This is a genomic window from Novipirellula herctigrandis, from assembly GCA_007859835.1.
GTDB classification, from domain to species: Bacteria; Planctomycetota; Planctomycetia; order Pirellulales; family Pirellulaceae; genus Novipirellula_A; species Novipirellula_A herctigrandis.
This window is the reverse complement of the sequence record SJPJ01000001.1, coordinates 6765260-6822930: the sequence shown is the minus strand read 5'-3', so window position 1 is coordinate 6822930 and position 57671 is coordinate 6765260. Positions and strand designations below refer to the sequence as shown.

47 protein-coding genes and 1 tRNA gene (1 of these 48 cut by a window edge) are annotated in these 57671 nt (G+C 51.9%); 12 read left to right on the top strand and 36 right to left on the bottom strand.

What is annotated here, in order from left to right; genetic code table 11:
* The 4 genes from CA13_RS25065 to nadB all read right to left on the bottom strand — a co-directional run.
* A protein-coding gene (locus CA13_RS25065; RefSeq protein ID WP_419194790.1) for a tandem-95 repeat protein crosses the window boundary here: on the bottom strand, positions 1 to 1243 show its start. It extends 15851 nt beyond the left edge of the window; only the first 1243 of its 17094 coding nucleotides appear in the window; it begins with the start codon at positions 1241 to 1243; the stop codon falls past the left edge of the window.
* Between the two features lie 762 nt (positions 1244 to 2005).
* Entirely contained in the window at positions 2006 to 3010 is a 1005-nt protein-coding gene (locus CA13_RS25060) for an AAA family ATPase (protein WP_146401350.1), read from the bottom strand.
* A 123-nt stretch (positions 3011 to 3133) separates the two neighbouring features.
* The gene (locus CA13_RS25055; RefSeq protein WP_146401348.1) at positions 3134 to 4108 is read right to left on the bottom strand and encodes a lipase family protein; all 975 of its coding nucleotides are present in this window, start codon (positions 4106 to 4108) and stop codon (positions 3134 to 3136) included.
* Between the two features lie 121 nt (positions 4109 to 4229).
* On the bottom strand, positions 4230 to 5894 hold the full coding sequence (nadB, locus tag CA13_RS25050) for an L-aspartate oxidase (RefSeq protein ID WP_146401346.1): 1665 nt from the start codon (positions 5892 to 5894) through the stop codon (positions 4230 to 4232).
* A gap of 134 nt (positions 5895 to 6028) precedes the next feature.
* On the opposite strand from nadB, the gene CA13_RS25045 reads away from it, so the two are divergent.
* Positions 6029 to 6967: a phosphatidylserine decarboxylase family protein gene (locus tag CA13_RS25045; protein ID WP_419194789.1), complete on the top strand. Its 939-nt coding sequence runs from the start codon at positions 6029 to 6031 to the stop codon at positions 6965 to 6967.
* Positions 6968 to 6981: 14 nt separating this feature from the next.
* The gene (gene pssA, locus CA13_RS25040) at positions 6982 to 7908 is read left to right on the top strand and encodes a CDP-diacylglycerol--serine O-phosphatidyltransferase (protein WP_146401344.1); all 927 of its coding nucleotides are present in this window, start codon (positions 6982 to 6984) and stop codon (positions 7906 to 7908) included.
* Positions 7909 to 7953: 45 nt separating this feature from the next.
* Here pssA and rfbB read toward each other — a convergent pair whose 3' ends face one another.
* Complete coding sequence (gene rfbB, locus CA13_RS25035) at positions 7954 to 9006, bottom strand: dTDP-glucose 4,6-dehydratase (protein ID WP_146401342.1); 1053 nt, start codon at positions 9004 to 9006, stop codon at positions 7954 to 7956.
* A 132-nt stretch (positions 9007 to 9138) separates the two neighbouring features.
* Positions 9139 to 10755 (bottom strand): lysine--tRNA ligase, encoded by a 1617-nt coding sequence (gene lysS, locus CA13_RS25030; RefSeq protein WP_146401340.1) that lies wholly within the window; start codon positions 10753 to 10755, stop codon positions 9139 to 9141.
* A gap of 228 nt (positions 10756 to 10983) precedes the next feature.
* Between lysS and CA13_RS25025 the strand changes: the two genes are divergently transcribed.
* Both CA13_RS25025 and CA13_RS25020 read left to right on the top strand, forming a co-directional pair.
* Positions 10984 to 11493, top strand: coding sequence for a response regulator (locus CA13_RS25025; RefSeq protein ID WP_146401339.1), 510 nt, complete (start codon positions 10984 to 10986; stop codon positions 11491 to 11493).
* 74 nt (positions 11494 to 11567) lie between these two features.
* Entirely contained in the window at positions 11568 to 13298 is a 1731-nt protein-coding gene (locus tag CA13_RS25020) for a preprotein translocase subunit SecA (RefSeq protein WP_146401336.1), read from the top strand.
* Between the two features lie 66 nt (positions 13299 to 13364).
* Here CA13_RS25020 and CA13_RS25015 read toward each other — a convergent pair whose 3' ends face one another.
* From CA13_RS25015 to CA13_RS25000, 4 genes are all read right to left on the bottom strand, one after another.
* A complete protein-coding gene (locus CA13_RS25015; protein WP_146401335.1) occupies positions 13365 to 16028 on the bottom strand; it encodes a serine/threonine-protein kinase in 2664 nt (887 codons plus the stop codon).
* Between the two features lie 4 nt (positions 16029 to 16032).
* Complete coding sequence (locus CA13_RS25010; RefSeq protein WP_146401333.1) at positions 16033 to 16686, bottom strand: ECF-type sigma factor; 654 nt, start codon at positions 16684 to 16686, stop codon at positions 16033 to 16035.
* A complete protein-coding gene (gene ygfZ / locus CA13_RS25005) occupies positions 16686 to 17579 on the bottom strand; it encodes a CAF17-like 4Fe-4S cluster assembly/insertion protein YgfZ (RefSeq protein WP_419194788.1) in 894 nt (297 codons plus the stop codon). Before ygfZ ends, CA13_RS25010 begins: the two co-directional genes overlap by 1 nt.
* Before the next feature lie 197 nt (positions 17580 to 17776).
* On the bottom strand, positions 17777 to 19819 hold the full coding sequence (locus tag CA13_RS25000; RefSeq protein WP_146401330.1) for a vWA domain-containing protein: 2043 nt from the start codon (positions 19817 to 19819) through the stop codon (positions 17777 to 17779).
* Positions 19820 to 20150: 331 nt separating this feature from the next.
* Here CA13_RS25000 and CA13_RS24995 point away from each other — a divergent pair, with 331 nt between their 5' ends.
* A complete protein-coding gene (locus tag CA13_RS24995) occupies positions 20151 to 20822 on the top strand; it encodes a metallophosphoesterase family protein (protein ID WP_146401328.1) in 672 nt (223 codons plus the stop codon).
* 6 nt (positions 20823 to 20828) lie between these two features.
* Here CA13_RS24995 and CA13_RS24990 read toward each other — a convergent pair whose 3' ends face one another.
* Complete coding sequence (locus CA13_RS24990; RefSeq protein ID WP_419194787.1) at positions 20829 to 21824, bottom strand: GIY-YIG nuclease family protein; 996 nt, start codon at positions 21822 to 21824, stop codon at positions 20829 to 20831.
* A 32-nt stretch (positions 21825 to 21856) separates the two neighbouring features.
* Here CA13_RS24990 and CA13_RS24985 point away from each other — a divergent pair, with 32 nt between their 5' ends.
* The 6 genes from CA13_RS24985 (at position 21857) to CA13_RS35630 (ending at position 24500) form a co-directional block, all read left to right on the top strand.
* Positions 21857 to 22828, top strand: a complete 972-nt coding sequence (locus CA13_RS24985; RefSeq protein WP_146401325.1) for a D-2-hydroxyacid dehydrogenase — start codon at positions 21857 to 21859, stop codon at positions 22826 to 22828.
* A gap of 28 nt (positions 22829 to 22856) precedes the next feature.
* Entirely contained in the window at positions 22857 to 23045 is a 189-nt protein-coding gene (locus CA13_RS24980) for a hypothetical protein (protein WP_146401323.1), read from the top strand.
* 198 nt (positions 23046 to 23243) lie between these two features.
* Complete coding sequence (locus CA13_RS24975; RefSeq protein WP_146401321.1) at positions 23244 to 23555, top strand: hypothetical protein; 312 nt, start codon at positions 23244 to 23246, stop codon at positions 23553 to 23555.
* A gap of 9 nt (positions 23556 to 23564) precedes the next feature.
* Positions 23565 to 23996 (top strand): hypothetical protein, encoded by a 432-nt coding sequence (locus CA13_RS24970; protein ID WP_146401319.1) that lies wholly within the window; start codon positions 23565 to 23567, stop codon positions 23994 to 23996.
* 43 nt (positions 23997 to 24039) lie between these two features.
* Positions 24040 to 24122, top strand: a tRNA-Ser gene (locus tag CA13_RS24965).
* Positions 24123 to 24368: 246 nt separating this feature from the next.
* Positions 24369 to 24500 carry a hypothetical protein gene (locus CA13_RS35630; RefSeq protein ID WP_419194786.1) on the top strand — a complete coding sequence of 44 codons (132 nt, stop codon included), beginning with the start codon at positions 24369 to 24371 and terminating at the stop codon, positions 24498 to 24500.
* Between the two features lie 253 nt (positions 24501 to 24753).
* On the opposite strand, the gene CA13_RS24960 is transcribed toward CA13_RS35630, so the two are convergent.
* The 25 genes from CA13_RS24960 to CA13_RS24845 all read right to left on the bottom strand — a co-directional run bounded on the left by CA13_RS24960 (position 24754) and on the right by CA13_RS24845 (position 57026).
* Positions 24754 to 26271, bottom strand: a complete 1518-nt coding sequence (locus CA13_RS24960) for a hypothetical protein (RefSeq protein WP_146401317.1) — start codon at positions 26269 to 26271, stop codon at positions 24754 to 24756.
* The gene (locus CA13_RS24955) at positions 26272 to 26703 is read right to left on the bottom strand and encodes a sulfatase-like hydrolase/transferase (RefSeq protein ID WP_419194785.1); all 432 of its coding nucleotides are present in this window, start codon (positions 26701 to 26703) and stop codon (positions 26272 to 26274) included.
* Positions 26704 to 26841, bottom strand: a complete 138-nt coding sequence (locus CA13_RS35625; RefSeq protein WP_419194784.1) for a hypothetical protein — start codon at positions 26839 to 26841, stop codon at positions 26704 to 26706. It abuts the gene before it with no gap.
* 286 nt (positions 26842 to 27127) lie between these two features.
* Positions 27128 to 30157: a glycoside hydrolase family 2 TIM barrel-domain containing protein gene (locus CA13_RS24950; RefSeq protein ID WP_419194783.1), complete on the bottom strand. Its 3030-nt coding sequence runs from the start codon at positions 30155 to 30157 to the stop codon at positions 27128 to 27130.
* Positions 30154 to 32163 (bottom strand): glycosyl hydrolase, encoded by a 2010-nt coding sequence (locus CA13_RS24945; protein ID WP_419194782.1) that lies wholly within the window; start codon positions 32161 to 32163, stop codon positions 30154 to 30156. The genes CA13_RS24950 and CA13_RS24945 overlap by 4 nt, the downstream gene beginning before the upstream one ends.
* A 249-nt stretch (positions 32164 to 32412) precedes the next feature.
* The gene (locus tag CA13_RS24940) at positions 32413 to 32607 is read right to left on the bottom strand and encodes a hypothetical protein (protein ID WP_419194781.1); all 195 of its coding nucleotides are present in this window, start codon (positions 32605 to 32607) and stop codon (positions 32413 to 32415) included.
* 90 nt (positions 32608 to 32697) lie between these two features.
* On the bottom strand, positions 32698 to 33990 hold the full coding sequence (locus CA13_RS24935; protein ID WP_146401311.1) for a DUF1559 domain-containing protein: 1293 nt from the start codon (positions 33988 to 33990) through the stop codon (positions 32698 to 32700).
* A 237-nt stretch (positions 33991 to 34227) separates the two neighbouring features.
* Positions 34228 to 36381: a serine/threonine-protein kinase gene (locus CA13_RS24930; RefSeq protein WP_146401309.1), complete on the bottom strand. Its 2154-nt coding sequence runs from the start codon at positions 36379 to 36381 to the stop codon at positions 34228 to 34230.
* Between the two features lie 119 nt (positions 36382 to 36500).
* Positions 36501 to 37121, bottom strand: coding sequence for an RNA polymerase sigma factor (locus CA13_RS24925; protein WP_146403876.1), 621 nt, complete (start codon positions 37119 to 37121; stop codon positions 36501 to 36503).
* 686 nt (positions 37122 to 37807) lie between these two features.
* Positions 37808 to 38011 carry a hypothetical protein gene (locus CA13_RS24920; protein ID WP_146401307.1) on the bottom strand — a complete coding sequence of 68 codons (204 nt, stop codon included), beginning with the start codon at positions 38009 to 38011 and terminating at the stop codon, positions 37808 to 37810.
* A 126-nt stretch (positions 38012 to 38137) separates the two neighbouring features.
* The gene (locus CA13_RS24915; RefSeq protein WP_419194780.1) at positions 38138 to 38938 is read right to left on the bottom strand and encodes an SGNH/GDSL hydrolase family protein; all 801 of its coding nucleotides are present in this window, start codon (positions 38936 to 38938) and stop codon (positions 38138 to 38140) included.
* A 553-nt stretch (positions 38939 to 39491) separates the two neighbouring features.
* The gene (locus CA13_RS24910) at positions 39492 to 41882 is read right to left on the bottom strand and encodes a glycoside hydrolase family 95 protein (RefSeq protein WP_419194779.1); all 2391 of its coding nucleotides are present in this window, start codon (positions 41880 to 41882) and stop codon (positions 39492 to 39494) included.
* 443 nt (positions 41883 to 42325) lie between these two features.
* The gene (gene gmd / locus CA13_RS24905) at positions 42326 to 43450 is read right to left on the bottom strand and encodes a GDP-mannose 4,6-dehydratase (protein ID WP_419194778.1); all 1125 of its coding nucleotides are present in this window, start codon (positions 43448 to 43450) and stop codon (positions 42326 to 42328) included.
* A gap of 380 nt (positions 43451 to 43830) precedes the next feature.
* Positions 43831 to 44943, bottom strand: coding sequence for a non-hydrolyzing UDP-N-acetylglucosamine 2-epimerase (gene wecB, locus CA13_RS24900; protein WP_146401304.1), 1113 nt, complete (start codon positions 44941 to 44943; stop codon positions 43831 to 43833).
* A gap of 114 nt (positions 44944 to 45057) precedes the next feature.
* Positions 45058 to 45816: a glycosyltransferase family 2 protein gene (locus CA13_RS24895; protein ID WP_146401302.1), complete on the bottom strand. Its 759-nt coding sequence runs from the start codon at positions 45814 to 45816 to the stop codon at positions 45058 to 45060.
* Positions 45813 to 46349, bottom strand: coding sequence for a WcaF family extracellular polysaccharide biosynthesis acetyltransferase (locus tag CA13_RS24890; protein ID WP_146401299.1), 537 nt, complete (start codon positions 46347 to 46349; stop codon positions 45813 to 45815). The genes CA13_RS24895 and CA13_RS24890 overlap by 4 nt, the downstream gene beginning before the upstream one ends.
* Positions 46350 to 46687: 338 nt before the next feature.
* Positions 46688 to 47800 carry a glycosyltransferase gene (locus tag CA13_RS24885; protein ID WP_146401297.1) on the bottom strand — a complete coding sequence of 371 codons (1113 nt, stop codon included), beginning with the start codon at positions 47798 to 47800 and terminating at the stop codon, positions 46688 to 46690.
* A gap of 94 nt (positions 47801 to 47894) precedes the next feature.
* Positions 47895 to 49046, bottom strand: a complete 1152-nt coding sequence (locus CA13_RS24880; RefSeq protein WP_146401295.1) for a glycosyltransferase — start codon at positions 49044 to 49046, stop codon at positions 47895 to 47897.
* A 21-nt stretch (positions 49047 to 49067) separates the two neighbouring features.
* Positions 49068 to 50414, bottom strand: coding sequence for a hypothetical protein (locus CA13_RS24875; RefSeq protein ID WP_146401293.1), 1347 nt, complete (start codon positions 50412 to 50414; stop codon positions 49068 to 49070).
* Between the two features lie 68 nt (positions 50415 to 50482).
* Positions 50483 to 51781, bottom strand: coding sequence for a glycosyltransferase (locus tag CA13_RS24870; RefSeq protein WP_146401291.1), 1299 nt, complete (start codon positions 51779 to 51781; stop codon positions 50483 to 50485).
* 263 nt (positions 51782 to 52044) lie between these two features.
* Positions 52045 to 52335 (bottom strand): transposase, encoded by a 291-nt coding sequence (locus tag CA13_RS35620; RefSeq protein ID WP_419195153.1) that lies wholly within the window; start codon positions 52333 to 52335, stop codon positions 52045 to 52047.
* Between the two features lie 318 nt (positions 52336 to 52653).
* Positions 52654 to 53313, bottom strand: coding sequence for an ISAs1 family transposase (locus tag CA13_RS24860; protein WP_419194777.1), 660 nt, complete (start codon positions 53311 to 53313; stop codon positions 52654 to 52656).
* Positions 53241 to 53588, bottom strand: a complete 348-nt coding sequence (locus tag CA13_RS24855) for a transposase family protein (RefSeq protein WP_146401287.1) — start codon at positions 53586 to 53588, stop codon at positions 53241 to 53243. Before CA13_RS24855 ends, CA13_RS24860 begins: the two co-directional genes overlap by 73 nt.
* A gap of 411 nt (positions 53589 to 53999) precedes the next feature.
* Positions 54000 to 56006, bottom strand: a complete 2007-nt coding sequence (locus CA13_RS24850) for an acyltransferase family protein (protein WP_146401285.1) — start codon at positions 56004 to 56006, stop codon at positions 54000 to 54002.
* Positions 56007 to 56207: 201 nt separating this feature from the next.
* A complete protein-coding gene (locus tag CA13_RS24845) occupies positions 56208 to 57026 on the bottom strand; it encodes an IS5 family transposase (protein WP_146401283.1) in 819 nt (272 codons plus the stop codon).
* 293 nt (positions 57027 to 57319) lie between these two features.
* Here CA13_RS24845 and CA13_RS24840 point away from each other — a divergent pair.
* The coding region (locus CA13_RS24840) for an ISAs1 family transposase (RefSeq protein WP_419195152.1) at positions 57320 to 57671 on the top strand (352 nt) is incomplete at its 3' end.

Below are 57671 nucleotides of genomic sequence, written 5' to 3'. Positions count from 1 at the left end.
GGAACTGAACGCCAATTTTGACCGACCACAGTTCCAGAGCTTCGCGAATGCGGTCTTTTTGGCGGTCGGTGATTTGGTTCAAGAACGAGGCACCCGCGGTGGTCGAATCAAAAACAGCGTTAAAGTTATAGGAAATCTCGGTGATACCATCTTGCGTATCAGGACCGAACAAACTGTTGATGTGCTGCAGCAAACTGCCCGCCGCTTCATCCAATTCGCGATGTCCTGGATCATCATTTCCGCCAGGCAATTCAATCAAGAAAGATTGCGGTTCAATCGATTCACGGTACACCGCACTGGTCAGCCCAGGCCCCATCCCAAAAGTACCGATATCGAACGCGGTCGACAAAGTATCACCAGCGGCCGCCGGATCGACATCGACTGTGGTTGGCTGAATGATCAAATCTTCGCGCACGTCCACGGCCGAACCGACCCGAAGTCGCCATGATCCGCCACCCGCGGGGACGCCTGGCAATTCATTAATGTCATCGGCAAAGAACAACCTAGCCGTGTTGGTCGTTGCGTCGTAAACCACTTTGTCGGGATGGTACAACAAGTCGTCAGTCGTCCGCGCGGTCTCTTGCGTGAACAACAATTGATAGAAACGAGGATTCTCGGCCGATCGGTCAGTCGGATTCCCAGCAGCGTCATTCTCGACGAACAATTCGTCTTCATTGAAGTAAACCACAATCTCGTTACGGTTCTGCTTCAACTCTTTCGTGGACCCGTCCTCGTCAAGCACACGAATCACCGGCTGCGGCACGACCGCTTCGACGAGTGCACCGAGACGCAGCTCAAAGTTAACCACGTCCGAACGCGCACCCGCGGTACGTGGCTGCAAAAGCTCGCCCGTTGAGTTGCGAATCCCAGTGACACCCAAACCAGTGTCATCGTATCCGAAGATTTCAATTCGGTACTTGTCATCCGGCAACGATTCAGCGAACCGAACCACGATCTCGTTCTCGTTGGGATCACCAAGCGTGACGAGGCCAGGATTGATCGCAACGTCGTCAGGCGTGTTGAACAGATCATCTTGGCCCGCGCGGGCAATTTTGATGCCATCGAGCGTGGTCGGATCGATCCGCTGGTTTTGATCAAATCGGAACGTCAGCACGCGAGGAGCGACCTCGGTGACACTTCCGTCAACAATCAAATCCCCTTCATTCGGTTGGATACCGATCAACTGAGGACCCGCCAATAATTGACGTGCCTCAAGGGTTTCCAGAATGTGCTGACGCCGCAACGCCTTCTTCTGCGACGACTTCGATCGTGATTCCGATCGTCGACGAGGGGTCCCTGCGGATGAATTTGACGCGGATGTGTTTGACGACGTCGACGATGTAGTTCGCTTACGCGAGGTCATAGACCGAACCTTCCAAAGGATACCGCGAGACAAATTCCGATTTGCAGCGCAGCAGTGAGGAGGATGTAAAAGTTGGGATTTGCCGCCCCAAAGGACCAATCAAAGTGAAAGTCCGTCGAGTAGGCAAGTTTGGTAATTTCTGAACAAGTGAAACTTCACGACCCTTACACGTGTAAAAAGGGCGATGAAACACATTGGCCAAGTATAGTTGCCGCGCAACTCGCTTCAATCGATTGATTTGCGTCATGTTTCATGTCCTTATACCAATCGGGTAATCCAGAATGGTCGTAGCGACAATGCGGGCTAGTGTGGCCAAAAAACAACCGTATACCCCCCAGTTGGATTTCTTTTTCAGGCCGTAGAATCCGCACGATCGCGCTTCCACGTTGGATGTTCGACGCCCACGAAAGTTCCAAAATATGAGAGCAAAAGACGCTAAGGGGTGGATAGCGGGGGGTAGGTAGGCAGTCAGGCTATCTGGGGCCGGTCGGATTTGGCCCTGTCGCCAACCGCCGATGAATCAACGAGTTCGCGCAATTGGAGCCCCCAACGATCGTCTCCGTTGGCCTCAGCGGCGGGCTCAGTTGTTGGCCTCTGCTGGCCTCTGCTGGCCTCTAGGTCATCTGGGAAAGCGACGCGGCATTAAAACTCTTCGTCTTCTTCGTCATCCTCCCGGTCCGGATGCATTGGGTCGTCCACATCGAAGAACAAATCAGCCAATCCAAGCGGGACAGCGTCCCCCCCGAGTGTCCTACGCCGGCGTTGGGCGAGCGACTCGAGATCGACGGCATCCTCACCCAAGCATTTTTCCAAGGCTTCCTGCCAAGCCTCATCCGCACTGACCGGATGCGTGGGGTCTTGCATCATCCGTTTCAACGCGAAACGAAGCAAATTGATCCCGTCTCGTGGGGAAAAGTCGAGTTTCAGCTCATGCGAATGCTGTAAGAACTCGACCGTCATCGCCAACATCTCGGCCTTCGCGAACGGCAAATGATACTGCAAGATCGCCATTTCATCCTGCTTGGTCGGAAACCCAACAGCCAATGTTGGTTGCAACCGACTCATGATGTAATCAGGAATCTCAAACGTCGACTCGTCCTGGTTCATCGTCACCGCCGAACGAAAATCGGGGGCCGCAGGAATCGTGATGCCGGCAACAATCGACTCGACATAGCGACGACCATCCAGCAGCGGGGCGAGCGATGCCCATGACTTTTCGTTCATCCGGTTCCCTTCGTCGAGCACGCAAACGCCACCGACAAGCATCGCGGTCACAAGCGGCGAAGCGTGATAGGAAATCGAACCACCTTGGCTTAGCACCGGAGTGATCAACAAATCTTCGGGCCGAGTGTCGGCGGTACATTGATAGATAAACAGGGGGCGCTGTTGGGCCTGGGCAGCGGCGATCGCAAGCTGAGTTTTCCCAACCCCGGGCGGCCCAGTCAATCGTGGCGTGAGAGGCAAATCGGATTCGTCGACCGTGATCCAGCACGCCAAAAGCTGCATCAGAATCTCTTGCTGGCCAATCCATTGGCCCGGTGCTTCGTAGGGATGGGACAATTTCAACCGAACGCCGTCGACTTCGACATGCCCATCGGAAATTTCGCCAATCCTTACCGAATCCGTCTTTTTCTTATGCCGGTTCATCCTAAGTGCTCATCGTTGTAGCCTCGCTCGCCAGAGCAAGTTTTTTGCGTTCCACTCCACCGTCTGGCGACGGCAGCCACAGTAAGGGGCGATTCGCGGGAAGCCTCAAAACAATTTCTCATGTTATCGTGATTGGGGCGTCAGTGGTTTTAAATGCGCGGGCTGGACAGGCTCGGACTCCTCGGTCCACTCCCGGTGTTCCCCTGCGAAGGCATCGCCTGTTTGAGCGAGGCCACCTTCCGCGATGACTTTCGCCTCCGCTTCTGCCGCCTTGTGAATCGAATCGATGTAGCCGTGAATCGAATGGTCCGAGAAGTGATCAATCTTCCATTTCAACAACCCCTTAAAGAATCCATGCCACCGATCTCGCCGCTTCATCAGCACGCCCAATTTACGGATTTTGCCGTTGCGGTCCATGTAAATTTCGCTACCACAATGTCGATAACCCAACAAGAACGGCGGCACGCGAGTGACGACATCGTTGTTATTGACGAAGCGATAGTGCTGTAATTTGACGTAATTGACGTAGCGATTGTTACCTACGCGGGGGCTGCCGTAGGTGTAAAGCTGTTCGGGGTTGGAGTCGATATGAGACAAGAAACAACGCCCGCTGCAGATCGTGGCCATCGCACCACCAAGGGAATGCCCACAAAACCAAAGCGGCTGCTCGTTGCTCATTAGCGCCGTTTCAAGCATCGGCCATAGGTCGTCCACTTCCCGTTTGAATCCGCGATGGACTTTTCCAACGGTTTCGGCGACCACCGACGCTGCGTTGGCATCGGCTTGAATATCGTTCCACTCATTCGGTTCAGTCCCACGACAAGCAATCACACAATCATATTGGTTGCGAAATCGAAACGCTTGCGAACCATCACGATCATAGAAGGTCACGTCGTCAAAACCCGCCAACGCGGCGGCTCGTTTAGCTTCCTCCTCATCGTTATAGGAAATCATCGACAATTCCGCGAACAACAACGCGCGCTCCAAGAACGTTAATTCACGAATCGGCCGATCGATCGATGAATGGACGACGAACGCTCGTTCGCCTGGATCACCGATCACCCGATTTGCCAAATTTTTTACAGCATCATCCGCCATGTCGCTTAGTCACTCCGTGTTGTGAATGTTTCAATGCCGTCGACCGCTTTAGAAAAGTGAGTCCTTGATCGTGTTTACGAACCAAAAACCGCGAACTATTGATGCGGCGCGATAGCCAAACTTAGTTTTCAGCCAACAAACGCGGGTCCACTGGCTGCAACTTCTCACCTATTTTGGGGTGGCCGCCGTCAACGTCAATCTGTTGCGTCAAGTGCCGGCGCCAATTTTCGTCATCCGTTTCGGGGTAATCGGACCGGAAATGGACGCCACGCGATTCCGTTCGGGCTAATGCCGCGCGAACCATGCACCATGCCGTGAGGAGCATATTTTGTAGTTCCCAACCTTCGACACTATTGAATTGCCGCGGCATCACATAAGCCGCATACGAGCGAACCGAGTCGGCCGCCGCACGCAATCCTTCGGCGTCCCGCTCGACTCCCGCTAACCGGCCCATCAAACTTTTTAGCGAAACGCGAACGTCGGCGACGTCAAACGATTCCCCCGACGGATGAATCGGATGCTGAATCGGCAGTGCCTCTAACTTGCTAGCCCCTTCGGCGACCGCTCGCGTGGCCGCTTCCCCGGCGTGAGCTCCGTAGACGAGCCCCTCTAACAGACTATTGCTTGCAAGCCGATTTGCGCCATGCAGCCCGCTGCTAGTCGCTTCGCCAGCCGCCCAAAGCCCTGGAAGACTGGTTCGCCCTTGTCGGTCGACCGTCACGCCACCGATCATGTAATGCGCACCGGGGCGAACCGGAATCCGGTCGCTGGTGATATCTAACCCAAATTTCCCGCACACTCCGGCAATCCCAGGAAAACGCCTCATCACCAACTCGGAATCGATGTGAGACAAATTCAAATAAACACAGGGATGCTTCGTGAGTTCCATTTGCCGGACAATCGATTGGCTAACGATATCGCGAGGTGCCAATTCCGCTCGCGGGTCATAATCCGGCATAAAACGGTGCCCCGTCGAATCAAGCAAGTGTGCTCCTTCGCCGCGAACCGCTTCGGTAATCAGCGAACGCGACGAACCGGCAATGTACAAAACCGTGGGATGAAATTGCAAAAACTCCATATCCCGAAGCTCAACTCCGGCTCGATACGCAATCGCCAAACCGTCGCCAGTGGCCACCGGTGGATTAGTCGATTCGCGATACACTTGGCCGGCACCGCCCGTACATAGAATCGTTTCTTTGGCCCAAACAATTAGTGGACGTTGATTTTCATCGACAACGATCGCACCTCGGCAGCGACCTTCATACGTCAGCAAATCCACGGTGAAGGTGTGGTCCCAGATATCAACATTGGGCAATTCGCGTGTATGTTGAATGACCGCACGCATGATTTCGCGTCCCGTGGCGTCACCGTGTGCGTGGAGGATTCGTTCGCGGCTATGGCCCCCTTCGCGTCCTAGAGCCAAAGCACCTTTGAAATGATCGAATTCCGTTCCCCACTCGATCAATTCCTCGATCCGCCGCGGTCCTTCGCGGACGACCATATCCACCGTTCCTGAGTCGCACAAATTCCCTCCAGCGACCAAGGTATCGCGGACATGTTCCTCGAAACGATCGTTGGGATTCATCACCCCGGCGATACCGCCTTGAGCGTAATTACTGTTGGATTCTCGCAATTGATTCTTGGTCACGACCAACACGGATTGGTTTGACTCGACTGCGTTGGCGGCCCGCAGCCCCGCCAATCCGCCACCAATGACCAAAATATCGGCAAACCGGTGTAGCGCCCGGCGGGAATCAAACGGCAATAAATAACGGGGGGTCATGATGAATATTGGCTTTCAAAAAAACAATCTCTGCGCGACTCGCATATCGACATAACCGTGTTATAGCGGATACGCTTACGCTCGATGACCACACAAAAACATCATAACTTCTCACTTTCCACTTTCTTCACAGGCTGATGTCGAATTCAAGTTCGTCCGACCCCGGCGCGATGGACCCCGCCGTGACAACGATCCAACCCGGCGGTGGTGTCGTGATGTCCATCGAATTAGCGTGGGGACGTCTCCGGCGTTGGTATTTACGGAAATTCCGTCCGGGCTACGTCGAACGAATGCAAAAAACGCGACAAGGCCACCGCGGTCCGCTGCCGTTTGACCCCATCGATTCACGAGACATCAAGTACTATCGAAACCAAGATACCTATTGGTGGGCCGACGCAGACGATCCGTTCCAATGGCGCGATGCACTTCCATTTGTGCGCGTCGGACTAGCCGAACTACTGCTCTTGGGAAGCAGCTTCCTAATACTGTCAATTTTGATCGGGATTTACTGGTGGCCGCTCTGCCTGCCCGGACTCGTCGTAACCGGCTTGATCATTTGGTTTTTTCGTGATCCGCGGCGAAAAATCCCCAACAACGTAGGCACCGTCGTTTCGCCTGCTGATGGAAAACTTGTCCAAATCGAACCGATCGACGACCCTGAACTTGGCCGTTGCATTCAGATTGGAATTTTTCTTTCCATATTCAACGTCCATGCGAATCGCGTTTCGCTACCAGGCCGCGTTGTGTCGATCCGCTATCGGCCAGGAAAATTTCTCAATGCCCTTCGACCGGAATCAGCCCAGGAAAATGAGAACTTGGATGTCACGCTTGAAGACACCGAATCACCGAACCGAAAGTACCGAATCCGCCAAATAACCGGTCAATTCGCCCGACGAATTGTCTGTTGGGTGCGTCCCGGAGACGTTTTAACGCGCGGAGAGATGTTCGGGATGATTAAACTAGGGTCTCGAACCGAGTTGGTCCTGCCTGATGACGGGACCTTGGAAATCACTGCCGAAATTGGTGAAACACTTAAGGCAGGCAGCAGCGTGATCGGCCAGTACAAGCAAGCCTAGAATTCCCAAAACCTATGAGCGAATTAAAACGAACCGTCTTCGGCGACAACGCGGCTGGTCATTCCGGCCCTGACAACGGTTCGGGGATGCGCGATCGGAAAGGACGCAAACGGTTGCGACGGCGGATCAGTTTGGCGTTTTTGCCAACCCTGTTAACGCTTGGCAACGCGGTCTGTGGGCTCGCAGCGGTATCGGTGGCCGTCAGCGTCAATTTACCATGGCCCGACGAAATCAAGTTGTTCGCCGCCGGCGTCCTCATTTTCGCAGGGATGCTGTTCGACGCACTCGATGGCTCAGCAGCACGAATGACGGGCCAAGAAAGCCGCTTCGGCGCGGAACTCGATAGCCTCTGCGACGTGATCACCTTTGGCGTCGCGCCCGCAGTGATCGTGTGGCGCATCAGCGATGTCTTTCCACAGAAACTTAGCTGGGCGATTGGTGTCCTGTTCACGCTATGCGTGTTGATCCGATTGGCGCGATTCAACGTCGAAACAGGCGAAGAGGACAGCCACGAAGGCTTTGAAGGATTACCCAGCCCCGCCGCGGCTGGAACGATTGCGGCGTTCGCGATTGCGATGCCTGACGTCGCCTCGATCGCCACTGACGAAGTCTACCCTGAGTTTGCCAAGACGCTCGCTCAAGGAGCACTCGATGCTTCACACTACGTGATCCCGCTTCTGGCGGTGATCTTGTCATACCTGATGACGTCGCGTTTCCAGTACCTTCATGTTTTCCAACAATTGGTCACCGGACGATGGTCCACCCATCAGTTTGGACAAGCGTTGTTCGCAATTGTCGGCGGTTTTCTACTTCACTGGGTCGCCCTGCCGATCGGATTCTGCTACTACTCCTTCGGCCCTCCCGTACGCCAAATTGTTCGCCGAGAGCGAGACGTGACGTGCGTGGAAGAAAAATCATCCGCCGAAAGCAACGACGAGTGAGTGACGAGACACTTGCCACGGACAAGTGCGGAAAAGTCGGCCTGATTACGAACGCCCCAATCGCTGCAATTGGTACTTTCCGTTCATGATATCCTGCCACCACGATTGATTGTCCAAGTACCACTGGACCGTCGCTCGGAGACACTCTTCTAAACTGCGTTCGGGTTGCCAGCCCAATTCTTTCTGGATCTTGCTCGAATCAATCGCGTAACGGAAATCGTGTCCCGGTCGGTCCGTCACGTAAGTAATCAACTCCGAATAGCTTTTGCCATTGGAGCGAGGACGAATCTCGTCCAAAATCGCAATCACCGCATGCACCAAGTCAATATTCCGCCGCTCGCTATTGCCACCGATATTGTACGTTTCACCTGGCGTCCCTTTAAGCAACGCTGTCGTTAACGCTTTGGCATGGTCTTCCACATACAACCAATCTCGGACGTTCAAGCCTTTGCCATAGACCGGCAACGGCTCTTCGGCCAAGCATTTGATGATCATCAACGGCAGTAATTTTTCGGGGAACTGGTAGGGGCCGTAGTTATTCGAACAATTCGTCACGATAACGGGCAAACCGAACGTCGTCTTCCAAGCTCGAGCCAAATGGTCCGAAGCCGCTTTGGTGGCCGAATAGGGCGAATGAGGATCGTAGCGGGTCGTCTCGGTAAACATCCCTGTTTCGCCCAACGAGCCGTAGACTTCGTCGGTCGAAACGTGCAAAAAACGAAACGCTTCTCGGCGATCCCCCGCCAATTCGTTGTAGTGACGAAGACTCGAATCGAGCAAATTGAACGTCCCGACAACATTCGTTTGAATGAACTCCGATGGCCCATCGATCGAACGATCCACATGCGACTCAGCCGCAAGGTGCATCACCGCATCGGGATCGGCTTGCTTAACGACCTCACCGACCAAAGCGGGATCAGCCAAGTCGGCTTGGACAAATTCGTAGCGATCCGAATCAACCACGTCGTCGAGCGAGTGCGGATTGCCGGCATAAGTCAACTTGTCCAAGTTGACAATGTGGTGGTCCGTGGCAGCAAGCAGATGGCGAACCAAATTGGTGCCAATGAAACCACAGCCACCAGTGAGCAGAATTTTCATGTCATGATTGCAATAGAGAAGGAAATTTGGAGCCCAAATGGCCTGGGACTCAAATGAACACCTGATAAAACAATAATCGACCGCCGAGTACTTGCAACGGTCCGATCGAAACGCCCAGATCCGAATCCCCAGCTACTTCGCCGAATCCGTTTCCGGTCGCAAGACAGGAAACAGAATCACGTCGCGGATCGATCGTTGGCCCGTCAATAACATCACCAAGCGGTCAATCCCCACCCCGAGCCCGCCGGCGGGCGGCATCGCGTAGCGAAGCGCTCGGACGAAATCGTGGTCCATCTTGGCCATCGAATCCTCTTCCTCTTGTCCCGACAATTGGGTCTCGAACAATGCTTCCTGCAAATCAGGATCGTTTAGCTCGGTGTAAGCATTTGCAATTTCCATCCCTAAGATGAACAATTCAAATCGCTCCGCAACTTCGGGGTTGTCTCGCTTCCGCTTGGTCAGCGGGCAGATACTCGCAGGATAATCGATCACAAAAATCGGCCCGTCTAGCGAGTCTTCGACCTTCTCCTCAAAGATCTCGTTCCGCACCACGTCAAGGTGTTTGCCATCCGTTTTGATGCCGATGCCTTTGGCAAACTCGATAACGGCATTGTCATCCGACGGATCAATCCCCGTCGCCTTGTGGAACAAATGGGCGTACGTTTCGCGTTGGAAGGGCACGGAGAAATCAATCATTCGGCCATCGAATTCACGTTGATAATTTCCGCCGGTCGCTTCGATCGCCGATGCGATCAATCGCTCCGTCAAGTCCATCATCACTTCATAGTCGCCGTACGCTTGGTACGCTTCGAGCATCGTGAATTCCGGATTATGCCGGGGACTCAGTCCCTCGTTGCGGTAGACTCGCCCCAATTCATAAACCCGCTCCATGCCGCCGACCATCAATCGCTTTAGGTGAAGTTCAAGCGCGATCCGCATATAGAGCTGCATATCGAGCGTGTTGTGATGAGTGATAAAAGGCCTGGCTGCCGCACCTCCGGCAATCGTGTGCAAGGTCGGCCCCTCCACTTCACAGAATTGGTCATCGTCGAGCGTTTGTCGAATGGCTTTGATAATCCGAGTCCGATCCATGAACGTGTCCATCACTCCATCATTAAACGCCAAATCGGCATACCGCATCCGCTGGCGAAGATCGAGGTTGGTCATCCCCGCATGCTTTTCCGGTGCCGGTTCAAGCATCTTGGTCATCATGAATAGCTTTTCGGCAAACACGGTCAACTCGCCCGTATTGGTTCGTCCAAGGCGTCCTTCCGCAGCGACCAAATCACCAAGGTCGAACAACTTGGCTAAGTCAAAGTCATCATCACCGACCTGTTTCTTGCCAACGAAAATTTGGATGTTGCCCGTCCAATCGCGAATGTTCAAAAAAATCAGCTTTCCAGTCGGCCGACACAACATGACCCGGCCAGCAACGCGAACGATTGGCCCCGTTTCTGCGCCAGGGCCGTTGTCGGTTTTCCACTGTCGATAGTCGATCGGAGCGTCTGGATCGGCCGCATCGAAATCCGGCAATTCGAGCGTTTGGCCTTCAGCAGTAACGAATTTGACTTCGTTTTTTCGGCTACGACACTCTGAAACGAACGTTCGGTTGTCGAATCGGCTGCCGTACGGGTCAATGCCTCGTTCGATCAATTGATTCAGTTTGTTTCGCCGAGCCACGCGTGGATCGGTTGCGTCGGTGGCATCATTTTCCCCTTTGGCGGGGCCATTTGCAGGTATTTGGTTCATGGATCGCTAGCTAAAAGATCGCTGTTTCGGAAGCGTGAATGGATATCGCCGAAGATTGTCCGCACGATTGGGCTAGGACGCAACCATGAGTGACCTTGCTTTTTGGAGCGATTTCCAAGTAGTTAGCAAGGGTCGCCTTTTGCATCGCGAAAGTGCAATCGACCCTGGATCTCGCCGTCGCCTAGCAAATGGCGACAATGCCTACCAAAACACCTGAAAGCCAGAACGATGGATCGAACTGTACAGCACGATGCCCACGCTCCACAAAGCGCCCACACCACACTGAGTTCGCCCTCCAAAAAGCAAGCTTCCATCGTTGTCGTTGACGCCAGCCCGCTATCCTTGATTGCGACCGCTGGGGTGCTGCACTACCAGGGGTACAAATGCATGTGTTCTCGGTCCGCTGAATGTACCACCCAGGCGTTAGCAGCCGAAACGCAAGATCTAATCGTTTGGGATGTCGGCGACGACGCAGCCGCCGTACTGGATTCGATCGCCGAAATTCGCCAAAACGAGGTGTTTCAAGAAATCCCTGTCGTCCTGCTCGCCGACAGCCAATGGGCGGGACTCGAGAAAAAAGCGGAACAACTTTCCGCACCGACACGTTGTTTGTTCAAACCAATTGACCCAAACTCGCTGATTGCAGTGGTTGATCAATTATTGTGGATGCCGTCGCTCGTTTCAGCGCACCGCAAACGGGGCTCCAAACCGAGTCGCCCTGGATGGGTAACGTTGTAGGTTGGTTCGCGCTGGCTGGGTGAAGTTGTCGCAGAAGCCTCACATCGTTTCGCATACTCAAGTTGACCGATTTGGTGAATCGTTCGCTCCTAACCGTTCTTGACTCCGTCCGCCAATCGGCCCAAAACCGACTTGGCGTTCGCCTACGAGAAACTCAGGTCAACGCTGCCTCAGCACTACTCGATTCGTGCATCGTCGAGATGGATACAGGCGAAGGAAAAACGCTCTCGATCGCATTGGCCGCTATCCAATTCGCCTCCCAAGGCCATCACGTCGACATCGTCACCGCCAACGACTACTTGGCTGACCGCGATGCGAATTGGATGATGAGGGTCTACCAAGACGTGGGGCTTGCGGTCGGCTGCGTGACGGCAACCTCCCCCGAAAACGAAAAAACATCCGCCTACGCGGCCTCGATCACCTACGGCACGATTCGCCAATTTGGATTCGACCATTTGCAACAACGACTCTTCGCAAAGCATCACCCTAATGAGTCGAACCAATCCAAATCCGCCGCGACGCCCTTTGATGTTTTGATCGTCGACGAAGCGGACAATGTCTTGATCGACGAAGCTCGTACGCCGCTACTAATTACCGCAGCAACGAAATCGATCGATCCGAGCGAGCAAGCTGCCTACCGCTGGTCCGCTGCGTTTGCCTTGGAGCTGCTTCCAACAATCGACTATGTGCGCGACCCGCTGACCGACCAAATCGCTCTCACCGACGCGGGCTATTCCAGAACGATCCATCATGGAATGCCCGCCGAATTGAATTCGATGACGACAACCGAAATTGTCTTTTTTGTCGAACGCGCGATCCAAACAAACGAACAATTGCACCGTGATCGTCATTACCTTGTCGTGCAAGATCAAATTGTTTTGATTGACGAGTACACCGGCCGCATTCAAACCAACCGAACATTGGGGCGCGGACTCCATCAGGCACTTCAAGCTCGCGAATCTCTTCCGATCACCGAGTCACCTAAAACGATTGCTCGAATCACGGTCCAAGATTTCGTCACTCGATTCCGCCATCTATCCGGGATTACCGGCACCGCGCGAGAGGATCGCCGAGAACTTCAGCGTGTGTATGATTTACCCGTTTACCGTGTGGAGCCATTTCGGCCCAATCAACGCGTGGAATTGGCGCCACAAGTTTGCATTAATCAAAAGAGCAAATTCGATGCGATATGCGATGAAATTGCATCGGTCATCGCGAAGGGGCGTGCGGTATTAGTCGGCACTCGAACGATCGAAAAATCGGAGCGACTGAGCGACTTCCTGAAGAAACGCAACATTGATCACGTCATCCTCAATGCCCGACACACCGACCGCGAAGCCGACTTGATCGCCACCGCTGGTAACCAAGGCAGAGTCACCGTTGCGACCAACATGGCGGGCCGCGGAACCGATATTCGGCTTGCCGAATCCGTCCATCAAAGCGGTGGGCTACATGTGATCGTCAGCGAACCGCATGCTGCCGCACGAATCGACCGTCAACTGATTGGCCGATCTGCTCGCCAAGGCGACCCCGGTTCGGCTCGCCGTTACTATAGCCCCGACGACGAGATCATCGAACAAGCATACGGATTCGAAGTCGCCGCAAATCTGCGGCAAAGAATCGGCGGTCAAACGGAACTTTCGTGGACCGTACAGGCCCGAACCCAGTGGCAAATCACGCGTGCCCAAGCGATCGTCGCAAAACAACACCGCAAGGCAAGAGAAGAACTAACGCGGCAAGATCAAACACTTACTAACAACCTGGTTCGCCTGGGCCTTGATCCGAACTTAGATCCGCTAGACTGACCGTTGCGGGCTGTTGCGTTGCGGGCTGTTGCGTTGCGGGCAAAACCGGTGTTTGCAATACACCGCCTAAGCCGTCGTCATCATCGGGATCGGCAATATTTCTTTCGCTCGTTCCAACTTCCTCGCTTCAGCAAAACAGGGGTGCGTCGCCAACAATAACGGTAACATTGGCGGCGTTGGATCGGCAAGCTCACCGAGTACGGCGTCCCCAATCGGTTCACCCATTCGCGATTGCAACATTGCCCGATTCAGCAGCGTCCCATAAGGCCCATAAGGATATTGTTCCAAGTCCAATTCACTTCGCTTGGCAAAATACGAATCCGCAGTAAGACTTTCAGTGAGGCTATCACCAAAATCGACTCCGTCATGCTCAACCGCGGCCAGATGAACATTGCCCTCGTCTTCATATAAATCGATAAGCAACCCGCGTGCATAAAGACTTTCCGAGTGTCGACTGCGAACACGTTTCGCATCGGTGATCGCGCGGTCGGTATTCCCTGAGAACCAATAAGCACGTGCCAAATCCACCTTGGCAACCACCGACAACGGGTTTAGCTGGGTCGCTTCTCGCAACATCTGCAACGCCAATCCGATGTTTCCTTTGGTTAATTCCAACAAGCCGAATTGGTGGCGGACCTGCCAATGATTGGGAACGTCCTCAGCGAGCGCCGATAGAATCTCGGTTGCTTCGGTGTATTGATACTGGGTTTGCCATTTGATCATCGCTTCCGCCAACCGCGCATCGACAGACGAAAGATCAAGCGACAGCGCATCGTCAACCGATTCGCGTGCTTGCTGAATCAACTTGATCGATTCCTTCGGCGCGCTTTGCGCTGCCAACGTAATGGACGTTAACCCCAAACCGGCTAGCGGAGCCGCGAACTGCTCGTCTTGGCTATGAGCGGACTTGTAACACAGCAATGCTTTTCGCAGCCCATCAGGACTGTCGGGATCCGACCGAGCTGAGCCATCGACCAAACAACGAAACGCACTGACGCTCTGAGGTTTCAACTCATCCGCACTGGAAGTCAAGGATCGTCCAACTTTCGTAGCAATCTCCGACGCAAACCGCGACTGTTCCAACAAACTTTCCCCCAATTCGCTCGAGAAAAGCCCTCCCCATAATTGGTTCCCGGTACGAGCGGAAACAATTTGAAGATTGATCTCGTCGAAGGTCTTGTTGCCTCGCCGAATGGTTTGGAATGTCCCCGTCACTAACGCATCCACATCCAACTCGTCGCCGATCCGTTGGTACTCACTTCGCGTGTTGGCGACGATCGGCCGAAACGGCGTTACATTAATATCGGGCATCCGACTCAGTTCATTGACCAATAGCGCCGCCAATTGATCACCACGAAAGATCTCTCGATCCCCCACGGGGTCGCCTTTGGCTCCATCCGCCAACGTGGCCGATGCATCTCGGACATCGATGAACGACAAGACGCCAAGCGAATCGATCGCTCCGAGCGATTCTGACTTGGTCGATTGGGCATATGCAGCTAAAAGCAATCCGACAACACCACCGCCAGTCAATTCCATCATCCGGCGTCGCCCAACCCGAAACGCCTCGGGAGCCAAGTCGCTCGGTGCCGTCGACGAAGGCCGTTTCAGAAGTGCCTCGCTCACCAAATTTGCCGACGCCGGACGCGCTTCGGGTTTCCTTTGTAGGCATTTGCCGATGACCTTCGATAGTTCCCTATCTTCGCGACTGCGTTCAGGATCGAAGTCGGGTGTTTGCTCAAGCGTCGACGCGAATCGCTGCGTCGCCGTGTCACCATCGAACGCCCGCTTGCCATAGAACGCTTCATACAAGATGCACCCGAGTGAAAACAAATCCGCCATCGGACCGGCTTGCTCCCCACGAGCTTGTTCGGGAGCCATATAGCCGGGCGTCCCCATCACAACCCCTTCGCGAGTGCGTTCTCCATCATCGCCATGCTCGCCATTTCCAAACCGAATCCCATCGGATCGCGACAAGCCGAAGTCGAACAATTTAATCAACGCGCCACCGGCGCTGAGTGATTCGCCTGAGATCGACGAAGAGAGTGGATCGGCGCTACGTCGCATCACCATGATGTTATGCGGTTTCAGGTCACGATGAACGACACCGGCGGCGTGCGCGACACTAAGCGCATCGGCAATTTGAGCTCCAATGCTACGAATCTCGTCGATACTCAAACGAGTTCGCCTCAGCAATCGATCGAGTGTTTCGCCATCCAGAAATTCCATCACCGCGTAGGGAGACGAACCGAATAGCCCGACATCAAAGAGCTCGACCACGTTGGGATGGCTAATGGCTGCAACCGCGCGAGCTTCCCGCTGGAATCGATCACGAAGACTCCCATGTTTTTCGCCGTCGATGGCCATCATCTTAATCGCGACTTTGCGTCCAAGTCGCGAATCAATCGCCGAATAAACGACCCCCATTCCGCCACGATCGAGCAATCGTTCGACACGATAAGGTCCTATTTGCGATCCCTCCGACGGCAGCTTCGGCATGGACGTATTTCGCTCGGACGCAAATAGGGTCTCATGCCCCGAGATGGGATTCCCTTCGATAATCTCGCCGCGAACCGCCTCCAATTCTCGGCGCAACCAATGCGAGCTTTCCCCTCCATGCTCTGCGACGATGTCTGAAATCGACACCTCCTCACCACGACGCAGCGCAGTCTCATACTCAAGACAAACCGCATCGAGTCGAGCCAGTTCGGATGCCGAAATATCGCCCATCTTTTTATTGTTCCTGTTCGCCCTGTTCGGTGTCAAACTCTTTCGCTTCGGTCCACAAACGCCGAATTAATTGTAAGCGACGTTCGACCGCTCGTTTGCTTAATTCCAATCGATCGGCAATTTCATCCACCAAGAATCCGTCCATTCTCATCAATGCAATTTGCTTCAACTGATCGTCGGGCAATTGATCGAGAAGCGTCTCACACGCTTCGGCCAATTCCGCTCGCAAATCGGGCGACGCTTCCTCGCCAGCAATACTACCGATTCCGCGACCACGACCCAAATCCCCCTCGTTTTGATTGGAGTCGACAAAGACCGATTCACCCCGAATGTTTCCGCCACCACGTTTTTGTCGGGTGTGATGGCGAAGGTGAGCATTCACTTTTCGTGATGTCAGTGTTATCAATAGACCCCACAAATTTTCAGGCGCGTTCAAGTCAGGAAACTGATCCCGTCGGACGCCCGCGATAAAGCTTTCGAAAGCAGAGATTGCGATATCTTCTTCATCCGCCGCTCGCCGCAAATTCATCGGCATTCGCTTTGCCGCCAACTTCACCAACGATTGGTAATAGTCACGCCACAGCGTCGCGATCGCTTCGTCGTCACCGTCGCGGACACGTTCTATCAAATCATGAAATTGTTGGTGAATGGCGTCCATTACGATTCGATCACCTGCGCTGTAAAAGAGAAGTCCGTATTGGACGTTCCCGACGAAGCCGATTCGCCACTTGCCACCGCCCCCGCGTCGAAGTGACTTCTTCGTGCGAACCCTAACGCAACGACACTTCCATCGTCGTGCTGTGCAACGCTGGTCAACCGCCCAACCGTTTTGCCCTCATGCTCAAGTTTCGTTTGTGCCGGTGGAACCGCTCCGTCGATCGACCAACGAACCAATTTCTTTTGGACTTGCCCCATCGCATCGAGCCGCGCGACGGTTTCTTGCCCTAAATAACAACCTTTGGTAAACGAGATGGTTTGAGCATCACGACCAATTTCCTGCGGCAAATTACTCTCGTCAATTTCGATCCCATACCATGGATAGCCTGCAATCGTTCGGGCCGCATGAAACGCCGATACGTCAGCAACCGCGATGCCATTGGAATCCAACCAAGCGGTCGCTTCGGAGACCCTTCCGTTTGGCACAAGCCACACCTGGGCTCCCGCGCCCAACCATGTGACCGCGAACAATTCCGTTCCAAGATCGCACTGGTTTTCAATAAACGGGTTCGACGACAGCACGAAACCGGCGAATTGCGAATCGAGAATTTCCGCCTTGGCGTCTTCCCGGATCGTGTATCGGTCGACATGCGCAGCGACTCGTTCAGATTGCCCGCTCGATCCGATCAGACGGAAACCGTCTACGTGACGATACACATTAAAATGTCCAACCGTTTTGCCTCTCACATCGGTAACAAAACTCTCGCAGCCTTGCCCCATTTCAAGCTTGAGGACATGGTTGGTGGTCAAGTTATTCAAGATAGCGTCCGCATCGGCCCCGACCAAATCAAGGACGGACAAATGGGGTAACAGATAGCATTGAGTGGTATTCATCTCAAAAAGCATACCAATCACAAAGTATTTGCAAAACCATGATCGCTCTTTACTCGCGGGTTGGGCATTTGAAGATTGCCGCCTTTCACTCCGCCTTTCACTCCGCCTTTCACTCCGCCTTTCACTCCGCGACTCACTCCGCGACCACACCGACACGGAATGCAAAGAACCAAGGCGCCTCGATCAGCAGCCGTTGGCTATAGCTTCGGAATCGGTCGCGATTGTTTCCGCTCTAACATCCGTGCTTGGTCATCCGCAGGTGGCGGATTGTTGTTATTGTTGTTGCCATTGTTTCGTGCCCTAGGCGTCATGTCGGTGAACTCCTCGGTCCACTTCCAACCAATGGGCACTTCCAATTCCTGGCTTGCCAACAACGCCCACGGAGTTCCCTTGTGGTTTTTCACTACTCCCTCTAAAAGTTCCCTCGCCAAATCGGCTTCCTTTTGCCACTTGCTTCCCACCGAAATCTCGTCACTTGCCTTGAGCACCCAAGTGTTATTTTTTTCTTCTTCGAATCGCATCCCTCGTTTGGCTTTTGCCAAAATCGCGTTATAGGTTTCCGTCCGAACCTTTTGAGCCAAGACGCGTCCCATCGCTAAGTCGTAACCCGCTTGCCATCGAGGGCTCTTTTCCGATGCTCGAACCTTCATCCCTGGTTCCAAAACCATTGCCATTTGAACCAGCATCGGTTCCAAGCGAGCGGCATCTTGTTGGGCCCGGGTCAACTCGCCCACCAAAGCCGCGTCACTGTTTTTTTCAAACCGTGTTCTCGGGCGTGATAACCCCTTCGCCGGCCGCATTTGCGCCGCACGGACCAGTGCTGTCCTTAGCGGGCTGGCGTGGACCTTGTTCATGTAGTCTTTCGGAGACAAATAGTCGGGGCGATAGCGAGACATCGCGGTCGGATCAAAAAAATACTCGATGTTCGCTGAGTAAGCATCCACTTCCCACCGCTTCACTTGGCGATTCACGTTTCGATTTGGATGAACGGAAAAGTAAATGCCATTGGTTTCGTAACAAAGTCGAGTCAAACCGTACGGCCCAAATCCACTATCGATGACCGGCTCCTCTTTGAAGTCGCCGGTGAAACCAACTTGGACCCGCTCGGGCATCAAGGTTTCGGGCCCCTGGTCAACTTGAGCCCATTGGGCCGATTGATCGTAATTCGGATCCGGGTCGACGTATTTTACCAATGTGTTTTCGCGGCCAAACGGTGCCGGCACGCCGATTACATAGACCGGGATACCCCATTTTTTGCACGACTCGATCGATGTTTCGACCATCCCCGCATCGTCACCTCGTTCGTCCGTCACAACCACAAACAATACATTCCGCCTCGGTCCTAACTTGCCCCGACTGCGTCTTAACGACTTGTACTCGTCCGCCGCCGACGTGATCGCAGTAAAGACTCTTTCTTCGCCCGATGAATCGACGGGGATCGATTGAACAATCTCTTTGATTTCCTCCAAGTCCTCGACCGGCTCTTTCGTGAACAGGGTCACGTCGTTACCGAACCCAATCACCGAAGTCAGCAGGGGAATATCGTCGGTGTCTCGGCGAAAGCCCATTGCACCGCTCTTCTTCGCAATGCCAAGCTCCGTGTAAATATGGTCAAAGCGATCGCGAATCTCTTGGCGTTGGCGATGCAGCGAACCACTTTGATCGAATAGCCAAACAACCAACGTCGGGCGGTCTTCGAGAGAATGAAGAATCTCGAATGTAATCCGGTCAACCGCGCCCGATGCCCCTTGAGTCCCCTTACCGACGCTCCCTTTCTGATTGGTCAATTTATCGAGCGGAGCAACCGCTTGTTTGAAAATGTTGTTAACCAGGACTTGCCCCTTCTCGGAGGGCTCTATATCGACCGGATTGGGAATCTCGGCCATCTCGGCAAACATCTCAGCCGATGCTTCGGCCATTTCCGATTCGTCTGTACTCGCAGCACCAAATTCCTCTTGGGGAAAGTCGCTGTAGACAACATTCTCGATCAATTCCACTTTTTGGAAATCGTCTTGTCGAACCGGTGACACTAAAACCACGGCGTCTTCGTCGACCGACATCGCTAGCGGAACCAACGGAAGGGCCAGGATGATGATCACATGAAACAACATGCTACCGACAAACGCAGTCGTCTCGTCGGAGGCAAAAAAGGACTCGTCCTCCAGTTCTTCCTCATCCCAAACGTCAACCGGTTCTGTGGCAAGCGGCTTAATTAAGTCTTTAGCTACCAAGGGCACCATTTCCTTTCAAACAAAGTCGATTCCCACTAATGATACTCGATCGGGACCATTTGGTCTGCGTTAATTTGCCGCATTCCACCCAATCCGGGTGGTCCACTATTTTTCTGGTCCTTATACTATGTTTGTCGTAGATCGCTTCTAAAATGTGCGTCGATTGATGTCGTGTTTCGCGGTGCGAAAGTGTGCTTCGATTCTTACATTTGCGGCGCAGAAGGCGTCTATCGGTGAACCTCCGGAGAACCCCGGAAAGTAAACACTGGTTCACTATCTCAGCCGACTTAGTGATCGTTCGAGCGATCAATGAATATTTCTTAGAAAGGTTTAGTGCACATTGTCAGGACGTTTGATTGCGATTGGGGATATTCACGGATGTCGAATCGCATTAGAGAAATTGATCGAAGTGATCTCGCCCAAAAAGGATGACATTCTTGTTTTGTTGGGCGATTACGTGGACCGCGGGCCTGATTCGAAAGGGGTGATCGATGCCCTGATCGAACTTCGTAAACAAACCCAGGTGGTCGGACTGCTAGGCAATCACGAGGAAATGATGCTCGAGGTGGTCCGCGAGGGACTTGCGCCTCACGCTTGGCTCAAACACGGTGGCGTGGAAACACTCGACAGCTACGGATTCGACGGAAATTTAAAGTTCTTGCCGCAGTCGCACATCGATTTTTTCGATTCGCTTGGCGATTACTTTGAATACGAGGACTATTTCTTCTCTCACGCCGCCTACGATCCCGACACTCCTTTTGAACATCAACCCGCCGAACTGCTCCGTTGGTACACACTCAACGATGGCTTCCCAGCACCCCACGTTAGCGGAAAGACCGTAATCGTCGGGCACACCGCGATGCGTGACGGCGAAATCGCCGACCTTGGCCACCTGCTTTGCATTGACACGTTTTGTTACGGCGGTGGTTGGCTAACGGCCATCGATATGTACAGCCGCCAAACCTGGCAAACGTCCCAAGAAGGCCATGTTCGACCTACAGTCGCACGTTGATTCGACCTACGGTCGGACGTTGAATCGTGGGTTTCGGCTGCGAATCAGTTCGCTTTCGTAGGCTCGCCGCACCGTGACTTTCGACGCAGGTGAATCACGCGGAAACACGTGCAGCTCCACGGTTACCGCACCCGATGCGTCGCCACTAAGAAATTCCGCTAACGACTCGCGGTCGCTTTCGGTCAAGTGAGTCGTCAATCGCTCGGCGAGATTCTTTGCCTCGCCAACGTAGAGATAGCCGTCCGAAACGCGAAATAAATAAACGCCGGGGCCCGTCGATATTTCGCTCGCGTCGAGCGCACCCTTTAGTTGTTCGATCGAGTACGTCTTAATTTCGCGTCCCCAATCAGCCACCCTCAACACTAACTCCGGCTTCAATGCTCGCCGTTTACGTAGACCCAATACAGCTTTGCGGACCGCGTAGTCGTCGACCTCTGCGTCGATTTTCTTCGCTTCTTGACTCAGTTCGCTGCGATACACGGGGTCCGCCAACATCGTATCAAGGCCAATCCGATGCCGATCGGTCACTACGCGTGCGGCGATTTCAGCGATCGGATAAACGGACTCGTCAACCGATTGACCTCGCCGCGTTGAGCGAACCGACAACTTGCCCGACTTGCGAAGCTGCAGCAGAGCCAACAGCGCATCCCGTTCAAAATGATCGTTCTTTGCCTCCTCGGATTGCTGAGCCTGAGCATTCCGCTTAGCCAACCGTGCAATAAACGGCTCTCGAAGGTCATCCCGGATGATCAACTCATCACTGCTATAGCCCTCGGAACTTGCCTTAAACGCCTCAATTAGGTCCATCGCTTCAAAAGAGTTTGCCGACGAGTCGACATCGGACTCGGCTACAGCGATACTCGTCCAACTTGCACCAACCAGAACGCCAACGACAGCCACCTTCGCGAACGACAGGATCGCGAGTAAATTCTTGGACAGTGACCTCTTGGACAGTGGCCACGGACGGGACGCTTTGGCCGTCCCCTTTCGATTCTTCCCCATTCGATTCTTTCCCGTCATTTTGCTCTCCCGCCATGCGAATTGTGCTCTGCTTTCCGGTCCTTGACAAGCATATCAAACAAATCCAAGAGGCTGCGCCGGATGCGGAAATTGTCAACGCGGGCCAAGAGCGTATTGATGAGCTGCTACCGACGGCGGACATTTTCATTGGGCACGCAAAAGTCCCCGTCGACTGGGACCGCGTTCTGCGAGCGAACCGATTGCAGTGGATTCAGTCCTCCGCCGCAGGACTTGACCATTGCCTAGTCCCAGGCGTGATTGCGTCGAACATTCCCGTTAGCAGCGCCTCAGGACTGTTCGCTCCGCAAGTGGCCGAACAAACATTTGCGTTGCTGTTCGGGCTACTCCGACAATTGCCACTCTTTTTACGAGCCGCGGCGAAACGAGACTTTACGCGATTGCCCACCGACGACCTGCGTGGCAAAACGGTCGGCATCGTGGGGCTCGGAGGCAATGGGCGAATGATCTCGCGGATGCTGGCCCCTTGGAACGTACGCATTCTTGCGACCGATTATTACCCGGTCGAGAAACCGTCTGAGATCGAGGAACTTTGGCCTCACGATCGGCTCGACGATCTGTTGGCTGCCAGTGATATTGTGATTTTGACGCTGCCGCTCAATTCCGATACGGAGGGGCTGATTGACGCGGCCCGGTTGGCAGAAATGCCTCGCGGCAGCTATATGATCAACGTTGCTCGCGGCGCAGTCATCGTCGAATCGGCACTGGTTGAAGCGCTCGCCAGCGGCCAAATTGCCGGTGCCGGTCTGGATGTCACCGAAGTCGAACCACTTTCCGAATCGAGCTTGCTTTGGGACGACCCAAAAGTCATCATTACACCGCACGTGGGAGCACAATCCGAACGCCGCGTTGACGACACCGTGAACTTGGCATGCGTCAACCTACGACGCTATCTGGCAGGTAAAGAGCCCTACAACCTCGTGGACAAACGACTCGGATTCCCCCACCCATCCGTGGTTTATCGATAACTCACGAGCCCCAAAAAATGGATTCCCTATGAGCAGCAGTCATCGTAGCCATACGTCCGACGCGGTGATCAAAAAGGAGGCCCACGCGACCGGGGCGGTGCTACTGCCAAAAGAACAGCCCGAAGACTTTATCGCTGAATTCAACCGTACCTATGCTTCGATCGGTTGGAAAATCGAATCGCTACCGCCAACCAAAGTAATCAAGAATCGCGATTAGGTCGATTCTTGCCTTTTCCGCGGAGACTGCGAAGATGAGCTTGTCCCCGTTCACTCCTCGAAAGGCGTTTTTGCTGGGATAGAACTATCCAAAAGGCAACGTCATCTCGGACGTCTTGATTTCGGACACCTTGACGGGTTCGGTACAAATTCCGTAACACTCATCGCAATCAATTTCCTCATCCAAAAGGTCCACTATATGTTTCGAGTTCTAATGTTTGCTGCCGCCTTTACCCTTTTGCCTGCAATTGCTTCTGCGGACGAAGTCGTTCGCTACCAATTGACCGAGTGGAAAGCAAAGCACATTCACGATGAAAAAAAGGCTGACACAATCTCCAAGACGCTCAAGAAGCTTGGTTGCGAACTAGAAAAACACCAACACGATGGCCATATTGACGTCAAATATCGCTGCCCCAAGTGGCACGAATTGAAATTAGAAACGCATGACGAAGCCCATAAATGGGAAGCGTGGCTGAAAGAATATGGCTTCAAGACCGAACACAAACACTAGGCCGATCGATTGAGCTCTCCAATAACGTCCGCACGCTTGGCGGTCCAAGCCGCCAGCATCGCGACTCGTGTCGCCAGCGGTGTCGCATCCGAGGTTGCAAGCGGCGTCCAAAAAGCAATTGGCGGATTCGAACAAATCTTAACGGATCCGTCCTCCAATGATGCGTCGCAAGAACCTCAAACACTTGAAAACAGGATCGATCAAGTCGCCGATGCGATTCGGTCCCAGTTAGCTGCGATGGGTATTTCCGTGAACCCGCCAATCGAGCTTTCCGTCCATAAGAATGGTTCGGTTCGGCTTTCGAGCAACCATCCTAGGGCTGCCGAGATCGAAACGGCCATCACTGGGAACGAGTCAATAATGGGGCAATTGGGAAAAATTCGGTCGCTCAGCGATGTAGATCGGGTCGTCGTTTCCCAACAAGATTTTCCCCACGCTTGACGAGATGAGCAAACACCGTAAATATACGCGTATTGAGTCGTTTGGAGGATAAGCGAATTGGCAAGCAGGTTGATTCGAAATCAATTGCTCCGTAAGGAGTTGCGGGTTCGAGTCCCGTGTCCTCCGCTACTTTCAGAACACCGCCTGAAACGTTGGGTTTTAGGCGGTGTTTTTTATTGGCCCCGTCGACTAGGCCAATACTGGGACCAAATCGTGTATCTCAAGTGTCTTGTTTGAACCACTGGATATCGGTTCGTCATCGCTCCTCGCCCAATGTTGGCTCATCGTTGGCGACGGAACGTTCGGCACTTCCTCCGAGCAGTTCAGTTGATCCATCTTCCGACGCGACTCCTCGTCATTGAGGTGATACTCGTGTCGCACCTTCGCGAAATCGGTAAGCCAATCGTCATCGCCAACGGTGGACCGTCACGTCCGATGCTGCACAACATGACGATTCATTTTGACGAAACCGTTACGGTGTACGGAACCATCGTGACAAGCTGATGACTTTCTATCAGTTTGACGCGTAGGAGCTCGACGACTTGCAAGCCGATCCCGACGACCTGACGAACCGGCACGAAAACCCTAAGTATGCTGATCAGGTGGTGAAATGAAGGTCGAGCTAGAGCGATTACGAAAGCACTACGATAACGACAGCGATGTCGCAGTCATACCAAAGCAGTGGCAGCAAGAGACTCGTCAAGTTCCAGCGTCATGCGGACATTAAACGGTGACAAGCCCAAAGAAGGACTGACGACTACTCAAGGCCCTTCTTTGATGCTGCGTTCTCGGCGATCTTGCGATCCTCGGCCGAAAGCTTGTTTAGCCGGTATTTGAAGGTGCGTCCGTCGGCCTGCCGGAAAAGACCGACCCCCTTTTCCACTGATTCAAGAGATGCTTTCACTGGTTGCGACTGAGGGACACTGGAACGCCATACTCGCTCTGCGACGAGGCTATCTTCAGCTTTGCTTGGTGAACGACTGGTATTCTTGAGGTCGATCTTAAGCAGAACAATCGAAGTGGCCGGAACGTTTTTCAATGCGAAATACTTCCCATTCCTAGAATCGACTTCCAACGTCCCGGATGTCTTTGTCGCCTCCGTGTTTCCGCCAGCCCAGTACTCACAGCTTGCCTCCACTGCAATGCCACGCTTTAACAAAATCGGCATCTCCGCGATTTTGGATCTGGGATTGAAAAACCAAACCCAAACGGTTTCGCCGACTCGTGTTCCCTGCGCCAAGTAGGCATCCGGTTCATTGTCTTTGGCTTTGTATCGTCCGGATGTGTAAATACAGGATCCTCCGAGCAGGCTTCCGATCGCCTTGCGCCGTATCAGGTTGGTAGGGTCGTCTTGAAATCCGCGAGCCCACCAGATGTACCCCTCCGCTCCGAGCTGATTCGTTGCAAACAAAATTGCTAGACCGTCTCGAACGGCGGCAATGTGCTCGGCTGGCTCTGGACTGCTGCGGACGTGCAACTCGGTGTGCCACAGAGGACGTCCTCGCGTGATTTCGAAAAGCTGCCTCCAGTCGTCGATGGAACCACTCTTCAAATCCGGATAGAAGTGGGTACCCCAGATATCGGCGTATTCAAGACCTCGACCTGCCCTAATCGACTGGGCATATCGGACGGATGTGGCAACGCCAAAACATTCTGCGCCGATATATTGGAAGGACCGAAATTCCTTTGGCACCTTGCGATTCGCAAGCTCCATGTCCAACGCTCTCGCAGTCGCGAGATAATGCTGCGGCGTGAGGGCGCCCGAAATTTCGTTGTTGAGGCCAAGAAAATCGATAGCGATCCGATTCTTGCGTAACCATTCAACGTAGTCGGCGACGAGTCTCGCGTACTTCTCCGGAACCGGACGTTTCACCTTTGCACCGAAGATGGAAGCGACCTCGTCTGACTCAACCCACGCGGGAAAGGTCTTTTCCTTCGCAAGTTTGAGACTGGCAAAAATCTTTACATCCGGGTTGAGGGATCGGATGTTGCCCAGGCTTTTTAGCATCGGCCCATAGGGTCCTGGATCGATGGAGCCATCCTCACGGTGGGCAAAGGCTTCGATCGGGATGCGAACGATATTGGCGGGTGTATCTTTGTAGAGCGTTGCCGCTCGATCGGGCGTGCTAGTGTTGTCTTTCCAGCCCTTCAAATCCCATCCAAAGTACTGCACCGTTGCACCAGTAGGACGACCAGGATCGATTTCAATTTGCGCTAGCACTACCAATGGTTTGGTCGCGATCAACAGGAATAGAATCAGAATGGGGAATTTCATTCAACAGCCTAAGTTGGCATGAGACGATTGACATGACTTCTCTTTCTCATTCGTATTCCTGATTAGCACAAACCGAAAGTCGATCGTCGTGGGACTAACCACTGCGGGAAAATGAACGAGCGTTGGCATTCGAATGCCGCCCTCCCAAAGATCGCGTTTGATGCCATCAAAGGGGCCGAAAGACTCAAACGAAGTTGACGCGTAGTCGAAAGCTTTTAGGCAGCTTTCACAATGAGGCCCATTGTCGCTTGTGAACACGACCATCGTATTCTGGTCAATCTCCAGGTCCTGGAATGTTATTATTAAATCGCCGACGCAATCGTCAATACGCCGCACCATGGTTGCAAACCGCTCTTCAACGTCGGTCCACGCCTTGTCGATGCAATCGGAGTGACGAGATGAATCGATCGTCCCCGCTACGGTTTTGATCATTTACCCAGGCGTCCCCAACCACTGCAGGCCTCCGTCAACACCTTTGCCTGCTGGATACTCGACCATGGGACGTTGCAGTGCCGCATGGAGAGTGTCGTACGCCAGAGAGAGAGAAAGGATCTCCACCCAATTTTTCATTGTGAATAATCCAGTCTTTGGCTTGCAATGCGAATTTGGATTGCCTAGTGACCAATGGTGAGCCAGGTAGTGAACAGCCAACCTTTAGGAAGCAACTCTAACATGCTTCTCCTGCGATTCGTTTGCTTCACGAGAGAAGAGGAACTTGCGAGTGGAGAAACTGCCCAGATCCTACGTGATGTAACGAAAGTGGGCTCCGAGAATTCTCACCTGGCTAAGAAAAATCCAAAACGCTTTGATCGCTAGCCATGAAGCTGGCCCCCAACGATCAAGCGAACCAAACGACCTAGTGAACTGAAATTTCGTCAATGTACATGCCGCCGTTTTCAATCGTGGATAAGCGTATCGTATTTGCACCGCGAACGATCGGAATCTTGACGGTCAGCGTCTTCCAATCCGAACCCCAATTTTTTGCATTGGGAAGCAGCAATTTTTCCTCGATGACCTTTCCGTTGACAGTTAGCATCATCGCACGGCCGGGACGTCCCTTGGTTTTTCCGCTGTAGCGTATGGTGAGATTCGCTTGCCCAGCGTCGCCGTCATTCTCCTGATACCACTCGACGTAGGCACGTCGATTTTGACCAAAGTCAATGAACCCTTTTCCATTGAAGTTCAATCCCTGCGAGATAATTTTCGCGCCGCTAAGTGTTGCATCTTCGGCCTGGTCGCTACCCAAGTTCGGTGCTTGTTGCTTATTGTCCCATACGAAGCCTTCGTCACCCGCAAAACGCTCTCGGAGATTCTGAACGGGTTTTCCGTTCAGCGAAACTAACGCCTTGACTGTGGTCCCCGGTGGAACGTCAAACGCTTCGGTATACCGAGCCGACTGCATCGTCGGCGCTGCACCGTCGAGCGTATAAAAGATCTCGATTTCCGCCGCTGGAAGTTTGCCTCTTAACGCGAGCAGCTTTGTGTCGATGCTGACGATGTTGGAGGTGACTTGTTTCTTTTCCCCTAAAATGCAACTAGCTAACAAAGCGATGTCGCCGGTCTCATCGGTCGATTCCACAAAGGCTCGCGTCAATCCATAGAACGCGTTCCGACTATCAACGGCAAAATGTTTCTCTACATCAATGGGGCTTCCGTTGTCGAGCGCCCGAAGTTTTCCAGGCCCCATCACACGAAAGTGCGTCCGGTTTTCGCCGTAGGGATAAAATCCGCCATTTCCATCTACCGTCGTGACCCGAACCTGAACGATATCTTTGCCAGCGTTTGCCAAAGGTTCTCCGTCGATTGATAAATCGATCTTGGCGGGCGCCCCGGCGGTTCGGATGACCTTCTCCGCTGCAACGTGATTACCTCGATAGCCAACGGCTTTCAGTTCGCCCGGTTGCCAGCGGACCATCCATTGGCACTGCATTGCATCCCATTCCGTTCCAGGCGTTTTTCTTCCCAACGATTGCTCGTCTAAAAACAATTCAACTTCATCGCAATTGGAATAGATCCAAACCGGTATCTGCGTACCCTGCTTGAGTGTCGGATGCGTCCAGTGCGGCAAGATGTGAACCATCGGTTGGTCGGTCCACTGGCTTTGGTAGAGATAGTATAAATCCTTTTCAAAGTTGGCCGTATCGATGGCACCGCCCATGAACGACTTGAACGGCCAACCGCCATGAACGTAGCTTGCTTCGCCGATATAGTCGAAGCCCGTCCAGCGAAACGAACCGGCATAATTCGGGATATCACGTAACTGCTGGATATTTTGACGCGAACTCAAGCGAACGGTGGCGTTGTCATAGCTAGAATTAAAGACCTGCTTTCGGTTGGCCCGCCCGTTGGAATCCGTCCAATCATTGGTAAACACTTCCTGGTCTGTTAAGTCGGGAATCCAATGCATTGCCTTTTTGGAATAGCCGTCGCGATACCAAGTCTTGGTGCGATAGAAGCCGCGTACCTGCCAAGTGTGAGTGTTTTCGGTGCCGATGAAGACACGATCCTTTTTCAGACGCTCGAACCAGCCCAGCTTTTCGCTACCGCCGTTAACGCCGAATACATCCATGTGCTCCGATCCGGAATGCCCAGAGGTGACTGGGCGTGTGGCGTCCAGCTGGTGACACCGTGCCACCAACTCCTTGGCAACCGGCCCGTGCGTTTCGTTGCCCACGCTGTAGATGACGACCGAAGGATGGTTGCGATCACGCTTGATCCAGTCGGTCAAATCACGCTCCCACCAGTCGTCGAAATAATAACGGCCATAGTCGTGCGTCGCCTTTTTTAGCCAGCCATCAAAGATCTCATCCATCACTAGCATGCCGGTTTCGTCGCAGATGTCGTAGAAAACGGGAGTCTGTGGATTGTGCGAAGTCCTGATCGCGTTGCAGCCCATTTTCTTAAGCTGTTCGATACGGTAGCGCAACACCTTGTCGGGAACGGCCGCGCCTAGCGCGCCCGCATCCTGATGATTGCAGACACCACGAAGCTTGACGTTTTCACCATTAAGCCACATGCCGGTTTCTGGCTTCCATTGAACGTCACGAATGCCAAAACGAGTGATCGTTGTATCAATGTCTTTTCCGTTAGCAATCACCTTGGTGACCGCACGGTAGAGATTCGGATCATCAACGTCCCAACGAAGCGGCGACGAAATTTGAAATTGGAAACTAGAAACCTGATGAGTTCCCGCTGGGATTCCAATTGACCTGGACCCTTTCGCCACTTCCATACCACCGGGATCGATGATCGATACTTCAACCTGAACGGTTTCGTGATCGCTTAGCGTATTTTGAATTTCAGCGTCAAGTTCCACCTTGTTGCCCTGAGAGCGGACGAAAATCCCAGAGGTTGGAACATGTACCTTTTGCTTCACGTCGATCCAAGTGTGAGCATAGATGCCGCTGCCGGTGTACCATCGCGCCGACGGTTGCTTGCTGTTATCTACCCGCACGGCAAAGGTAATGGAATCGGACGCTTCGGTGATGTCGCTGATATCGTAGGCGAAGGAACTCCAACCATAGGGTCGCGTTCCCAGCTTTCTGCCATTCGCCCAAACCGTGCTGTTCCTATAGACGCCATCAAACGCAATCTCTACATGCCGGTTTTTCCAATGACTGGGAACAGGAATGGTTTTGCGGTACCAACCGATGCCCGCTGGAAGATATCCACCGGTGCCGCCCATCGGATGATCTTGGTCGTAGGCTCCTTCGATACTCCAATCATGGGGCAGATCCAATTCCCGCCATTGGGCATCATTAAATGCAATCTGCTCGGCCCCGTTAGGATCGCCAACCGAAAATCTCCAATCGGCGTCAAATGATATTTCAGCGGCCAAACACGCGCTGGGCAAAAGAAACAACGCGAAAAAGAAATGTTTCATCATGAGCAAAACGGCCGATAGGGGGCAGTGAGAGTCGTCAAAGCGGAGCTGTCGGCCTTTTGAAGTTTGCGTCGGCGACGGGCGATCATAATTGGAGCCAAGCACAACAGCATTGCAATCAGCGCAGATGGTTCCGGAACCGCAGAAACCGAGATGATTCCGTCACTTTGAAAGCGACGAAAATCCCAATTGCCATTGGCAAGTGTCGGAGCTTCGATCGTTCCAAATTGGCCACTGAACACGGTAAAGTCTAGAACATCAAAATGGTCACCAACCAACGGTTGGAAACCGTCAAGAAGAATCAGTTCTAACATAGTTCCAGCTTCGACGTTTAGCGATCCATTCAACACAAGTCGATCGAAATCGGATATCGACAACAGCTCGAGACTTAGGCGAGACCCCGCCGCAAAATCGGCACTTCCCCCAGTCAATGTGCCCGTGCTACTTCCGGGCGCAACGGTTCCGCCGTTGGTGTCAATCTTTGAAGCGATCTCACCATTCCCCCCCAGCGTGCCATTGGAATTAATAATGATGTTGTTGCCGCCGACGGATCCGTCAACGATCAAGGTTCCCTCGTTCACTGTCGTGTAGCCGACATAGCTATTCATCCCTTGCAACGTCATCGTTGCTACACCTCGTTTGACGATCCCACCGTTGTTGCCGACCAGATTTCCAGCAATCATAAAATCTTGGTTCGTCTCAAAAAACGATTGCCTGAATACCGTACTCTCGCCTGTCAATTTGACCCCTGGGCCGTCAATGGTGACTGTGCCGCCCCGCAAATCGATGTCATAGGGAAGTTCGAAACCGGTGCTGTCCACGGCATTGCCCAGTCGCAAATTAGAACCTGAATCCAGTCGCAGGCTTCCGCTCCCGACCGCATTGGTACCGGAACCGGAAATCCACAACGATCCTTGGTTGCTTGTGCCGCCCATTAGGCGAATTTCGCCATCGTTGAAGATGTCGACATCGCGAAGCCGAACCGTGTTGCTGCCAATTTTCTGAAGCGACGCTCCATCTTCGACCGTCAGCGAGCCCCATCTAGCCAAGCCAAAGTCACCCGATCCACCAATCGAACTGGAGGCATCGGAACCATCATTGTTTCGCATCGCGTAGACACGTCCGATGGCCGAGTTTCCCAATGCATTTCCATCGTTTATCAGACCGCCACCACGAAGAAAGAAAAAGTCAGTCCCCTGGTTTTGGCCGTTGATATCCTTCGTTTGGCCTGCGGTAATGGTTGAACTGTAATTATCACCCGCCTCGGTGGGGCGCCAGAGTCCATACGAGTTCTTTGTTACCAAGCGGGAATCATTGTTGTGATTCCACCAGCCATACCGGGTCACATGGTCGCGTGATTCCAATCCAGCAATCGCGGTCTTCATGAATGTCGCGTTCCATTGCTGCATCTGCTGGTCGGTGTAGTTATTGCCCCAGTCGATGCCAGCAAACTCGGTGACCCAGACATTGCGACCGTAGTCGTTGTGGTATTTATCGACCCTGTTCAAAAAACTGTTGGCCGCACTTGTGGGGTTGTTGATGTTGACGGTTCCGTACCAATGGAATGCGACTTCATCAACGGTCAAGTTCGGGTCCGCATCGACCTGGTTCATGAAGTCAGTCAACCATGCCCGGCCATCGACGGTGTCTGATACGGCGGGACTGACTAGCTTAATGCCGGTGTTCTTGAACCCGTTGCTGATTGTCGCCCACTGGCCGATCGCATTGGCAACCGTCATATTCGCTTGTTTGTCTCGCTCAGGCTCATTGAATCCAAGAACATAGTTAACGTTCCCATATCCTTTGATTGCATTGATCTTTGTGTTCAGGTTTCCACCGGACCAAAACATTGGCACGTATTCGCCAACATACCCGTTGGGATTTTGGTAGCCCCAGTCATACGCCCAACGCGAATTGACGGAGTTGGCTAGCGAGCCGTCGCCGGCACCCAGTCCCCGTTTGGCGTCCTGCGAATGGACTTCGCAAGGCGTAAAACAGGAACAAGCCATCGAGATTGCAACAACCCAGGCCAAGCTTGACCATTTGCATGCCGGAAACAATCTCTGTATTTCAATGAGCCTCATAAAAATTCCCTGAGGTTATTAACTCAGCAACAAAGTTAAAGTAGTTTCGGATGATACTCGTCATCCTGCCAGAAAGCTATGATCACATTCGATAGCTCGTATGCTTGCCCGTGTTCTCGGCGATCCTCAAGAAGATCGCCAGGGGCAGCAAGAATAAACAACTCGTTTGTTTATTCATTCCTTCTCTGCTTCTGGAGCTGGGTCCGCGACTTCACCTGGATTATTCAACAATATTTCAGCCTGAAGCGCCTCGAATTCTTCAATCGTCATATCGCTTTGGTCAGTCACTAGCCCGCCCTGTTTTGAATCACAACCTACGAAGCCAACAAGGCCGCACAGCAGGCATAGGAAAGTAAGGTGTCGTTTCATCATTTGACTTCATCTTAAAAAATGGATTTGCATGGGTTGGTGCACACAGAAAAAATCTCTTCACTCTTGGTCCATGAGCAGAGGGTGAACTTAAAACTCTTCCTCAATCGTTTCCTTCGAGGCACGAGTTCCCAAGGCTCCCCAAAGGCCATAAGGACTCACTGAGCCCGGGGCACTTTTGCCCGTACCTCTCAGGGCAACAGGAGTAACCGTCTGGTCGCCGGCTTCAATCGAGTCGGTAATAAACTTCACCGCGCCATCGCCCATCAAGACATGACATCCACCTTGGTGTCGGCTGCTAGGCGGAAGCACACCCGACCGGTTATACACCCAGTTTGTTCCTGGTTCGTTTCCTTTGGTCGTACAAGTGGCAGAGTTCGGCGGCGCCATCGTATTGATCGTGCTCATTTGAGGTTGGCCACTCGCCCAGCGAAATCCACGCAGTGTGAGAGCAGAAACATTGGACATCGGTCTAATTGCACCAGCAATCCAAAATTGTGGCCGCACCGGATCGATGGCAGCATTTCTGGAACACTCACTCGGCGATCCGGTTGGCGGATTAAGCAGCGTTCCACTTGATAGCTCTGCTTGAAGCGTCACATTTGGGTTGTTGCCCAATGGATCAGTTCGTATGTCTTTATCGCCGAGATCGGTAGCAATCTCACCCGACATGATCGTATTAGACAAGCCATCGAGAATGTCACGGAACCGCATTTTTTTTCGTGGCACGAAGGCACCGCGCTGACCGGCTTGAACCGATTGAGCACGTTCAGCGGTGCGGTTCATGGAATTGTTCGCGTATCCACCGGCACCGCGGAATGGGCTGTCGCCCAGGCAGGCAGCATAATTTGTCCGACCGAATGCGGGGAGCCCGACACCTGGGTCACTCGGGCATCTGAGTGTTGGGATCTGCGTCACGTATGGAGGGTACTGAATTTTATCGGGCGTTGGCCCGAAAGGGACCCAAGGGTTTGCAACAGAACCAAGTCCAGTCGTTGCTCCATCGGTACGGCCGACCAACGAGTTAGAAATTTGCTCCCACAGCGATTGTGCCTCGAAGAAGGGTAGCATCCCAACGAAAATGCTGTGTCGCTGTCCGTTGTAGTAGTTCCGAGGGTGGGTAGCAGATCCAGCTCCCATTCTTCCGTCATCCGTTCCTGACATATGAGTTGGCATCTGTTGGTAAGCCGAGTGGTAATTGTGTACCGCAAGGCCGATTTGCTTGAAATTGTTGCTACAGCTCATTCGCCGAGCTGCCTCTCGCGCTGCCTGAACGGCAGGAAGCAGCAACCCTACAAGTACGCCGATGATTGCGATCACGACGAGCAATTCGACGAGTGTGAATCCGCGTGCAGTTCGCGGAGAAGGCCAAGATATGTTCATAAATATATTATCCAAAAGAATGCGAAAAATAACGAAATGTGGTTATTGCCTAGTGAGATTCAGTGGCATTACCGATGCGGACAGCGGCAATCTGAACACTTTCATTAGAAAATGCTGAGAAAAACACGAATCGAAACCATTCGCTTCATGTTTTTGGAGACGGCCATTTAAACACCTCCATGAGAAAATGCTCGATTTAATCGATCCGACATGCTGATTGTGGCATGGCCAGAAGGGTCATTCAGACCCCAGCATGACTTCGATCGACTTCGGCAGGCTTGCCATTTGTGACTCCGACACCTGGTCGGGATCCATCAAAAGGCGACGGAGCGTTCGGTTGCCCTGTAGCGCAGAAAGATCGGTAACAGGCGTCTGGCGGATATCCAGTTCCAGCAACTGCATGCTGTCCACTTCGGATAAGTCTTGAAATTGCGTCCCCCGAAGATCCAGCACTTTGGGTTTCAGGATGTGCAATAGGCTGAAACGATTTGGATGGCGGTTAGAAATTGCGATCGTCCTGTTGAGGTGAGTCAGACCATTCCCACGCAAACGCACCGTTGCAGTGTCGGGGTCATAGGTCATCCCTTCACGGTTCCAAAGTGAATTATTGATCTGTACCCAAGCTCGAGCAATTGCAAGTTTGTCTTCGGGCGATCGATCGTGAATTCCGTCATAGATCATCATCTTTTCAGCGAGCGGCGCCCGCCACCGATCCACCGAAATCAATTCCTGCATTACCGCGATGAAGTGGCCTGTGTCGAGGTGGCCGTCTGAATTTAGATGTGGCAAATACTTTTCGGCGAGTTGAACGAGATCTGGATGAATCTCTTTGCCATCTCTGACCAGATTGAGCGCCGCTTGAAAATCCTGGGTGAGAAACAAAATCCAAAACTTTTGAGTCCAGGCAAACGACGCTGGCGGAGGGTGAAAATCGAGAATCGAGTCCATGTGATCGAGCGCAAACTGGATGGCAGACCGCAACCCCATGTCACGCTGCAACGCTGAGTCGATGACAAAATCTGAATGGCGAGCCGCAGCTGCAACTTGCCGATAGCGACGTTTGTTCGACAGCTCCTTTTCAGCCATATACTTTGCCAGAGACTCTTCGGCGCTCCTTCGTTCATGCTCGGCTTCAACGAGGGCTGACTCCGTCAGCTGTTGGGCCTGTTCCGCACGCCGTTGATCTTGTTCAGCGCGTAGCTGCGCCTGTTCCGCAATGATTCTCGATTCTTCTGATCTAGCACGTGCTTCAACCGCTACGGCTTCAGCATTCAGAGCTTGCTCGCGGCTGTTGCGAAGCTGCAGCACGAAAAACGTGACACACATTGCCAAAACAGTCAGCAAGCCCAACGCGATTGAGCATGCCTCGCGATGCCTCCGAAAAAACAAGGCCGCTTCGCGACGCAGACTGGTTCGCTCCACTGACGTACTAAAGCCAAGCATAAAACGCGAGATGTCTTCCCGCATTTCCTCGACTCTCTGATAACGATCGGCGGGGTCGGTCTCGATGGCCGTGGCAATCGTCGCCGCCAGCGCAGAGTCGATACCCGAATTCCCGGACCTCGATTTCACGGGTGCATTTAAGGTCAGCATTTCCTGTAAAAGACAGCCGAGAGCGTAGATGTCCATTTGTGGAGTTTTTTGTTGCCGCTTGTCTTTTTGCTCGGGGGCCATGTAAGTCGGCGTCCCACTGGCGGATTGCAAAAGTGATCCATAAAGATCGGGATCCAGCAGTACCGTAGATTCGTTACCGCCGTGCTCGCGAGCCATGACGACGCCCATCCCCCAATCGCAGACCTTCACCTCTCCAAAATCACCCACAAAGATGTTCTCGGGTTTGATGTCCAGGTGTAAAACGCGGCGTGAATGAGCGTAAGCGATGGCATCGCAAACTCGTAGAAAGAGATCCAATCGTTGATGCAACGGAAATTCTTCGCTTGATCGACCATCCTGCAGCGACTTGATGACCGCACGCAGCGAATGTCCGTGTCTTAATTCCATTGTGAAAAACGGACGCCCTTTCTGATCAATGTCCATGTCGAACAGGTTGATGATGTTGGGGTGATCCAATCTCGCTGTCAGGTGGGCCTCGCGTAAAAATGCGTCGTATTGATCGCTCGAAAATTCTGGCAAAGGCTTGGCCATTGCGACATGCCGCACCGCTCTGGCGTCGTAAACGCGATAAACCTCTTTCATTCCACCGCGACCAATCAGCTCGGGTTCTTGGTAACGCTCTTTGATTCGTGAAATCGAACAATACAGAGGACAAATTTCGTCATCGGATTCCAGGCAATCACCGAACGCATGCGATGGATCGGCTTGATCGAACAAGTCGTCTACTATCGGCTTGATCCGCTGTATTGCTTCGCGGTGGGAATGATCGCTGGTCATCAGGGCACTAAAAGATTGGGTTTCGGATGATTGGTGAGAACCGTGGCTAACGGCCTACTGATTCAATTTACAAAGCACGGCATCTCGTCGTCAAAGTGACGATCTCTCGCAAATTGAGTTCATCGATTGTCATCGGGGAGCTCTAGCTCTCGTCGTAATTCATGCGCTTCGCGAACAAGACGCTTTTTGACGCGATGCTTCAACACATACACGCTTTCTTCGCTGATATTCAATTGTTGGCTGATCTCTGCAGCCGACTGTCCCTCGACGCTTCGGACAAATACATCCACGGCATTTCCAGAAAAGATCGTTTTCAGACGCTCGAGAGCTAGGTTCACAATATACTCCTTCCACTCTGCCTGAATCCGCAATTCCAATTCGGATTGGCCCATCAGAACTTCCCCAAATTCGATCGAATCCGAGCTTACTGTTGTCTGGTTGCGTCCTTGTTTCCGATGCCAATCGACCAGCGTACTATGGATCAAGTACGACAACCATGTTCGAAAACGAGCTCGCTGCGGTTGGTATTGATAATTGACCAAATCTTTCCAAAGTCGCATCAGCACCAATTGGCAGACATCGTCGAGGTCGGATCGAGCCACTCCCATGTGAACAAGAATCCGACCAATGAACGGTTCATAGTATCCCAGCAATTCCTCCCACGCCGGATGGTCTTTCCCGGATTGGGCAAGCTCCAGCAACGAAATCCGAGTCGGCAGGTTTTGTGATTGACTATTCAAAATGAAGACGAAGCCCGGTTTGGAGTACCGTCCTAGTAAAACTGTTTGCCCATTTGGGTCGATCACCCAATCTTTGGTCTGAGGGCAGAGCAAAAATGACGATCGACCGACCGCATTCGAGCAAGTTGACCTCGGCACCTCTCGCAAAAGCAAGCAAACCAGTCACCACCGTTAAAGCCACGCTTGAGCGATTCATGCGCTGCTATCGAAGACTGATTTCCCTCTATTTTAACCGTCTCGAGCAATAAGAAACATCACGATCGGAAATCGCTTCACCACAACGATTTTCCTATGAGCCAACGGAGTGTTGCATCCAGTTACTCGACTCGACATTTCGCTTGCCTCGATTTCCGTGTATCCCAGCATAGCCGACGTTGCGGAATGCTGCTCGACGGAGATTTGGTGAGGCACCGCTTGGGCTTTTCCAGAGCAAGCAGATCATCACCGGCTGCGTTACACGTTTGCGGTGATCGGTTCAAACAGAGCGTCAAGGGCACGGAGGACTTCATCGATGTCCCTGAACTCTGGAAAGGCACAAACCAGTGACGACGCTCATGCGGAATGCTCACATCGGTGCATCGTCCGTGGCCAGCTTTGATTGCAACATGCGTCGTTGTGGAAAGAAGTCGTGACGGATTGGTTGTACGCCCACATCGATGGTATACGAATTCCATTGCCACCCGTAGCTAAGCTCGATAAAGCACCGTTCCGTCGGTCTCTGCTCCGTCGCAAGGTTTCCAGTCGTCATTCAGATCGTCTGCGACAAACATGACGATTCGCTGCGTTTTTAGATCATTGTTTTCATTGACAATGAAGCAGAGCACAAATTTCCCATCAATTTCTTTTGTTGATGGATTGTGTGGCGAATTAAAGGTTGGTGCCAAAGACACTGTCAGGCTTAATTCTGTCAGGCTTAATTCTGCCAGGCCAATGCACGATGAACGGTACACGACGCCCGCCTTTCCACACATCAAACTTAAACCCGATCAAATCTGCATGGGCATCATGCCGCCTCTTTAATGCTGGCTGCCCCGTATGGTCACCGCAGGCGACACTTCCGTTTTTTCCTTCCCGCTTCTTTCCTTTGAAAGTGCTGCGGATATCTCAAGGGCGACCTTATCCGCCAAATAGGCATATCCTTGCGGTTTATAGTGGACGTCCCCTTTTCGTCTCCAAATTCCAGGCAGTCTCAGCGAAGCGTGAGCATGCAGGTCATCGATCAAAACCCCGTTTTTCTTCATGATGAATTCAGCAATCAAATTGTATTCAATTTCATCTCCAACCTTTCGCCCGGCCTCAAGCTCTGGCACTGGCGTTGTCGCGCACCAAATCAGCGTCGCGTCTGTTTTCTTCAAGCGGGCAACGATCTGCTCAAGGCTCTTGCGGTATTGATCAGGACTTGCGGTCAATATTCCGCTGACCTTGTCTCGATGCCCTTGCGTCTTTGCCTTTGGATTTCGGTAGCAAATGTCCCACAAGCCCCAATTGAAATGGATGACATCCCACTTCCGTGTTCCGATCCACTTGCCTAGGTTTTCACTACCGTACGCTGCGTTTTTCCCATTTGTGGGAATTCGAAAGACATCTGCCTTTCCCCTCATCCGCTTGCGAACGTCGACCGTGTACCCAATCGATATTGAATCGCCGATCAACAGCACATTGGGCAGCTCCGGATCGTCCTCGGGATTCGCGAACGCATCAGAATACTCCTTTCCAGTGTACAGCTCGTCCTTACTTGCCAAGTCCTGTGCAAAAGCGCCCACCGTTGTCGTCAGAAAAAGGATGACGCACAGTTTTTGTAGAACAGATCGATGCACCCACTCACTCCCTATTTAGATTTGTTAAAACTCCGACATCGATAAAGCACGCTACTTGTTGATGCGTTTCGCGATTGCAGCATGCTTGTCCGCCACGCTGTACTAAGGAGTTGGCTATATACACTGCGGCCCATTCATTTTAGTTCGCCATTGCTTCAGCAGCAGGTGTAACTCCATCGTCTTTTCCGCACAGGAAGCTGCAATACCTGTTTGTTCGCCTAGGTCGGAACAGAGATTTTAAAGTTCAATACGGAAATCCTCGAAGTATTCATGAAGCTTCCATTTACCGTGTCGAAGCGTCGATCCCGGATCGTGTGCGAAACAGTAGATCATGCGAGTCAAGGCCAGTGCGTGAAGTCGCTTCCAAATAGATGGGAAAATGTCAGAAAAGTGTCCGCTCAGGAAAGGTTCCCTGCTGTAGAAAAAGCGTCATCAGGCTTAAGCCATCAAGCGCCTTGCTTGTTGCATGGGACCACTCCCCGGTGCCACTTCCCGAAGTCGATCGTCTTGTATGGCGAGTAGCTGTCAAATTTTCATTTGAATTTCAAAACGATTAAAACAGATCATAAGTTCCGTTCTTTTCCGTATCGAGCGTTTCCTTCTGATCGCCATATCGCACGGTACAGGTCTTGCCCAACTTGGAGCGCAGCGTGGCCGATGTCAGGACTCCCTTGCTCCATTCAATGTCAACTTCAAAACCGCCTCTTGCACAAAGCCCCTTCACGGATCCGTCCGCCCATGCTTTGGGCAAAGCAGGAAGCAGGTCAATTTGACCCGCGTGCGATTGCAACAGCATTTCAGCCACTCCGGCCGCGCCGCCAAAGTTGCCGTCGATTTGGAAGGGGGGATGTTTATCGAAGAGGTTGTTGTGAGTCGATTTCTTTAACAGCAGGCCGATATTCTCATGCGCCTTTTCCGCATCCATGAATCGTGCCCAAAAGTTGATGATCCATGCCCGGCTCCAACCGGTATGCCCACCTCCCCTGGAAAGCCTGAACTCAATGGTTTTTCTGGCCGCACGCACCATTTCAGGGTTGTTGTAAATGTTGTACTGCCTGCCCGGATGGAGTCCAAACAGTTGAGAGACATGGCGGTGGCCCGGATCCTTTTCCACAAACTCCTCCGTCCATTCCATCAACCGTCCGTCCGACCCGACTTGAGGCAGCGAGAGTTGATCGAGTGCGTTTTGAACGGCCCGAGTGAAGTCATCCTCCACGCCCATCAATTGGGCTGACTCCAACGTATTTGTGAACACGTCCCATATCACCTGCTGATCCATTGCAGGCCCCATCGTCAGGTTACAAGGAGCCTTGGTTTGGGGATCAAAGAACTTGTTTTCGGGTGAAGTGCTTGGGCCGGAAACTAACTTCCCCGTTTTCGGGTCTTCGACCAGCCAATCCAAAAAAAACAGCGATGCTTCTTTCAAAACTGGATACGCGCGATTTTCCAAGAACTCCTGATCCCCGGTGAATCGGTAGTGCTCCATGAAGTGCTGCGTGCTCCATCCTCCGCCGACAACCCACTGCCCATACTGAACGTTTCCAAACGGAACCGTCCCATGCCAAACATCGGATGTGTGCCCGACAAAGAATCCGCCACAACCATATAAATCTTGGGCGGTCTTCTTACCTGACGGAACGAGTCGTTCAACATAGTCCATGAATGGCAGATGACATTCCGAAAGATTGGTCGACTCCGCAAGCCAATAGTTCATCTGGACATTGATGTTGGTGTGATAGTCGCTGTTCCAAGGCGCGGCCATATCCTTACACCAAATGCCCTGCAGATTGGCCGGTAAGCTTCCCGGCCGGGACGACGCCATTAAAAGGTATCTGCCATACTGAAAATAAAGAGCTTCCAAGGCAGCATCGATCTCTCCGTTTTTATAGCCCTCCAATCTGGCGATCGTCGGCTTGGTTGACGGGTTACCAAGGTTCAGGTCCACCCTTCGGAAGAGTTCTTGGTGCGCATCCGTGGCGTCTGCTTTCAGTTTGTCGTATCCCTTCTGCTCCGCCGCAGCGACGATGCCGTCGCATTTTTGCACCAAATCATCCGTCAACGGATGGTCGGTATCGTCTCGGTTGTAGTCCGTTGCCGCGGCAATGTAGATCACCGCTGAGTCCGCATTCTTGACGGTCAAAGTGCCGTCTTCCGTCTGGGTAGATCCGTTTTCTGTGACCACCTTGTAGATCGTGGCAAACTTAACGCCCAAGTGCTGGTTGCCTTGTGAGGCTTGGCCGGTTGCGATCACGGTGGCATTGTCACCGGCCCTGGTCGCAAAGATTCCCTCCCGCTCTATGCGGGCATTGAATGAAACGGATCCAGGCTTGTCTGCCGCGATTTTGACGGCGATGACATCGTCAACCACGCTCGCATTCACTTCGCGGATATAGTTGACTCCATTAATGTTGTAACGCGTCGTCGCAACAGCCGTGTCGAGATTCAGCGATCTGCGGTAAGCGTTCACCTTCTCTACAAGACCGAAATCAAAGCGTAGCTCCCCCATCGTCTGATAGCTTCTGGGAGAGATGCGATCAACCATAATCGCTTGCTGTTTTTCCTGCGCCTTGGTGTACTTCCTATCAAAGAGAAGCTGCCGCACCTCATCAATCGTGCTCCTTACACTCTTCTCTACCTTAGGGATCGGCGGGCCAGCCCAGATGGAATCTTCGTTGAGCTGGATAATCTCTTTCGAGACGCCCCCATAGACCATCGCTCCAAGCCGACCGTTGCCCACAGGCAGGGCTTCTTCCCAGTGAGTGGCTGGCAGGTTGTACCACAAGGATAGTGGTTGCTTAGGAGCTTGATTAAGAGGCTGTACTTCCGCTGTTTCCTCGTAGTTGAACTTGCTCGTTTTGCCCTTTATGGGCGCAGCATGCAGGTCCAAACCGGAAACGGCAACCATAATCAATAGGGTGCATAGGTGAACGAAGTTCGTATTCATCAATCTCTTCTTTGTTGAGTTTCGATCGTCAAACCAAAGGGCAAACTAATCCAGCGAACGAACAATCGCCACCCAGGACACTGATTTTGCAGGACTCGTGACAGCACGTGACCACGAATGACAACAAACAAATATCTACAAGTCATTTGCCTCAAAGGACTTGTAGCCAAAAGTGCTTGCTCAGTCGCAATTGAAAACAAACACTTCGGAGCGTCCCATGTCCTCCGTATTAAAAAAACCCCGTAAAGCAAAGCAAAATGCTCTGCGATACGGGGTTTTATTTTACCCGAGACGGCTTACGGAGACGGACTGCTAGGAAACCCTCGAAGTCACTCCAAGAAATACACGCTGGATGGATCTACTCAAACCACGCCTGCTACCCAAATTCCATTCGTGAGTATTTGTGACCTTTGCAGCAAAAACGAACCGCGAACAACGGCTTCCTACTCCACGGCAACATTCACGTGGTGGCCGTGACGTTTCAGCAAAGCATGCTTGCGTGCGTTGACCAAGTCATTTGCGACCATTTCCGCACACATCTCTTCCACACTAATTTCGCACTCCCAGCCGAGTTTGGCCTTGGCTTTTGCGGGGTCGCCTAGCAGTGTTTCCACTTCCGCGGGCCGGAAATAGCGAGGGTCAACACGAACGATCACGTCACCGACGGAGACTTGCGGCGCTTTCTCGGCATCCGCAATCTCGGTGACGGTCGCGATTTCATCAATGCCCTCCCCGGTAAAATCCAACTGCATCCCGGCTTCGGCTGCAGACATTCGCACGAAGTCTCGAACGCTGATTTGTTGTCCCGTGGCGATCACAAAATCCTCGGCGGTTTCTTGTTGCAGCATCATCCACTGCATCCGCACGTAGTCCTTGGCATGCCCCCAATCACGCAACGCGTCCATGTTCCCCAAGAACAGACATTTTTCGAGTCCTTGAGCAATGTTCGCCAATCCGCGAGTGATTTTACGCGTGACAAACGTCTCACCTCGACGCGGCGATTCATGGTTGAACAAGATCCCGTTACAAGCATACATCCCGTATGACTCGCGGTAATTGATCGTGATCCAATAAGCGTACAGTTTCGCACACGCGTAAGGCGAGCGAGGGTAGAAGGGTGTCGTTTCTCGCTGCGGAATCTCTTGAACTAACCCGAACAATTCCGACGTCGATGCTTGATAGAAGCGAGTTTTCTTTTCTAGCCCCAGAAAACGGATCGCTTCTAACAAACGAAGCGTGCCCAAGCCATCGACGTCCGCTGTGTATTCAGGCGACTCGAACGAGACCGCCACATGCGATTGTGCGCCAAGGTTGTAAACCTCGTCGGGTTGCACTTCGTTGATGATCCGAGTCAGGTTCGAAGTGTCAGTCAGATCGCCGTAGTGGAGTTTAAAATTAGCGTCCGGATGAGGATGCCCGCCAGAGGCATGCGGGTCTTGGTAAATATGATCGATCCGTTCGGTATTGAAGGACGAAGAACGGCGTTTAATACCATGGACGGCATAGCCTTTTTCAAGCAGCAACTCAGCAAGGTACGAGCCATCTTGTCCGGTAATCCCGGTGATCAAGGCAGTAGGAGTTGAAGAAGTAGTCAGCGGTCAATCCTTATAGATAGTTTAAAAAAATGGCATCATAAACGAGTTGCAAAGCATTGCACTCACGAAAGTGCGATCCCAGATTATTGTTAACCCAAAGCATAGGCTTGTCAGCTATACACAAGTCGTCCTTAATCCCGAAGAGATTTCAAGCCATTAGCCGTAGGTCGCGGTAGCGCACCTACGGACAGATAGCAGAAAAAGAGCTTCTCGCTCCCGAAACGTGACGACCTAGACACTGTACCAAAGTCGAGACGATACCTGAGTCGAGACCATGTGCCACAAGCAAGTTCGACCAGGATTTACAAAATTGGCGGACGGCGCACCACCCCCCATCGCCGCAGTGACTTTCCCTACGCTTGGGTGAGGATCGCTGCAATTCGGCCGGCGGCTTGACCGTCCCATTCTTTGGGGCATTTACCGACGTCGTATTTCCCACTCAGTACAAGCTGCAATTGTTCTGCGAGCAGTTCAGCATCGTTTCCGACAAGAGTGCTACTGCCTTGGGAAACCGTGATCGGTCGTTCGGTATTTTCTCGCATCGTCAAACAGGGAATCGACATCACGGTCGACTCTTCTTGCAAGCCACCTGAATCAGTGACGATCACCTTCGCGCTACTGGTCAAGGAGAGAAATTCCAAATAGCCAAGCGGTGGCATCACGGTGATTCCTGGTGCATCGTCCAGTAGCGATTGGAGCCCAAAACTTTCGATACGCGACCGAGTTCGAGGGTGAATGGGGAACACGACGGGTAGCTCATCACTGACTTTATGAAGCACCTGCAAAATGCCTGACAACGTGTCCTTGTCATCGACGTTCGACGGTCGGTGCAATGTCACCACGCCGTATTCACCCGCGGTGAGTCCCGCATCGGCCAGCGTCGACGTTTCCTTCGCTTTGCTCAGAGAGTGGAACAGCGTATCGATCATCAGATTGCCCACCAAATGAATCGCCGAATCGGGGTGACCTTCTCGCTTCAAATGATCAATCCCGATCGGATCGGACACTAACAGCAAATCGGAAATCGAGTCCGTCACAATTCGGTTGATTTCTTCCGGCATCGCACGATCAAAACTGCGCAATCCCGCTTCGACGTGCACGACCTTGATACCGAGTTTCGCCGCAGCAATCGCAGCCGCCATCGTTGAATTTACATCACCCACAACAACCAGATAGTCAAATGGCTGGCCATCACATCCGGCCTCGAGCACCGGTTCGATTCGCTCAAGAATTTTGGCAGTTTGACCAGCCTGCGTTCCCGAGCCCACATCGAGCGAAACGTCTGGCTTAGGAATATCGAGTTGTTCAAAGAAGACATCCGATAAAGCTTTATCGTAATGTTGGCCGGTATGGATCAGCGTGCAATTTGCCTTTCCCGTCGCATTCAGTGCGCGCAACAAAGGAGCCATTTTCATAAAATTGGGACGCGCACCAACAACACAGGCAAGATTAACAATTTTGGTCATTATTCGTTTCGATTCGCAAAGGGACTCGCAGAAAACGCCCTAGGTGGCTTAAGGTAACAAAGAAGTCACTGCAAGTCATACATTTCATCATTCGGGAACGCCCCACGATTTCCCCTACGCTTCTGGCTTCCGCCAATACTGTGGCAGCTTCCGTAGCGGCTTGGTAAACCGCAATCCCCATGGCGGCTTCATCGCATTGAGCGTCCAAGCGAGTTGGTCGGCTCGATTGGCAGCGATACGATTAGCGACCGAAGCGTTGCTCTCGCCACCGACGCGCATTTTTACGGTCACCTGCGGCAGATAGCCGACGCGAATACCGTGGGCGACCATCAACCGGACCATGCATTCATAGTCAGCGGCCGAGCCATGATCGGTCCGGTACATGCCAAACTGGTTGTAGATTTCACGGCGGACATAGACAGTCGGATGCGGAGGCATCCAACCACGCCGAAATTTGCCGACGTTGTATGAGCCGGATTTCCAATAACGAACGACGCGGTCTGGGTTGGCGGCATCGACATAAAACAGATCGGCGTAGACGGCGTCGAAGTTCCCCGAGTCGAACATCGCGGCCACGGCTGACAATGCCTTGGGAGTAGCCAACAAATCATCAGCATGCAAAAAGCCGACAACATCGCCCGATGAAGCCGAAATACCCTTATTCAGAGCATCATAAATCCCACCATCGGGCTCGCGGATCGATTTAGTCACGACATCCGAATGCGAGGCCACAACCGCGTCGGTCCCATCGCTGGACATCCCGTCGACCACGATGTACTCAAGGTCGTTATAATCCTGTTCCGCCACGCTACGAATCGCCGAAGCAATCGTCGCTTGGCGATTGTAGACGGCGGTGATAAGAGAAACTTTCACGCTTCAAGTCGCCGCAGCATCTTCGCGGGATTTCCGCCCACAATCGTATTGGGCCTGACATCTTTCGTCACGATACTCCCGGCAGCGCACAAGCTATTGCGTCCAACCGTAACGCCTTGAGCAACAAAGCATCTGGCTGCTACCCAGCACTCATCTTCGATAGTGATCGGCTTTATGATCAGTGAGAACTCATCAACAAAGAAGTCGTGGCTTCCAGTGCATAAGAATACTTGCTGCGAGATGCAGCAGTTACTGCCGATTGTCACTTGAGCTAAGTTCAAGATTTCTACACCTTCACCGATCCAAGTGTGGTCCCCGATCAATAAACGCCAAGGGAATGAGATGTTAACGCGAGAACGAATCACGACGCCCTCGCCAATGGTTGCCCCGAAGGATCTCAGCAGCAACACTCGAAAGCCTGAAGGCAGTGGCAGGAAAGGTACAAAGAAAAGGAATCTAACGAAAATCCAAGCAAGCTCCTTAAACTTGGATGCACCCCGATCAAGATTCGCACGATAGTTGCGAAGCCTCATGACGCTAGGAAATGGCTAGAAGTCCGGCATTTCTTTCGAAGTGCATTCACATAAAACGGTGCTATGGAACCGACAAGAATCGCAATGGATGAAGGTTCGGGAACAGCAACGGCCCTAAGCTTGGAATTCAAATAGAACTGAACCGGCGATGCGTCGGCAACCAGGGTCATGACCATTTCCTGGTCGACGGCGTAGCGCATTAAATATCTCCCCTCACCGTATGACATATGTATCAGGTCCCTGTATAGCTCCGACAAATCATTGAAAGGAGCGTTCCTAGACTGGCATCCAAGGCTATCTCGTGCAACAGCCATCGCATTCGTTTGCAACGAGGATCATTAACTATGCATTGTCAAGAGCGAGCGATAACACTCGTTCAACGACGCTGCAATTTGGTCCAGAGTATAATTATCTTCGATAAATTTTGCTACCTTTTGTGACTGAATTTGGCGTTGCGACAAGGACAGTCCCAATGCCTCGTTCAGTCCCCTGTGAATACTTTCACGCTCGGGTTCGACACCGATAGCAAGCCCAGCTTCAAAAGCCTCCGGAAAGTTGCAGCCTTCTGAAATAAGAGGAATGCAACCGAACCCCATTGCCTCTACGACTGCGGTCGGAAAACCTTCGCTAAACGACGGCAGCACAAAGAAATCAGATGATTGAAGAATCTCGTCTTTCGCCGACCCGAACGTCGGCCCAAGAAGTTTCACATTTGAAACTCCTCGATTGTTCAGCAGACATTCGAGATTCGCTTTTTCACCGTCGTCTGTACCTGCAATTACGAGTTCGACATCGGCACGGTTATTCAAACAGCTTTGTAGGAATGCATGAACCAACGGGACAACACCCTTTTTATGATGCAACCGACCAAGAAAAAGAAAACGCGTAAATGTCGGATCTCGTTTCGAGAACTCTGCTGGCAACTCGATCCCGTTTGGAAACAACTGAATTTTCTCTGGTTCGAAATACTTACGAAGTCGGATCGATTCTGGTGCAGAGACGGCGCGGACGATGTCCGCGGCCCTTGCGCGCGGCCCTTCAATGAAGTGGAAGTAGGCCTTCTTCCTCAACCTTTTTTGCGAGACGCTCCAAGGTTCGAGCATTCCATGAGGAGTGTAGATCCACTTAAACCCTCTCTTCTTTAATTCAAAACCTAACCGAGTGGGACCTTGCCAACACCCGTGGCTGACAACAAGACAATGATTCGAATTGGCGTCAGACACCCTTAAAATCTCATCGATGTCATTTTGCTTTGTTGATTTCACGAAGCAAACTCGGTCGACTCCTGATTCTAGCGAACTAGGTATTTCGGTTGCGACGGGCGAGACACACCACACTTCCGACCGAATTCCAAAAGCGTCTTTCAACGCGGGCGATGTCGAAATCGCCGCGTTCCAAATACCAAAATTGACTTGGGTTAAATCATCAACAAGATTGATTATCGTTAACATCGGCTCTCGGACGCGGTAACCCAAAAGGGAGACACTAAACCAACCAACTGCACATGCAGGTTAGCCGGAAAATGCCATTGGTAGTAACTCAATTTCATTCATTCTTCGTTCCGACTGCGTACCGAATGGCAGCAGTAAATCCGGCGACCATTTGATCAAGACAATGCTCTTTGTCGATGGTAACTCTAGCCCCCATGGAGAGCTGACTCAATAGAACGGTATCATCCATCAGCCGTGCAATTGCCTTGGCGCAATCACGCCAGTCATTCTGCGCAAATGTGACCCCGTTTTCCCCATCCTTAAACGCTGCAATTTCGGGGTTATGCGAAGTCATGTCATCGCCCAGAATAATCGGTAAACCATATCCAAATGCATGCAAAAGACTAAGCCCAACATTTGCGGGATAGATAAAACAATCGGATGAATTGAAGCACTGGGAAAGTTCAGTCTCACTGTAAATAGGCCCCGAAAAACCCACATGCTCTTTGATTCCCAATTCGTTCGCAAGCTGAATGAGACGCTCGGCCTCGCCATCGACCGATTTCCCAACCACTCGAAGGAATACAGGCTTACCTGCTCGAACAAGTAATTGAACCGCCTGAAGCGCAACATCCAAACAGTTATCCGCTTGCAATCGAGACACGTGAAGAAGGTGAAAGCATCGTCTCCGTCGAGAAACCCTTTCTTCGATATCAAAATCCTGACGATGCTTTCGCACCTCGACTTGATCGATCGCGTTGGGTGCAACGAAAAATTTCGAATTCGTTTTCCGGTCCTTCTGCAGAGAAACGAGCGTTTGTCGGTCGTACAAAATGACAGAGGATGCCAGATAGGTGATTAGCCCTCTAAGTAGGTCTCGAAAAAAACCCGGCTGCTTCGAACGCCCATGCCCCCAAAGCAGTACGGGCAGTCGTCTTACGAAGCAAATCAGAAGCGCCGGCAGAAGGAACACGAACCTTAGATTCCAGGGCAGCGCGATCGCATCATAGCCACGGGAAAAAGCAAGCGTTAGCGGCGTCAAGGCGAAATGAAACTCACCAATAATCGGAATACTTAGAGTTCGCGAGGAAGCATGAGCTGCATCCATTGAAGTCCTGTCAATTTTTGCATTATTGAGCCCATGCACGTCGCCGTAAAGCAGCTTCACGTTCAACCATGGCTCTTCTCCGAGTTTCGCAAAAAAAGGCACACGGTACAAAGGCAATGCAGGCTGAAAAATGGCGACAGATATGTTCCGGCGATTCATAACCTAAATCCAACGAAGCAGTTAACGGTTTCGCGTGTCATGCGAAACACTCGGAAGACCGATCAAATAGCAAAAAAAGCAAACGAAACCCACCGTAACACAGCTAGCAATAATATGTACACCAAATACGCCAATATCACCCCGAGAGAAACCAACAAACTGCCCGGCCGTAGTGCATAACAAACCGAGTACGAGAGGATGCCGCTCACCGTAGCGGAGCAGATCGTCGAACACCCCCAAAAAGTAGCCAAAAATCCAACCGTAAAAAACAGCGAAAAAAAGCCCACCTTCGTGGAAAAAGTGGCCGACGATACCGGGCCCTACATTAACGTAGCCTGTGGACCAAAAACCGAGATCTCTTGGCAAAGTGTGGCCAAGCGCTTCCGGTTTGTCATCCCACAAAAAACGAGGAATTGGATTGCCAAGAACATAGTAGGTATTAAAGAACGGCTTTTGCTCAAAAACTCTTGATTCACGCAACTCAAACTTCTCGATACAAACCATTGAAAGCCTGACCGCACCCTGTCCGAAACTTTGATTCGCATCGGGTGGCAGGAGACAATACATCGGAAGCGAACGAAGCGTCTCAAGGTGATACGAAAGGTCTATTTTTGCGCCTGTATTCTTGGCACGATATCGCAATCCCGAATAGCCGTTGAGCACAAGAATGCTCACTATACCGAGGATGGCGACATTCCTAATTACTCTTGGAGGGTGCAAAACTCGGGCGCGATAAAAATAGATAACAACTGGAATCGTGGAAAGACAGGCGACCATGTCTCTCCTGCCTGAACCCCGCGTCATAGACAACACCAAGCAGACGGTAAAAACCACAAGAAAGGTAATCCAGTGCTCAGTCTTTTGCCGCACGATCACTTCATGTACGACCAAAACGGTCATCAATACAATGCAATTAAAACTCGCGATCGCCGAAAGGTAACCAAGAATAGGGTGAACCGATGCGAAGAAAGACAAAACAACAACGGTAGCAAAAAACCAAAACAAAACACGTTTTGCCCTATCACTCTCGCCAGGAAAGAACCCGAAAATTTTTGCCGGAAGCCTAGATCGGTTCAACGCGCGCTTGTACGAGAATCTCATTACGGTGAAAAATACTAATACCGCCAACATAAAGAGGTAAAAGGATTCTTCGCTTATATTCGGCAATATGTGGTTCAACAGAAAGGCACGCGGATTGAGCGCAACATCTATCGCCGCCACTCCAACGAATACGATTGATCCAGACAAGAACAATGTATAAAAACGTAGAAGATGAGCTTGCTGACGCAGAAATGGTGTAACAATTTCATGAACGCACCATGCAATAAAGAGAATGGAAAAGACGAAAAGCAGTTGGGCTACAAACACATTAAGATCATGGGTATATTTTTTGTTGCTGGAAAGCAGTTGTGATTGTGTTCGAAACAGCTAGGTTATCAAATCGCGTCCAAAGCACGCGTTTTTTCTTGATCGCCCCCATTGTGCCTTGGGAACAAATTACGCAAAAAGAAATCAATTTTTTTAACTTGGTTTGACCTCGAATATTCGGACTGAAAACCAACGAGCCACGTTTCCGATGGTCGTGGGCGTTCCTCAATGCACTTTCCAATGGCACATGAGAAGCTTGCGAAATCAGGGTCGGAAAGTTCAATTGCCCAAGGCACACTCTTTAGGAAAAGTCGATCCGATCTTGTTGAGTTAACATTGATGATCGGTTTGCCACTTGCAACAAACTCAAATAGTTTCGAACTCAGACCCAAGCCAAGCCTTCGTTCATCAGACAAGAAGCCAATAAGGACATCGGCATCTGCAATCGTTCTTAGTGTTTCTTTATGCGAGCATCGGCCACGAAATACAAAAGCGTTGCCGCTAATGGCTTGAAGGGAGCAAATGTCAGTAGGCTCATTGTCGAATATTTGGTATTCAAGGCGACATTCACCTCTTCTAGCTTCCGCAATCATAGCTAGGTAAGAAACCATCAAAGGTGAAAGCCGAGAAGGTGAACAAATCATAATAGTGTTGGCGTTTTGCCGAGTAGATTTGTTTGCAAGCAAAAAATCAGGAATCCCGTTCGTTACGATTTTAATTTTACTTCTCTGGCCAGCCCAACGATATCTCGCCCATCGTCCATGAATGGGAATCGCATGAGTGATAAGTGCCGCATTTTTATATATGCGATTCTCAAAGCTCCTATGCAAAGGCCGAGTTACTGAAAATCTACTTTGGGGACAAAACCTTTTGTCAATAGTGTAAGGATCTCGAAAGTCTGCAACCCAAGGTTTACCTAGCCTAGAAGACAAAAAACGACCAAGCCAATGGATCGAGTGGTGAGGACTGGATGACAAAATCACATCTGGAGAAAAAGCATTTGCAATTTCGAGTGCACGGCTAGCAATTTGGTGCTGTTTCCAGATTAAAACGTCGGGAACGCAAATTTTCCCAGCAAAGGATAATGAAAATTTACGTATGAATGACTTCAATACACTCTGCCTGGCTGCCTCATCACTTATTGCCTGCTTCCTTCTAGGCCCGAGATATTGTACATCCACGCCAGATGAAACTTCCGATGAAAGGTTAGATTGCGACGCTGTGTATCCATAATGCCGACACAAAACCTTGATGTCCCAACCCATTGGTGCGAGGTGTCGGCACCATTCAGTCATCCGAATAGCACCAACATTTGGGTCGGGAAAGAAAGTCGTTGAGAGAACGAGTAATTTTTTTGAACAAGTCACTATTATCGTATGCCAAGTTTGCTACAGCGTTCTGATCGAAGAAAAGGAATGACCTGGGTGTTGCTGATATAAAACCCCGCATTTATTCAAATCCAGTGCAAGGATGCGACTTTTTCTGCAGGCACAACAAACCAGTGCTAACTATCATGGATCAATGACCATTGTGAAATCGAAGTGCTTGAGTTTGCGGCTTAAAGACTGCAGCCGACACCCCCCTGCCTCACCTATATTATTAGGTTATACTCACGGCCATCGCATCAAAATCAAGCTCCGAATAGGAGTTTTTCGAAAAAGTCAGTGTTCCAGCCGGCTGCTTTTCGCATGCTCTTCAAACTCGATTTCGACGTGTCCTGCTTCCGTGTCAAGAGATCTTCATTAGTCCATCGCCGAAAGCGTGTGTAGACGGTCTGCCATTCCCCAAACTCAGCGGGCAGATCCCGCCATGGAGAGCCGGTTCTGACTATCCACATGATTCCGTTAATGATTGTTCTGTGGTCCATGCACGGGCGTCCACGCTGTTTTTCGGTGCCAGGGAAGCCGATTTCGGATTGCATTAAAACTATGACCTGCTCCCCTTTTCTGTACCAACCGCAGTGAGAAAATCGGGGTTTCATCTGGCCGGGCTAGCCCCAGGGCATTCGCTTTGGTCACTAACTTCCGGCAATAATTGCAGATAGTGCGTGATTATTCCATCCCGCGATCAGGCGTTTGCCGCGAATGCTCTCTTTCTTCAGCGAAGTGTCCCGCTTCAGTATCGATAAAGCCAAACGACAGAACCCGCCCATGATTTCTTGTCCGTTGCCTTTGCGTAGGCGACTGGCATCCTCTGTAAAAGTTACATCAAGCGTCCAGTGAAGCTGATTCTCGACGGTTCAGTGATTGTTGACGTACGATGCGACCAACTTCGCTTTTGGTGGCAAACTACTAATAAAGAACGTGACGCGGTCGGACTCCTTGATCGGTTTGCTGCTTTGGCTTTTCGGATCGGGTTCGCGATGCCGGTGCACCATCCCAATCGTGGCCATATCCGCCCAGCGTCCCGAGTCCTTCAATGATCGTGGCGCGGCCGCAACCGTCACGATTCGCTCTTCAATGCGTCCTCGCGTGGTTCGTTTGGTTTGTTGTGAGCGACATTGTCGACTCTGATAGTTGTCCTCGCCGAACTCCAGAAATGCTTTTTCAATTTCTTCGTACAAGGCCTCTTGGTTCTTCTTCACAGTGATCACGTAGTCGGCTTGTTTGTCGCGAATCTTCGCAATCGTTTTGCGTTGGCAATTCATCGCATCCAAAGTGACAACGGCACCGCGAATTTCGAGTAGCTCCAGCAGCATCGGCACCGCAGTGATCTCGTTCGACTTTTCGTCAGTTGCAACTTGGCCAAGGCAAATGCTCAATCCATCCGCCCACGCACTGACCAGATGTAACGACTGGCGGTTGGTAGCAGCATCAAAACTGTGTCTCACGGTCTTGCCGTCGATGTGGATGCCTTGGCCTTGGAGTTCCAGTTGTAGGTGCTCGATCCAGTCTTGCAAGCAGACATTGAATGCTGCAGTGTCCAAGGCCGCAAAACACGCCCGATCGTATCGTGCGAAGGGATGTCATTTTCCAGCTTGAGGAACGATTTGAACCAATCCATTTTCTCCCATCCAAATCGCTCGACATCGGTCCAAGATTCGGCACCGCAAATGGTGGCACAGAGGGTGATGACAACAATCTCGTAAAGCGAGTGTTGCTTGTTGCCACCGTCAACTCTCGGATCGGGTAAACTTTGAAACGTTGTAAAAATGACCGGTGAAGTTGTCAACATTACAATCCTCGTTGGGGCAATGTTCGGCGAAAACGCCGAATGGGTTCCATATAAAAGCAAGCAAACCGCTTGCTTACTTGACGAAACCAACTGCTACGCAATCATTGTTCCTAACGACACCGAATGGGATTGCCCTGCTCCACCGGCCAGAACGAGGATTAGCGCAATTCATTGCTAAATCTGGCTGAGTTGAATTCTCTACTCTATAGGAAACGCTCTCAACCGACATTTTGTCTCAGAGGTGCCTGCGGGGCATGCCGCTTTTTGACCTGCTGCAAAAGTTCGTCGTTTTTTTGTCATGACAAATCTCCCCTCGTTGAAAATGCAAATTCAACTTCCAAAGCTTTCTACATCCATTAGAGGCAAAACAAGGAACATTAGACGGAGGCTCAAGTGGCCATCCGTCGCTGACTAGTCCTGCTCATGAATTCGAGAGAAAATATCTTCGTATACCGATCGAAGGAAAAATTCGGCACCTGGGCGAGTGAGATGATCTTCATCGCGGTAGTACGAGCGTTCGCCATACAGCCGAAGCCGCTTATTGGTGCCATAGAAAGCATCAATCGGGTCAACAATTTCAAGGTTTTCCGATTGAATGCTGGCGAGTAATTCCACTGTCTCTGCTCGCCGCTGTTGATAATCAGCTTTCCGTGTATCCAACTGGATGCTTCTTTGGTTCAAGCTCGGGAAACGATTTATTAAGAAAAAATCCCTCGCTACGTTTGCCTGGCTTGCGGCTGGCACCTGCAAGACCAACCAGACCTTCACCTCATGCATTGCTAACCGCTTTACCATCTGAGTGAGCTGGCTTTTCAACGCTCTTTGACTGACATCATGTGACGGCACTAATCCCGGGCGGTCAACAACCATAGAATAGTTGCGTACTTTGCCAGTCCGCTCATTGATCTCCGCATCATGGAGCCCGTCGATCATTGACTCCCAACGGGCGACTAGCACTACATGCTTGACGCCACAATTCACGATCCAGTCATAGCGTGATTGGTTAAGGGACGTGGTTGATATTTCACGCGTTAGTCCTTTTAACGGTTTCCACAGCCCAGTCACAGGTGGCAGACCGCTACTTAACAGGGCGTTGCCACTTAAGTTGCCTTCCTTGGCCAATTTGTCCACCAAAGCGGAAACAGCCATGCCATGGCTGTCGCCCCAAAGCACGAAATCGGGGCAAGTGATGCCTGTTCGTTCGACGCCGATGGGAACGCCTGATGAAGTTTCTTCTTGGTATTCGCTTCCTGTCCATACGATATCTTCAATAATCGCAAGCGAGGGTTCATTAAAGCGGCGGGGAAGCCCGCGTTGAAGTATAAACAGTAACCCTGCCCCACCAACGATTGCCGTGACTGTCGCCGCAAACCGGAATGCTGCCGCAGGTGTTCGGAGACGTTGCGAGTCCCGGAACGGAGTCTCAACAAATCGCCAAGATAAATATGAAAGAACCGCCGTAAGCATCAACGCAGCCCCCGTGACATGCACGCTTTCATCAACAAACAAGTGGCGGCAAAACACCAACACAGGCCAGTGCCAAAGATAAAGGGAGTAGCTAATCAGCCCGACCCCCACTAGCAGTTTTCGGGAAAGCAACTGCCCCACAAAAGTAGTCTGGTGCATGTTGGTGGCAATTAAGAGCGTGGCCCCAGCGACCGGCAACACTGCAGCCAGTCCTGGAAATGGAGTGGCTTGGGTGTAATACAACATCGAATACACGATCGAACCTAAACCGATAACGGCAAGTATTTCATTTGTCGACCTGCCTAGCGTTAGTCGGCACCCACCAATCGCTAGCAACGCGCCAGCAAGCAATTCCCAGGCACGAGAAGGCAGCAAATAGAACGCGGCTGAAGGATTTGCATTAAGTTGGCTCACGCTTAACAGAAATGAGACGACGGCAGCAACACTTAACAAAGGAAAAGCCCACTTCGGCTGGCGACGCAACACAAACACTAGCGTCAGAGGAAGTACGACATAGAATTGTTCTTCGACCGAAAGCGACCATGTGTGAAGCAGAGGCTGCAACTCAGCAGATTCGGAAAAGTATCCACTAGAGTGGTAGAAGAACAGATTGGCGATCATTAGCGAATAGGATACTCCCGATTTGCCAAGCCCAATCAACGCCCGAGGCTCCAAAACAATCAGTCCTGTCAGAAATGTGGTGAGCACCACCAGACCCGCAGCAGGCAAAATCCGCCTGATTCGTCGCACCCAAAATCGCTGCAGCGAAAACCGCTCCTCATTAGTTTCACGTGCAATAATTTGTGTGATTAGATAGCCTGAGATCACAAAGAAAACGTCAACCCCAACGTACCCACCTGCTAAACCAATGTTCGCATGAAAGAGAATAACGCCAACAACTGCCACTGCGCGCAATCCATCAATGTCAGCGCGATAGTGTTTTTTTCTCATATTAGGCCATTAAACAATTGCATTTTGTCTTAGGCCGTGAAGCGGCATATAGTATATCAGCGAACATACGAAGTACAAAATTGCTAAGCTGGATGTTTTTGGGTTCAACGGCAAATAAAAAATCGAAAAGGTTGAATTGGTTGTCTGAAGAATACAGCCTGCATAGTGGTGATCGATCCATGCGAGCCTAGGAACTGTATATCAAAGTAGTTTTAGGATTCGCCGCATGGCGGCGAGTTGAACAAATGCGAGGTACGAACAGGTCAATTTATCATAGCGAGTTGCCACTCGGCGTGATTCTTTTAACCAGCCGATCAAGCGTTCGACAATGTTTCGGCGGCGATACGCTTCGCGATCAAAGTCTTCGTTGGGTGACTCGTTCGATCGTGATGCGATTATCGGCTCAATGAGACGGTCCCGAATGCTTTGCCGAATGGCTTTGGAACTGTAGCCTTTATCTCCTGCGATCGCGTCGGGGCGACGGCCATATCGATGCAGACTCAGTTCGCAGTTTGCAATCAAGTTCTCAAACTCGGTTGATTCATGAAGCTGACCACCTGTGACGGTGATCGCTAGCAGTGTCCCATTACCGTCACAAAGCACGTGAATCTTGGTCGAATAGCCTCCGCGAGACTGGCCCAGGGCGTTCAATTCGTCGTTTTCTTCGCTTTGGGGGATCATTCCTGAGGCACATCGATGCGCACGGACTACACTCCCATCGACACTCCACAGCGTACGGTCGATCTTGTCCAGGGCATCGATTCTTTTCAAGAGCGTAGTGTAAATCCTGTCCCAAAGCCCCTCATTGGTCCATCGTTGAAAGCGAGCGTAAACCGTTTGCCACTTGCCCAACTCGTCTGGGAGTTCCCTCCACGGATTGCCCGTTTTGAGTATCCAAAGAACCCCATCGATGACGCATCGGTGTTCGGTCCATGGTCGACCGGATTGATTTTTTCTTCGTTTTGGCAGCAGATGACGGATTGCATTGAACTCTCGGTCTGTGAGACGATGTCGGAGCATTTGGCTTCCTCCTTGGAGCACTTTGGTAGGTACTCCGGGAAGCTGCCGAATGCGTTCAAATCTCGCCAGATCAGTTTGTTAAACAGTGCCTAGTCTTATGGCAACGCTGGAAGTGATAGAGGGAAGCTTATGCCTTTACTCGAGGTTGCTATTCGCGACTTCACCTCAGGGCCGACGCGCACTTTAGGTAGACTGGGGTAGCGCGGTCGAGTTAATTTTGCGATCATTGTTCTTGTTGAATTTGTGTTCTCCAAACAATGATTGGATGCGTTGCTGTGGCTAAGAAGAAAGCGATTGAATTTGATGTTGAAAGCATCCTCGAAGACTTTGCCGAATTGCCTGACCCGCGTTCGCATGTCAATCAGCGACACCTGCTCGGTGACGTCATCGTGATCAGTATCATGGCGGTCATCGCGGGCGCGGAAGGCCCTAAAGCGATTGGTGTTTGGGCTAAGAGCAATGAGCAGTGGCTCAAGAATCGCCTCGAACTTCCCAGCGGCGTTCCATCGCACGATACGATCGGACGAGTCTTGATGACGCTCAAGCCGGCAGCCTTTCAGAGATGTTTTGAGTGTTGGATTAAACGTCTTTCCGGAAAACGTACCGAGAGTGAATTGGATGTCGTCGCGATTGATGGTAAGGCCC

Excerpts from the sequence above, each read along its gene's own strand:
- CA13_RS25055 (WP_146401348.1), bottom strand. The coding sequence starts at position 4,108 with ATGGCGGATGATGCTGTAAAAAATTTGGCAAATCGGGTGATCGGTGAT.
- CA13_RS24935 (WP_146401311.1), bottom strand. The coding sequence starts at position 33,990 with ATGAACATATCTTGGCCTTCTCCGCGAACTGCACGCGGATTCACACTC.
- CA13_RS24945 (WP_419194782.1), bottom strand. The coding sequence starts at position 32,163 with ATGGCTTGTTCCTGTTTTACGCCTTGCGAAGTCCATTCGCAGGACGCC.
- CA13_RS24910 (WP_419194779.1), bottom strand. The coding sequence starts at position 41,882 with ATGAATACGAACTTCGTTCACCTATGCACCCTATTGATTATGGTTGCC.
- CA13_RS35625 (WP_419194784.1), bottom strand. The coding sequence starts at position 26,841 with ATGAAAAATTGGGTGGAGATCCTTTCTCTCTCTCTGGCGTACGACACT.
- ygfZ (WP_419194788.1), bottom strand. The coding sequence starts at position 17,579 with ATGAATACCACTCAATGCTATCTGTTACCCCATTTGTCCGTCCTTGAT.
- CA13_RS25025 (WP_146401339.1), top strand. The coding sequence starts at position 10,984 with ATGGATCGAACTGTACAGCACGATGCCCACGCTCCACAAAGCGCCCAC.
- CA13_RS24985 (WP_146401325.1), top strand. The coding sequence starts at position 21,857 with ATGCGAATTGTGCTCTGCTTTCCGGTCCTTGACAAGCATATCAAACAA.
- CA13_RS24955 (WP_419194785.1), bottom strand. The coding sequence starts at position 26,703 with ATGATCAAAACCGTAGCGGGGACGATCGATTCATCTCGTCACTCCGAT.
- CA13_RS25000 (WP_146401330.1), bottom strand. The coding sequence starts at position 19,819 with ATGGTGCCCTTGGTAGCTAAAGACTTAATTAAGCCGCTTGCCACAGAA.
- CA13_RS24890 (WP_146401299.1), bottom strand. The coding sequence starts at position 46,349 with ATGAGGCTTCGCAACTATCGTGCGAATCTTGATCGGGGTGCATCCAAG.
- CA13_RS24885 (WP_146401297.1), bottom strand. The coding sequence starts at position 47,800 with ATGTTAACGATAATCAATCTTGTTGATGATTTAACCCAAGTCAATTTT.
- CA13_RS24930 (WP_146401309.1), bottom strand. The coding sequence starts at position 36,381 with ATGACCAGCGATCATTCCCACCGCGAAGCAATACAGCGGATCAAGCCG.
- CA13_RS24960 (WP_146401317.1), bottom strand. The coding sequence starts at position 26,271 with ATGAAATTCCCCATTCTGATTCTATTCCTGTTGATCGCGACCAAACCA.
- CA13_RS24940 (WP_419194781.1), bottom strand. The coding sequence starts at position 32,607 with ATGAAACGACACCTTACTTTCCTATGCCTGCTGTGCGGCCTTGTTGGC.
- CA13_RS25060 (WP_146401350.1), bottom strand. The coding sequence starts at position 3,010 with ATGAACCGGCATAAGAAAAAGACGGATTCGGTAAGGATTGGCGAAATT.
- pssA (WP_146401344.1), top strand. The coding sequence starts at position 6,982 with ATGAGCGAATTAAAACGAACCGTCTTCGGCGACAACGCGGCTGGTCAT.
- CA13_RS25045 (WP_419194789.1), top strand. The coding sequence starts at position 6,029 with ATGTCGAATTCAAGTTCGTCCGACCCCGGCGCGATGGACCCCGCCGTG.
- CA13_RS25010 (WP_146401333.1), bottom strand. The coding sequence starts at position 16,686 with ATGGACGCCATTCACCAACAATTTCATGATTTGATAGAACGTGTCCGC.
- rfbB (WP_146401342.1), bottom strand. The coding sequence starts at position 9,006 with ATGAAAATTCTGCTCACTGGTGGCTGTGGTTTCATTGGCACCAATTTG.
- CA13_RS24845 (WP_146401283.1), bottom strand. The coding sequence starts at position 57,026 with ATGCTCCGACATCGTCTCACAGACCGAGAGTTCAATGCAATCCGTCAT.
- CA13_RS24855 (WP_146401287.1), bottom strand. The coding sequence starts at position 53,588 with ATGTTGACAACTTCACCGGTCATTTTTACAACGTTTCAAAGTTTACCC.
- CA13_RS24975 (WP_146401321.1), top strand. The coding sequence starts at position 23,244 with ATGTTTCGAGTTCTAATGTTTGCTGCCGCCTTTACCCTTTTGCCTGCA.
- CA13_RS24950 (WP_419194783.1), bottom strand. The coding sequence starts at position 30,157 with ATGATGAAACATTTCTTTTTCGCGTTGTTTCTTTTGCCCAGCGCGTGT.
- CA13_RS24980 (WP_146401323.1), top strand. The coding sequence starts at position 22,857 with ATGAGCAGCAGTCATCGTAGCCATACGTCCGACGCGGTGATCAAAAAG.
- CA13_RS24880 (WP_146401295.1), bottom strand. The coding sequence starts at position 49,046 with ATGAATCGCCGGAACATATCTGTCGCCATTTTTCAGCCTGCATTGCCT.
- CA13_RS24990 (WP_419194787.1), bottom strand. The coding sequence starts at position 21,824 with ATGGGGAAGAATCGAAAGGGGACGGCCAAAGCGTCCCGTCCGTGGCCA.
- CA13_RS25015 (WP_146401335.1), bottom strand. The coding sequence starts at position 16,028 with ATGGGCGATATTTCGGCATCCGAACTGGCTCGACTCGATGCGGTTTGT.
- lysS (WP_146401340.1), bottom strand. The coding sequence starts at position 10,755 with ATGAACCAAATACCTGCAAATGGCCCCGCCAAAGGGGAAAATGATGCC.
- wecB (WP_146401304.1), bottom strand. The coding sequence starts at position 44,943 with ATGACCAAAATTGTTAATCTTGCCTGTGTTGTTGGTGCGCGTCCCAAT.
- CA13_RS24850 (WP_146401285.1), bottom strand. The coding sequence starts at position 56,006 with ATGAGAAAAAAACACTATCGCGCTGACATTGATGGATTGCGCGCAGTG.
- CA13_RS35620 (WP_419195153.1), bottom strand. The coding sequence starts at position 52,335 with ATGCAATCCGAAATCGGCTTCCCTGGCACCGAAAAACAGCGTGGACGC.